This window comes from Arthrobacter sp. zg-Y916 (assembly GCF_020907385.1).
Lineage (GTDB): Bacteria > Actinomycetota > Actinomycetes > Actinomycetales > Micrococcaceae > Arthrobacter_B > Arthrobacter_B caoxuetaonis.
The window spans coordinates 960,809-1,018,195 of the sequence record NZ_JAJJOD010000001.1 but is presented as its reverse complement, the minus strand read 5'-3'; the positions used below and the strand labels follow the sequence as shown (position 1 = coordinate 1,018,195).

Below are 57,387 nucleotides of genomic sequence, written 5' to 3'. Positions count from 1 at the left end.
TCGTCGCGGGGACCGGACGGCTGCTCGAAGCCCTGCAGGACTTCCGCTTCGAGGAACCCCAGCTGAATTTCCTGGCCTCCACGGGCGTGGTCGATGAGCGCACCATCGCCTGGCTGGCTGATTTCCGCTTCTCCGGCACCATCACCGGCTATGCCGAGGGCGACGTCTACTTTCCCGGTTCCCCGATCCTCCAGGTCGAGGCGAGCTTCGGTGAAGCCTGCATCCTGGAAACCCTCATCCTCTCCACCCTGAACCATGACAGCGCCATCGCCTCCGCTGCATCCCGGATGACCAGCGCCGCCGGCGGACGGCCCTGCATTGAGATGGGCTCACGGCGCACGCACGAGGAAGCCGCCGTCGCGGCGGCCCGGGCCGCCGTCATTTCCGGATTCGACAGCACCTCCAACCTCGAGGCCGGGCTGCGCTACGGCATCAAGACCGTTGGCACGGCCGCCCATTCCTTCACCCTGCTGCATGATTCCGAGGTCCAGGCCTTCGAGGCGCAGACCGCTTCGCTGGGGCTGAACACTTCCCTGCTCGTGGATACGTACGACGTCGAGCAGGGCGTGCGCAACGCCGTCGCCGTCGCCGGACACAAACTTGGCGGGGTCCGGCTGGACTCCGGTGACCTGGTGGCCCAGGCCCAGTGGGTGCGCGAGCTGCTGGACGAACTGGGCAACACGTCCACCCGCATCATGGTGACCTCGGACCTGGACGAGTACGCGATTGCGGCACTGGGTTCGGCTCCCGTTGATGCCTACGGCGTGGGCACCTCGCTGGTTACCGGTTCCGGCGCTCCGACCGCCGGCCTGGTCTACAAGCTCGTCAGCCGCGAAGGAACGGACGGGAACTTCGTTTCCGTGGCCAAGGCAGCCAAGAACAAGGCTTCGCTCGGAGGGCATAAATACGCCCTCCGCCGGCTGAATGAACGCGGGCGTGCCATTGCCGAGGTGGTGGGCGTGGGCAGCCGCCCGGAAAACGACGGCAACGACCGCGAGCTGCTGGAAACCTTTGTGTCCGACGGCGCCCTAAAGGACGGCTGGACCGGAGCGGACGCTGTGGCGCGGGCCCGTGCCCGCCATGACGCTTCACTGCTTGAACTGCCCGCGGCGGCTTACCGCCTGCAGCGCGGCGAACCCGTGATCCCGACCGAATTCGAGGAGGAAATCCGATGACCCGTGCACTGATTGTGGTTGATGTCCAGAACGACTTCTGCGAAGGCGGTACCCTGGCCGTTCCCGGAGGGAACGACGCCGCGGTGGAGATCAGCGACTACATCGAGAGCTCACGGGACCGGTACTCAGCCGTCGTGGCGACCCAGGACTGGCACATCGAGCCGGGCAGCCACTTCTCGGACAACCCGAACTTCCGTGATTCCTGGCCGGTGCACTGCGTGGCCGGAACGCACGGCGCAGCACTGAACCCGGACCTTGATACGGAGTTCATCGACGCCTATTTCCGGAAGGGGCAGTACGAAGCTGCCTACTCCGGCTTTGAGGGTGTACTGGCCCCCGACGTCGAAGTTCCCCTCGGGGAGCCTGACGCCGAGCCCGCACCCGACGCCGACACCGTGTCCCTGGACGACTGGCTGCGGGACAGGGGCGTGGACGAAGTGGTGATTGTGGGACTGGCCACCGACTACTGCGTTAAGTCCACCGCGCTGGACGCTGTTGCCGCAGGCTACGACACGTATGTGATCCCCGAGCTATGCCGCGGCCTGGACCGGGTTGATGTGATTGCCGCCCTCGATGACCTCGAGGATGCCGGCGTCGAACTCCTGGATCTCTAGCCCCTCTCCCGCTTTCTCCCCTCGAGAGGCCAGTTACGGCTCTTTTCAGCGTTCTGAAGAGCCGTAACTGGCCTCTCGTTTGGAAGAGAGGGAGGAATCAGGGGGGCTACTTGCGGCCGATAAACCAGTCCTGCAACTTTTCCAGCCGCTTTTGCAGCTGTTCCTCGTTCGCCTGGGCCACGGCGGGGCCGCCGCAGATCCGGCGGAGTTCGCTGTGCACCATGCCGTGAGGCATGCCGGAGCGGGCGGACCAAGCCGAGACGTTCTTGGCCAGCTGGGCCCGCAGTTCCGTGAGCTGGCGGTGGTCAGCGACCGATGGCAGCGCCTCCGGTACCTTTTCCTCCGGCTTGCGCCTGCCCCGGCGGGAAAGCTGCTCCTGCTGCCGCTGGCGCAGCAGCATGGTGACCTGCTCCGCGTCCAGCAGTCCCGGGATGCCCAGGAAGTCCTGCTCATCCTCGCTGCCCAGTTCGCCGCCGGTACCGAACTCGCCGCCGTCGAACAGCACACGGTCAAAGGATGCCTGTGATTCCAGCGCCTCGAACTTCTGCTTCTGCAGCTCGCCGGAGGCCTTCTCTTCCCGGTTCGCCGCTTCCATCAGCGAGTCGTCCAGGCCGAAGCCTTCCTCCTCGGAATGGTTCTCCGGACGGTCCAGCGCGTGGTCGCGCTCCACTTCCATCTCGTTCGCCAGGATCATCAGCGTGGGTACCGACGGCAGGAACACCGACGCCGTTTCTCCCCGCTTGCGGGCACGCACAAAGCGGCCCACGGCCTGGGCAAAGAACAGCGGCGTCGACGTCGAGGTCGCATACACACCGACGGCGAGGCGCGGAACGTCCACGCCTTCGGACACCATGCGCACCGCCACCATCCAGCGCTGCGTACCCGCAGAGAACTCCTCGATCTTCTCGGAGGCCTTCGCATCGTCGGAGAGGATCACCGTGGGTGATTCACCGGTGATCTTCTTCAGCTGCCCGGCGTACGCGCGGGCGTCTTCATGGTCCGTGGCAATGACCAGGCCGCCGGCGTCGGGCACGGCACGCCGCACCTCGCTGAGCCGGCGGTCAGCAGCAGCGAGGACGGCTGGAATCCATTCACCGGCCGGGTTCAGTGCCGTGCGCCAGGCGTGCGCGGTGATGTCCTTGGTCACCGCCGCTTCGCCAAGCGACGCAGCCATTTCCTCACCGGCGCTGGTGCGCCACCGCATCTGGCCGGAGTACGCCATGAACATCACCGGACGGACCACATGGTCCTTCAGCGCCTGGCCGTAGCCGTACGTGTAGTCGGCCTTGGAGCGGCGGATTCCGGCGCCGTCCTCGATGTAGTCGACGAACGGAATGGGAGCGGTGTCGGAGCGGAACGGCGTACCGGTCAGCGACAGCCGCCGGGCAGCTGGTTCAAACGCTTCACGGATGCCGTCGCCCCAGGACAGCGCGTCGCCGCCGTGGTGGATCTCATCCAGGATGACCAGCGTCCGTGCGGCTTCGGTCTTGGCGCGGTGCAGCATGGGCTTGCTGGCCACCTGCGCGTAGGTCACGGCCACGCCTATGAAGCCGTGGCCGTGCCGCCCGTCCGCGTTCTTGAAGTTGGGGTCCAGTGCCAGTCCAACGCGCGCGGCAGCATCTGCCCACTGGCGCTTGAGGTGGTCGGTGGGCGCGACGACGGTAATCCGGTTCACGATGCCGCGTTCCACCAGTTCGGTGGCTACACGCAGGGCGAAGGTGGTCTTGCCTGCGCCGGGGGTCGCCACGGCCAGGAAGTCGTTGTCATTCTTGGCGAAGTATTTTTCCAGGGCTTCGGCCTGCCACTGGCGCAGCTTCGGGGCTGTCCCCCATGCTGCCCGTTCGGGATAGGCAGGGGGCAGCGCCGGTCCACTGCCGCCGAAAAGGGTATCGGGACTCACGCTTGGGAAGGCACCTTTCCGGTACTTGGTCTAACAATTGCACTGCGTATGCCCGCAGCTGTTCCAATCACCGCAAAGACTGCGAGGACCAGCCACATCAGGGCATAACCTGTTTCCGGGCCCACAGGTCCGCGCTGCACCAGGACGGCGAGCAGCACCCCTCCAACCGTGGTGCCTGCGACGGCACCCACCTGGTCGGCGAGCTGAAGCGACGCCGAGTTCTGCCCCCGGTCAGCTGCCGAGGAGGCATCAAGGACCAGCACCGAAGTGCTGGACAGCGCCGCACCCATGGCCACGCCCGCCAGCGACCAGACGGCCACCAGGAGCCAGAAGGGCGACTGTGCCCCGGCCATCAGCCCGGTGCCGCCAATGGACAGCGTCAGCAGGCCTGATCCGCCCGCCAGGAGCAGGTGGCGCCGGTCTCCGGGTACCCGGGCCTGCAGGAAGGATCCAATGGCCCAGCCTACCGCGCCTGCGGTCAGTGCGATTCCGGCAGTGGCCGGGCTCACGCCGTAAACGGCCAGGAGCATCACCGGCATAAAGGCTTCCGCCGCGACGAATGCGGCGTTGATCAATCCGCGTGTCGCCACCACCGATGGCAGGCCCCTGCGCAGCCACAGAGTCCCCTGCGGAAGCAGCACGGAAAGCGCTGCAACTGCCGCCAGCACACCCGCGGCCGTCAGGATTCCGAGCAGCACGGACCCCGCAGCAGCGGCCTCGTTCCCGGCCCACTGCGCCGCGAAGACACCTCCGGCCAGGAACACTCCCCAGACCGCGCGCCTGCGGCCCAGGGCACGGTCAAGTTCCGGGCTGTCCGGCGGGCCAAGAGGGCGCACCCGCGGCCAGACGAGCGCGGCCGCGATCAGGACAATGGGAATCACGACCGCGAAAACCCAGCGCCAGCTGGCGTACTGTGCCAGCAGTCCCGCTGCCAGCGGCCCCACCATGGACGGCAGGATCCAGGCGGTCGCCACCCATCCGAAGATGACCGGCTGCAGCCTGGACGGGTAAACCTGCCCGATGATGACATACAGCGCCACCACCATTGCGCCGCTGCCCAGACCGGAAACTGCCCGTCCGGCCGTTACCAGCCAGAACTCTCCTGCCGCCGCGGAGAGCACCAGACCCGCGACCAGCAGCGCCATGCCCGTGATCAGCGACCGGCGCGGGCCTTCGACGTCGCAGCGGGAACCGGCCAGCACCGAGCCGAGCAGGGACGCGGTCAGGAACATGGAGAAGGCAAGGCCGTAGCCCGCCCCGGCGCCGAGATCGTCCCCGATCACGGGCATCGCCGTCGTTACCGCCATGGCTTCGAACGCCACGCAGGTGACAATGGCGATGACGCCGAGGGTCAGCGGCCGGAAAGCAGCGGACATGGCGCCCTCGCGGCGCTCCGCGGGCAGTGGGTCACTCATAAGGGCATCAGGACTTACTGCCGTGCCAGGACGCGACGGCTGGGAAGGGCAACAGGGAGGGCGCGGGCGCTACTTCTTACCGCCGCCGTCCTTGCCCGGGCGCAGGCCTTCGTAGATTTCCTTGCACGTGGGGCAGACCGGGAACTTCTTCGGATCCCTGCCCGGGGTCCAGACCTTGCCGCAGAGGGCAATGACCGGTTCGCCGGACAGGGCCGATTCCATGATCTTTTCCTTGCGCACATAGTGCGAGAAGCGTTCGGCGTCACCCGGCTCAACGAGTTCGCGCTGTTCTTCGCGCTCGATGACTGCGGTGGAGGAACCGCTGTCGGCCCGGCGCATGGGGTCGGATTCGAAGGGATCAGGAGGCAGAGTCATGGTTCCCATCTTAGTACCGCGGCCCCGCCGCTACTTGTTGACGGACACGGCCAGCAGGACTTCCGGAGCACGGCGGTCCAGCCATCGGCCGCCGATCCGGATGCCCATGATCATCGCAGCTGCACCGTACAGCACTCCCACCACCAGGGCCACCCAGCCCCAGAGCGGACCCGCTCCAAAGAGGTAGGCGACGGCGGGCGCGAGCAACGGCAGAGCGATGACGAACTGCACTGCCATCCAGATGAACTGCACCAGCATGGTGCGCCCGGTAGACCCCGGAGGAGTCTTGAACGCGTTCTCCCCCGGCAGCGGCACGTTGTAGGTGTAGCGGGCCGAAAAGACGCTGGAGAGCCCCAGTCCGCTGAGCAGGAGCCCGACAGACAGTCCCAAAAGCGCCGGAATATCCTCCGGCCGGCCCAAGAGCACGGGCGGAAGCACGGCTGCGGCCAGGGTTGCAGGCAGGGCGAATACCGCACAGGCGACGGCGCGGCCGGCGCGGTCAGCCGTGCCGGAAACGCCGGTGGAGATATGCAGGGCGAAGGCAGTGTTGTCGTAGGAGATGTCGGCGGAGATCCCGAAAGCGAGAAGGAACGCCACCAGCGGGCCGAGCCCCAGGACGACCGGCGGTATGCCCTCGCCGCCCTGGAAGCCGACGAAGACCATAATCGCGACGAGCGCCGGAATAAGGATCAGCGATGCCGAGTACCGCGGGTCGCGCACCCAGTAGGTGAGGGCCCGTGCGGCGACGGCTCCGGCAGGAGTGGCCGGCATACGGGCAAAGAACCCGAGCTTGCCGGCGCCCCGGCGCGCGGCCGCATTGTGCGCCGGGGTGACCAGTGCGCGGGCCAGCAGGGCTTTCCAGGCCCAGGTAATAAAAACCAGGAAGGCGACGGCGATGACAAACCGGACTGCCGCCGTGCCCGTATTCCCCAGGACGATATCGCCCGGGATGGCCCACGCGGCCCCAAGCGGGGTCCAGGCCAGTCCCTCTGCGAGATCAAACAGGAAGTCCCCGGAGGCAGCAAACCCCGTGGCCGAAATCCCGAAGATCGGGCCAAGAAGCACCAGGGGAACGATGGCAACCAGGCCTGCCACGTCCTTGAACCGGCGTGAGCTGGCAAGTGATGTCGTTGCGGCAACCGTGGTCCGGGCCAGCACGACACAGGACAGGACGGCGACCAGCGCGGCGGGAACAGCGGCCAGCACGGCCGCCGGATGCTGCCACCAGGAGAACGCCTGCGCCAGCGAAGCCAGCAGCGTGACGAGCCCGGGAACTCCGATCAGCGATCCCAGTGCCAGGCCGGCGAGCATCTGGCGCATCGGAATCGCGAAAGTCACGAAGCGGGCAGGGTCCAGGGTCATGTCCACGCCGGTGGCCAGCACGGGAATGATGCCCCACCCCAGCAGCAGTGCGGATCCGCCGAGGATGACGGCGGTGCGGGCAAGGGCAGGATCCGTCAGGCCGAGGAAGAACAGTGCCCCGATCAGCATGGTCAGGATTCCGATGCCGTAGAGCGCTCCGAAGACGATCCCGACGATCTGCCAGGGGCTGCGGCGCAGTGAGTTGCGCAGCAGGATGAGTTTGAGCCTTAGGAGGTGCGCAACCATGACAGGCCCTCCGAGGTGCTGCGTCCGCCGACCAGGTCCACGAAGGTTTCTTCCAGGCTCCGGCTGCCGCGGACCTCATCCACCGTTCCGGCTGCCAGGACGTTGCCGGCCGCAACGACGGCAACGTGGTCGCACATGCGCTGCACCAGGTCCATCACGTGGCTGGAAACAATCACCGTTCCGCCGGAGGACACGTAGTCCGCGAGGATGTCACGGATGTTCGCGGCAGAGACCGGATCAACGGCTTCGAAAGGTTCATCCAGGACCAGCAGGCGCGGCGCGTGGATCAGCGCCGAGGCCAGGGCGATCTTCTTGGTCATGCCGGCGGAGTAGTCCACCACCAGGGTGCCCGCATCTGCCGAAAGGTCCAGTGCGCGCAGGAGGTCAGCCGTGCGCTCCGCCACGGTGTCCCGGTCCATGCCGCGCAGCAGGCCCGCATAGGTCACAAGCTGTTCACCCGTCAGCCGGTCAAAAAGCCGGACGCCGTCGGGAAGCACGCCCATGAGCCTCTTGGCCTCCAGCGGCTTGTCCCAGACATCCACGCCGTGAACCCATACCTGTCCGTAGTCCGGACGCATCAGCCCGGTTGCCATGGACAGGGCAGTGGTCTTTCCGGCGCCGTTCGGCCCAACCAGTCCATAAAACGACCCGGCAGGGACATCAAGGTTGATGCCGTTGACGGCAATCTTCTGCCCAAACCGCTTGGCCAGTCCGCGGATGGCAAGCGCGGGCACGGGCTGCGCTTCGGCGGGTGCTGGCACGGCAGCTGCGGACTGCTGGTTCCCGCCGGGAAGTACGGAGGGATCTGGTGTTTGGCTCATACAGAAAACCTAGCAACCAGAACCCCGGCTGCACTCCATCCTGCGGACCAAATCCAGTAACAAAGACGCCGCACGGCCCCGCCGCACGGACTAGGAGGCGGTGCGCGGCCGCACCGCCTCCGCTGAAGCTAGAGCACCAGGAGTTCCGTTCCGTCTGCCGCATGGTCTGCCATGGATACGGATTGGATGGCCGGGTCTTCGTAGGTATTCCAGTAGTAGCTCTTTGTCCTGGCGGAGAAGAGCCCCGTGTAGACCGTCTTCTCGAACTGCCCCGAATCCATCGCTGCGCTGCCCTCCACCATCGCGACCTGCTGCAGGGTATGGAACGCACGGCTGACGTTCTCTTCCTCGGTCGACTTCTGTGGATAGTGGGCGTTCACGTAGGCGGCCCTCACGAACCGGGACGGCGAGTAGTAGTCGCCGGGGATGCCGCGCATCAGGGATCCTGAACCGAATGGGACCAGGTCAGCCCCTGCAAGCACAACCTTCCCGGGATAGTCGGGGGATGCATTGAGGTAGTTGCGCAGGTTCTCGTGGTGCCAGGAAAAGCCGGGCTGGTTCGCCAGGACGTCGACGTCGTCATCGAAGACGTGCATGCCGTCGCTCGTGTACTCCACCACTATGGCGCGTTTGGCGTCACCGATGATCCAGTGCAGCAGGGAGCTCGGGTACTTTTCGTTGATCGGCCGGTCCACAATGACGACAGAGCCGAGCGCGGCCTCGACCTCGTCAACGCTGGCGAACTGGGATGCCACCCAGAGGGGGAATTCGAACGCGGCAACGTTCACCGCCCCCTCAACCGCTTCCGTGGCGTAGTCCGCGTATCCCGGAAAGTTGAGCCCGGCTACGGCCAGGCCTGCGTCGTTTCCGCAGTCGAAATACAGCGGCGTGTCTTCCTCCACGATGCCCATTCCAATGACCGCGTGCCGGATCTCCGGCACCGCTCCAAAGGGGGAACGTGTGGAGTACCCCGTCGGCGTCAGCACAACCCGCTCGCCGTAACCGAACGTCCAGTCCAGATTGCGCGCGAGGTAGAGGTTGCCGCTGTTGTCAGAGAATCTGATGCCTGTGCACATATTCCTGCTCCCTGTCACGGCGAACTGCCATGGCGCTTCGCCTGTCCGGTGCCTTATGCCGGCAAGTATCCGGGAGCCGCGGAGCGCTCCGCCTGTCCCTGTCCCTCCGGCTCTTTTCAGCTTAGGCCCGGACCCCGGGCCTGCGGCAGGGCCCCATGGCAATGACAGGCGCCCTGCCCGCGGATATTCCTAGAACAAGGCGCGGGCCAGTGCGGAGCGTGCCTTGTTAACACGCGGATCGGTTGGACCCGTAATCTCGAAAAGATCCAGCAGGCGCAGCCGGACGCGTTCCCGGTCCTCCCCGAAGGTGCGGCTGATCAGCCGAATCAGGCGGTTGAATGCGTCCTCCACATGTCCGCCGGAAAGGTCGAGGTCCGCCACGGCAAGCTGGGCATCCACGTTGTCCGGTTCCTGGGCGGCAGCGGAGCGGAGCGCTTCGGCATCGGCGTCCTTGAGCCGCTGCATCAGCTCCACCTGCGCCAGGCCCGCTTTTGCGTCAGCGTCGGCGGGCTGCTCTGCCAGGGCCTTGCGGTAGGCGGCAGCGGCGCCGTCGTAATCCCCTGCCACAATGGCGTCGTAGGCCTCCTGGTGCAGCGGGGGCAGCGGAGCCTCGTCCTCTTCACCGGGTGCACCGCCGGGCTCACCCAGTGAACCGGTGACGCCGTTGGCTTCCGCCACCTGCATCAGCTCGGTGATCAGGGCCTGGATCTGCTCGGCTGGAACGGCGCGGTCAAAGAGCGGAACGGGCTGGCCCTTTACTACCGCGGCGACCGTTGGCACGGAGACAGCCTGGAAAGCCTGGGCGATCTGCGGGTGCGCATCCGCATCGACATTCGCCAGCAGAATGCGTCCGCCGCGGACTGCCGCTTCCTGTTCCAGCGCAGCGGTAACCTCAGCCGACTCCGGGCTGCGGGAAGAGTACAGGTTGATGATTACCGGAACCGTAGCCGAAAGCTGCACCACCTGGGGGAAGGTCTGTTCGGTGACTTCCACGACGTAGGAGGTGTTCTGGCCGGCCGGAGCACCCTGCTGCGCAGCGGGCGGCGGCGCACTCGCCTTGGCCTTGAGTGCGGAGAGGTCCACCGCTCCCCTGAGGTTCATGGACGGTGCCGGTGCCGGTGCCGGACGATGGTTCGGTGTGCTCATGGTCTCAACCCTAGTACGGGGACCGGGCCCCGGAGCAAGTACGTCCGCAGACAGCGCAGGACCGCAGCTGCTGCAGCCGCGGTCCTGTCCTGCCACCCGGTCCGGGCGGCGCATGCCGCCGCACCGGATCGACGGCGGGGGTTACTTCAGGGTTGCCGAGAGCAGCTCCTGGGCGGCGCCGATGACCTCGACCTTGTCCGAGGTCCCGGCCGGGGGCACGTAGAGCATGACAGCCTCGCCGTACTTGACATCGATTCCCGCCTCGGTGTTCTTCTCTCCGGTCAGGGTCTCGTAGATGGTGCCCTCCAGATTGATCGAATCACCCTCCTCGCGGGGAACGCTCGAATAGCTGTGGGACATGTAGCCAAAGACGATGGCGCCGCCGTCCCCGGTGCGCAGGGAACGCGTGTCTTCAGGGACGGGAGTGTGGCTAAAGGTGATGGAGGCGAACTCATTGTCCGGGTTGGCTGTCACCTCAGCCTGGAACGTCGTCACGGCCTCAGCGAAGCTGTTCGGCGCAAACGTGGCGCTGTTCCCGCCCTCAGGGTTGGTGAGGGCGTCGGCCAGGGCATCGACCGCTGCCTGCGGCGACATCGCCAGTCCGTCCGCGGAGCCCGGCTCAGCCGCGCTGACGCCGGTTCCGTCCGACGGCGCCTGGGGGAACGTAGTACCCGGCAGCATCTGGATCGCGGAAACGAGCTTGTAGTTCTCACGCGCGGAGGGCTGGACCAGCACCAGTGCCTGGGGAACGGTGTTGTCTCCGCCCTGGGTGACGGCCACGACGGTGCGCGGGAAGCCTGTCCCGGTGGAAACCAGGTCGGTGAGAAGGGGCGAGGCTGCGACCGACGTCGGCGCGGCTGTCTCGGGTACCTTCGCCGCCACTGCGTAGTTCGCCTCGCGGAGGGAGAGTGCGGTGGAGGAGACGCGTTCTTTCAGCAGGGCCGGGTCCCGGGCAGCGTCCGCTTTCTGGACTGTCCCCGCGACAGAACCCAGGATGCGTGCCAGCTGTTCGTCCAGCACGACAGGGTATGCGGCGTCCTCCGGGGCATCCGTTGCCGCCGTGGCAGCGCCCGGCACCAAGGCCAGGGCGATGCCCGAAGCCAGGGCGGCGGAAAGCACCCCTGCGGTGCCTTTCCGAATCGCTGAAGCGGCAGGCTGGGCTGAGACGGAACGCGCGGTCCCGGCGTCCTGCCCGCGCCGGGCGACGATCTTGTGGGCCGCGGTATCGGATTCCCGGGTGGCGCGGCGGCTGCCGGGAGCAGGCGGGGTTCGCTTGCTGCCGGAACGGGCCATGAACGCCAGGGCCAGCCCGAGGATGGCTACCAGGGCACCGCCGACGATCAGCGGAACGGCGAACGGCGTTCCTTCCTCGTTGGCCCAGCTGACGGAGATATCCGTCGGGGCAGGCGCTTCACCGTCGGAGGCGATCAGCACCGACCAGTCCCCTTCTGCCGGTGCCGTCCAGAGGTAGGAGAGTTCGCCTTCTGCGGCTTCCTCGCTGACCCACAGATCAGAGCCGGCGGGGTTGGGGACCGTGGCCTCGCCGTCACCGGTTTCGGCTGCCAGGGCCTCCGTTGAGGCACCCGTAATCCGCGTTGCAGCCGCGCCGTCGGCCCAGGCATCGACGTCGGCACTGCGTCCAACCGCAAGGAAGATGCCGTCCTCGCCCCGTACCGTGATCTCCGCACCGGAACGGTCGGCGAAAAGACCGGCGTCCAGCACAGCCAGAGGCGCCTCCGCCTCGATTGCGGGGGCCTGGACGGTGACGGTGTCCGGCGGTGCCCACAGCGTGCGCTGACCGATGCCCACCAGCATCATCAGCACACCAAGCACAATCAGCGGAACTGCAATTTTGTTTCGCACAACTTACCTATCGTCGGTCACGGTCACTCGCCCGCCTGTAGGCAGCGGCGATGGGCGTGAGGGCCCATGGATATCCGTCATGGCGGCTGGTTTATAACCCTATGGTAACGAAATCCCCTCCAAGAGCACATTTAGGGGGCACGGCCCGGAAGTGCCCGGCCCCGTGCGGCTGGCCCGGCATCCGGGACTGATAATCTGACGCCGCAGCACAGGACCGGAAAACCAAGGACTTCCAAGGAGAACAGCGCGGATGACCGATGACAGGGACGTTCCCGTCGACGAGCCCCTCCCCGCGCCCGGGCAGGACGCACCGTTGCGCCCCAGCCGTTTCGCAGCAGCAGGCTCGCGCGCCCGGCAACTGCTCACCCGCATCCCCGGAGCCCGCCCCCGGCACCGGTTCGACGTTCCTCCGGAAGATGATCTGCCTGAGCAACGGCTCCCCGAGCCGGAAGTCGATGAGGACGCGAAACTCTCGGACGAGCGGCGGCGCTTCGGAGGAGCTCCTCCCCCGGCGACGGGCGAAGGGGGGCCTGAACGGCATCCCATCCGCTTCGGCTTTATGTTCACGACCGGCGTGGGGTTTGCCCTGCTGCTGTTTTTCATTGTCACCAACGTGGGTGAGCTGCTGGTCTGGATCGGCGCCGCACTCTTCATCGCGCTGGGCCTGGATCCGGTGGTGCGCTGGATGAGTGCCCGGGGGGTCCCCCGTCCCGCCGGCATCGCCATCACCGTCGTCGTCCTGGCCGGTGCCGTTGCAGGCTTTTTTGCAACGCTGATTCCCACGATCGTCAGTCAGACCACGGAAGTCATCAATAACGCCCCGAGCTACGTCGACCGCTTTATGTCCTCGCAGTTCTTCGTGACGGTGGAGCGGCAGTTCCAGATCCGGGACCGCATCGACGATGAAGTGGAGAAGTTCTTCTCCAACGCCGATGCCGTCGGCGGTATTTTCGGCGGGGTGCTGAGCGTGGGCTCGGTCATCGCCAACGGCCTGTTCGGCGCGCTGATTATCCTGGTGCTGACCCTGTACTTCCTGGCGTCGCTGCCGTCAATGAAGAAGTGGGCCTACCGGCTGGCTCCCCGCAGCCGGCGGCGGAGGGTGGAAGCCCTCTCCGAGGAAATCACCGGCAGCGTGGGCAACTACGTCATAGGCCAGGGCTTCGTGGCACTGCTGGATGCGCTCTACGCCTTCGTGATCATGACCATTACCGGGGTCCCTTTTTCGGTTCTCCTGGCTTTCCTGGTGGCGATCCTGGCCTTCATTCCCCTCGTGGGGCCGCCCATCGCCCTTATCCTGGTGTCCCTCATTGCACTGACCGCCAGCTGGCAGACCGCCGTCGTGTTCGCCATTCTCTACATGGCCTACCTGCAGTTCGAGGCGTACTTCGTTTCCCCGCGTGTGATGCAGCGGGCAGTTGCCGTCCCTGGCGCGGTCGCCGTCATTGCGGTGATCGCCGGCGGCACCCTGCTGGGCGTCCTCGGCGCACTGATCGCTATTCCCACCGCAGCGGCGATACTGCTCCTGATGAAGGAAGTCGTGATCGCGCGTCAGGACCGGCGCTAGCCGCGGCTCCCTAGCGGCGCCGGCCGGATCCGGGGCGGATGCGCCAGCAGCGTGCATGCCAGTGCCTGCGGTCTGCGACGGCGGTCTCCCGGCCAAACAGCGAGTCCTCCTGCCAGACCACCAGGTGCTCGATCCCCGGCGGAATGACCTGTCCGCAGCCCGGGCAGCGGTACTCCTTGGCCGCGTTCCGGGCGGTAATCCGCCGCACCGACCATTCGCCGTCGGCCGCGCTCTCGCGCTCAGGCAGGCCCGCCCGGGCACGGTCCAGATCCACCTCCGGTGCCGGTGCCGCCCATTTACGCCGCGCGTTGCGTCCGGCAGCAGTGCTGGAAGCTGGCAGCTGCCGTCGGGGGCGGTTGGAGCGGGGCATGAGTCCATCTTGCCGCAGCCGAGCCGGTAAAGTGCAACTGTGCGTTTAGTGATAGCCCGCTGCTCCGTTGACTACGTCGGCCGCCTCCGTGCCCATCTGCCCCTGGCCACCCGCCTGCTCATGGTGAAGGCGGACGGCTCTGTCCTGATCCATTCCGACGGCGGGTCCTATAAACCCCTGAACTGGATGAGCCCGCCCGCAACCCTGCGGATCACCAAGCCGGACCAGGACGATTCCGAAAACGGTGTCGTTGAGGTCTGGAACGTCCAGAGCGCCAAGACCGACGACAAGCTGGTGATCAGCGTCTATGAGCATCTCTCCGACGTGGCCCATGACCTTGGAACGGATCCCGGGTTGATCAAGGACGGCGTGGAGGCGGACCTGCAGCGCCTGCTGGCCGAGCAGATCACCAAGCTGGGCGACGGCTATTCCCTGATCCGGCGCGAATACATGACCGCCATCGGTCCGGTGGATATCCTGGCCCGCGATGCTGACGGCGCAACCGTGGCCGTCGAGCTGAAGCGCCGCGGGGATATCGACGGTGTGGAACAGCTGACCCGGTATTTGGAACTGCTCAACCGGGATCCGTTGCTGGCGCCCGTCCGCGGCGTTTTTGCGGCACAGCAGATCAAGCCCCAGGCGAGGGTTCTGGCAGCAGACCGCGGGATCGAATGCCTAACGCTTGACTATGACGAAATGCGCGGTGTCGATGACAGCGAATCCCGCTTGTTCTAGTGCACCTGGCCGCACGGTGCCGCGGCATTGATAATCCCGGTGCCGGCCGTTCAAAAAGGCTGCGGTAAAGCCCGCAAAAGCGGCCTGAAATTTCCGGAAACTTTTTCTTCGAATCCGTTGACGGCTCTATAGCGGTATGTAACGCTATAACCAGTCTTTGTGTAGGTGTTATTCATGCTCGCAAGACGGTCGCGAGCGTGAAGCTCCTGTAGGAACTGCCGATCGGCAGGGAACCTGGACTTCCCGCTTCGGTTCAACCAGGCACGAGGTGTGCCGGTTAAGTTCCAGTAATAAAGGAGACAGGCAAATGGCACAGGGAACCGTCAAATGGTTTAACGCGGAAAAGGGCTTCGGCTTCATTACCCCGGATGATTCCGACGGCGATGTATTCGTCCACTACTCGGAAATCCAGTCCAACGGCTTCAAGACCCTCGACGAGAACCAGCGGGTTCAGTTCGAGATCGGCCAGGGCGCCAAGGGCCCCCAGGCAACCGGCGTAACCGCCCTCTAGTCGTACCGGTTGAAGGCGGGGACTTCGGTCCCCGCCTTTGCTGTGTCCGCACGCTTTCGGGGCGGCACAGGCTTCCCGGCTAGCTCCGACGGCGCAGGACGTTCGCGCCGAGGGCCCGCAGGCTGTCCATAAAACGCTCATACCCGCGGTCGATGTGGTCCACCCCCCGCACCTCCGTGGTGCCCTCCGCCGCAAGCCCGGCAATCACCAGCGCCGCTCCGGCACGGATGTCATTTGCTTCCACGGGAGCTCCTGAAAGCCTGGCCACTCCCTGGATCAGGGCGTGGTGTCCATCCAGCCGCACCACGGCACCCAGCCTTGCCAGCTCGGAGGTGAAGCCCCAGCGTGCTTCGAAGACGTTCTCCGTCACCATCCCTGATCCGGAAGAAACCGCATTCAACGCGACGACGAACGGCTGCAGGTCGGTGGGGAAACCGGGGTAGGGCAACGTCGAGACATTGATGGGCTCCGGACGCGACGGTCCTTTGACGAAGAAGCCGTCCTGCGTCGTTTCCACCACGCAGCCGGCCTGTACCAGCTTGTCCAGCACTACCGTCAGCGCACGTGGATCCGCCTGCCTGATCTCGATGCTTCCGCCCGTAATCGCAGCGGCGAAAGCCCAGGTACCGGCGACAATGCGGTCCGGGACAACCCGGTGCTCTACCGGGGAGAGCTTCTCGACGCCTTCAATCACCAGGGTATTGGTACCAACCCCGCTGATTCTCGCGCCCATCGCGCCCAGCATCTCGGCGATGTCCGTGATTTCCGGCTCCCGGGCGGCGTTGTCGATGACAGTGGTGCCGGCGGCCAGCGTTGCAGCCATCATGATGTTTTCAGTGGCACCCACGGACGGGAAGTCCAGGATGTGGCGGGCGCCGGTGAGCCCTGAGGGCACCGAAGCGATCAGGTAGCCGTGGTCGATCGAAATTGACGTTCCCATGGCCTCCAGTCCGGCCCGGTGCATATCCAGCCCGCGGGAACCGATGGCATCGCCTCCGGGCAGTGCAACTTCGGCACGGCGGCACCTGGCTACGAGCGGCCCCAGGACGGAGATCGAGGCACGCATGGCGCGAACCAGGTCATAGTCCGCCTGGTGTCCCGGTACAGCCGGAACATCAATGTGCACGCGGGCGGCATCGGCGTCGTAGTCCACCGTGCAGCCGAGCCTGCGGAGCAGTTCGGACATGATCCAGACATCCTGGATATTGGGCACGTTGGTGATGGTGGAGCGTCCCTGCGCCAGCAGCGTGGCTGCCATCAGTTTCAGGACACTGTTCTTGGCTCCGGGAACCGTCACCGAACCGTTCAGGGTGGATGGACCTGTGACAACAATGACGTCTTCCATCCCTCCATAGTAGGGGCCGGGATGCGCCCCCAACCGCAGCAGTGCGGATACGGGAAAGGCGCAGGGGAAGAAATCCCCTGCGCCTTCCGCGCTTAGCTCCCGGCGCCTCAGCGCCAGGTGCCGATACCTATCACCGGTCCGGCCTCCAGCCAGGAGGACAGGCCCGTGTAGACGTCATACTTCATGGCGATAAGGAGCTCCTGGCCTTCGTATTCGAAGGTGACAACCAGCGCCCCGGGCTGGATCCGGGCACGCTCTGCTTCGGTGGGCTGGCGCCATCCCTTCAGCTCCAGCGAACTGCGCAGGAACCGATAGGGCGGACGCGGGCTCAGTGAGAGCAGCCGCAGCCACTCCACATGGGTGTCCGTATAACGACAAACCCCCATCCGCCACCCGCCGGGCGGGAGACAGATGGAGGCGTCGAAGGTACCCAGGGTGCGCCGCAGCTGTGTGCGGCGCACCCAAAAGAGTCCCGTTGCCAAAACCAGCAGAGCGAAGAACGCTGCCAGCGCAATGAACACGTAGGTACTGTCCATTGGGAAGGGTCAGCGGGTCCCAGCGTTGGCTGCGTCGTTCAGCTGCGCGTTATCCGCGACGATGACCACGCGGTTGCTGTCCACGGAGAAGAACCCGCCGTCGACCCCAACCGTGATGCGGCTGCCGGACACCGGTTCGATGGCCAGCTCACCCTCGGCCAGGATCGCAAGGACCGGCGCGTGGCCGGGAAGGATCCCGATTTCGCCGTCGGCAGTGCGTGCCTTGACCATCTTGGCTGCGCCGGACCACACGAAGTGGTCCGCCGCAACAATCTCGACTTCGAGTTCAGCAGTGTCAGCCATGGGGATTACTTCCCGGTCTGCTCTTGGATCTTCGCCCACTGACGTTCGACATCATCCATGCCGCCGACGTTGAAGAAGGCCTGCTCGGCGATGTGGTCCACGTCGCCGTCGCAGATGGCCTTGAAGCCTTCGATGGTGTCCTTGATGGAAACCGTCGAACCCTCGACGCCGGTGAACTGCTTGGCGGTGTAGGTGTTCTGCGACAGGAACTGCTGGATGCGGCGTGCACGTGCAACGACGATCTTGTCTTCTTCGCCGAGCTCGTCGATGCCGAGGATGGCGATGATGTCCTGCAGTTCCTTGTTCTTCTGGAGGATCTGCTTGACGCGGACAGCCGTGTCGTAGTGCTCCTGGCCAACGTACTGCGGGTCGAGGATGCGCGACGTCGAGGTCAGCGGATCCACGGCCGGGTACAGGCCGCGGGATGCGATTTCACGGGAAAGTTCCGTGGTGGCATCCAGGTGCGCGAACGTGGTGGCCGGGGCCGGGTCGGTGTAGTCATCAGCCGGGACGTAAATGGCCTGCATCGAGGTGATCGAGTGGCCCTTCGTCGAGGTGATGCGCTCCTGCAGCAGACCCATCTCGTCAGCCAGGTTGGGCTGGTAGCCCACGGCGGAAGGCATGCGGCCCAGCAGGGTCGACACCTCCGAACCGGCCTGGGTGAAGCGGAAGATGTTGTCGATGAAGAGGAGCACGTCCTGGTTCTGCACATCGCGGAAGTACTCCGCCATGGTCAGTGCGGACAGGGCCACGCGCAGACGCGTTCCCGGCGGCTCATCCATCTGGCCGAATACAAGGGCCGTGTCCTTGAGGACGTTGGCTTCTTCCATTTCGACCCAGAGGTCGTTGCCCTCACGGGTACGCTCGCCGACGCCGGCGAACACCGAGGTGCCGCCGAAGTTACGGGCAACACGGGTGATCATTTCCTGGATCAGAACGGTCTTGCCGACACCGGCACCGCCGAACAGGCCGATCTTTCCACCCTTGATGTACGGGGTGAGAAGGTCGATAACCTTGATGCCGGTCTCCAGCATTTCGGTCGAGCCCTCAAGGTCCGCGAAGTTCGGGGCCTTGCGGTGGATCGGCCAGCGCTCGGTGATTTCGATCTGGTCTTCCGGAACATCCAGCGGCTCACCGAGCACGTTGAAGATGTGGCCCTTGACGCCGTCGCCGACAGGCACGGAGATGGGAGCACCGGTATCGAACACGGCTGCGCCGCGAACCAGGCCGTCGGTGGCCTGCAGGGAGATGGCGCGGACGAGGTTGTCACCCAGGTGCTGGGAGGTCTCGAACGTGATGGTTTTGGTCTCACCGTTGAGCGTCAGCTCGGTGGTGAGGGCGTTGTAGATGGTGGGGATTGCGTCAGCCGGGAATTCGACGTCGACAACCGGGCCAATGACACGGGCGATACGGCCTGTGGCGCCCGGTGCTACGGAGGTTGCTCCGTGCTCGGCAGTTTGGGCAGTCATCTCTCTCACTTCACTCAGTTAGATGGCGTGTGGACTAAGTTTTTTCTGGTGGAACTTTTCGAACCGGGAGGCTAGGAAGCGCTGAGCGCGTCCGCACCTGCCACGATCTCGGAAAGTTCCTGGGTGATTTCAGCCTGACGGGCGTTATTGCGAAGTCGCGTGTACTTCTTAATAAGGTCGGAGGCGTTGTCCCCTGCGGACTTCATGGCGCGCTGGCGTGCTGCGAGCTCGGAAGCGGCGGCCTGGAGCATTGCTGCGAAGATGCGCGACTCGATGTAGCGCGGCAGCAGTGCGTCAAGAACCTGTTCCGGTTCGGGCTCGTATTCGTAGAGGGGCAGGATGTCCGTCTCGGACGCTGCTTCCTCTTCGACTACTTCCAGCGGCAGCAGACGGATAACCGCAGGTTCCTGGACAACCATGGACTTGAAGCGCGTGAACACGATGTGGATTTCGTCCACGCCGCCGTCTTCATAGGCCGTATTGAAGTCATCGAGGAGTGCTTTGCCGATTTCACGGGCGGTCTCGAACTCGGGCGCATCCGTGCCGCCGGTCCAAACACGCTCGTAAGCGCGGTCGCGGAAGTCGTAGTACGCCTGGGCCTTGCGGCCCACCAGGTAGGTCTTGATCTCCTTGCCCTCTTCGCGGAGCAATTCGTTCAGCGATTCGCTCTGCTTCAGGACTCCGGCGGAGTACGACCCGGCAAGACCGCGGTCGGAGGTCATGATAACTACTGCTGCCCGGCGGATCTGCTCCGGCTCGGTCGTCAGCGGGTGATCAATTTCCGACTGGGACGCCACAGCAGAAACGGCACGGGTGATCGCATTGGAATACGGCAGGGCCGCGGCGACGCGGGTGCGTGCCTTTCCAATCCGAGAGGCAGCAATCAGCTCCATCGCCTTGAAGATCTTCTGCATCGACGTAGTCGAGGCGATCTTCTGGCGGTAGACCCGAATTTGGGCTCCCATACTTTTCCTTTCGGTTCCTAGCGTTGAACTAGGGCTAAGGCAATGGCCAAGAGTTCCGCGGCGGCCGGAGCCGGCCGCGGAACCCGTTAGCCGTTAGCGCTTCTGCTTGACGATCTTTTCCTGGTCGACTGCGTCTTCGTCCAGAGCCGATGCCTCTTCGTGGCCGGCAGCAACCATGCGGTTGTCACCTTCGCCGAAGAAGCCCTGCTTGAAGTCGGAGATGAGGCTCTTGAGTTCATCAACCGTGGAGTCTTCGAGCTTGTTGGTCTCAGACAGAACGGTCATGACCTTCGAGGTCCGGCGCACGTGATCAAGGAACTCGGTTTCGAAGCGGCGGACATCTTCCACCGGAACGTCATCGAGAAAGCCGTTGGTGCCGGCCCAGATCGAAACGACCTGGTCTTCGACCGGGTACGGGGAGTACTGACCCTGCTTCAGCAGTTCCATCAGGCGTGCACCGCGGGTCAGCTGCTGGCGGGAAGCCGCATCCAGGTCCGAGGCGAACATGGCGAATGCCTGCATGTCCCGGTACTGGGCGAGTTCCAGCTTCAACGTGCCGGAGACCTTCTTCATGGCCTTCTGCTGTGCAGCACCGCCAACGCGGGACACGGAGATGCCGACGTCCACTGCGGGGCGCTGGTTGGCGTTGAAGAGGTCCGACTGCAGGAAGATCTGGCCGTCGGTGATGGAGATGACGTTGGTCGGGATGTAGGCCGAGACGTCGTTTGCCTTGGTTTCGATGATCGGCAGGCCGGTCATCGAGCCTGCACCGAGCTCATCGGAGAGCTTGGCGCAACGCTCCAGCAGACGGGAGTGCAAGTAGAAGACGTCGCCCGGGTAGGCTTCGCGTCCCGGCGGGCGGCGCAGCAGCAGCGACACGGCGCGGTAGGCTTCAGCCTGCTTCGAGAGATCATCAAAGATGATCAGGACGTGCTTGCCGCCGTACATCCAGTGCTGGCCGATAGCCGAGCCGGCGTACGGTGCCAGGTACTTGAAGCCTGCGGGGTCGGATGCCGGGGAGGCCACGATGGTGGTGTACTCCATGGCGCCTGCATCTTCGAGGGTCCGCTTGATCTCAGCGATCGTGGACGCCTTCTGGCCGATGGCCACGTAGATGCAGCGCACCTGCTTGTCGACGTCGCCGGAAGCCCAGTTGGCCCTCTGGTTCAGGATGGTGTCGACGGCGATTGCCGTCTTGCCGGTCTTGCGGTCACCGATGATCAGCTGGCGCTGGCCGCGGCCGATCGGGATCATGGCGTCGATAGCCTTGAGGCCGGTCTGAAGCGGCTCGTGAACCGACTTACGCTGGGTAACGCCCGGTGCCTGGAGTTCCAGTGCACGGCGTGATTCAGCCTGGATCGGACCCATGTCATCCATGGGCTCGCCCAGCGGATCGACGACGCGGCCCAGGAAGGCATCCCCAACGGGGACGGACAGGACTTCACCGGTGCGGTGAACTTCCTGGCCTTCTTCGATGCCGCCAAAATCGCCAAGGACAACGACACCGATTTCACGGGTGTCGAGGTTCTGGGCCAGGCCCAGCGTTCCGTCCTCGAACCGAAGCAGCTCATTCGCCATCACGGAGGGCAGGCCCTCCACACGGGCAATGCCGTCGCTGGCGGTGGTTACGCGGCCAACTTCAACGCGCTCTGCGTTTCCGGGTTCGTAGGACGCCGCAAATTCATTCAACGCATTACGGACGTCGTCGGCGTTGATGGTCAATTCGGCCATCTGCAGTCCCTGCTCTCCTATGTTGTGATCATCGCTTCGTGCCGATGACCTTCGATTGGTTCTAATGTTTCTCTTGGCCCGCTTCAGCCAGGAAGGTGGCTAAACGGCGAGCTTCCGGCGCAGTTCCGACATACGGGTCACCACGGTGGAATCGACGACTTCATCGCCCACCGTAACCCGGATACCACCGACGATCGAGGGATCAACAGCTGCGTTGATCTTCAGCTCGCGGCCGTACAGGCTGTTCAAGGACGCCTGCAGCCGTGCAAACTGCTCTTCCGTCAGCGGGCGGCTGGTCACTACTTCGGCGATCCACCGCTGCTGCCGTCCGGCGACCAGTTCCAGGAACCGGGTCACAAGGGCAGTGGGGCGGAGTCCGCGCGGAGCCGTTACAGCCTGCCGGATCAGTACCATGGCCGCGTCGGACGCGCCGGGTACCAGCTTCTGTGCAAGTTCTGCCCGTGCATCCGCGGTTGCCCGCGGGTTGGACAGCGCACGCTGCACATCATGGTTGGATGCCACGGTCTGGTTGAACCGGAAGAGGTCGCCCTCAAGTTCCTCAAGGCCGGCAGTACCGGGACCCTTGTTTTCCGCGACCGCGGAGACAACCGTTGCAGCCAGGGTTTCCAGAGCATCCCCGAGGTCACGCGGTGCGCGCCAGCGGGATTCAACCAAAGAAGCAACAATCTGTTCGGCGTCGGCCGAAACCTTGCCGCCAACCAGTTTGGAGACCAGGGCTGCCTTCTCATGGCCATCACGAGCCGGATCCGTCAGGGCCCGCAGCAGGCCGGTCTGGCCGTCCAGCAGGCCCAGAATTCCAAAGAGTTCCTCTGCCAGGCCAAGGGCAGCTGTGGGAAGACGTGCTTCCAGCTGACCCTGGGCTGCTGCCAGAGACTCGCTCGATATACCTGCCATTACTGAACCGCACCTGCGTTCTGCGATGATTCCAGCTCATCCAGGAAACGGTCCACTACGCGTGCCGAGCGTGCATCGTCGGAGAGTGACTCGCCGACGATCTTTGATGCCAGCTCGGTGGCCAGCGTGCCGACTTCGCTGCGGAGCGAGACAACTGCTGCCTGGCGCTCTGCCTCGATGGCGACCTGGGACTGTTCCATGATGCGTGCTGACTCGGCAGCAGCCTTGGCCTTCAGGTCGGCGAGAATCTGAGCGCCTTCAGAGCGCGCTTCCTCACGGATCCGGTTGGCTTCGGTGCGTGCGTCAATCAGCTGCTGCTTGTACTCGTCCAGGGCAGCACTGGCTTCCGCCTGTGCAGCCTCGGCCTTGGCAAGTCCGCCTTCGATGGCCTCGGTACGCTCTGCATACGTCTTCTCGAACATCGGGACGACGAACTTGACGACGATGAACATCAGCACGGCGAAGCCAAGCAGTGTTACCAGGATCTCCCAGATGTTTGGGATCAGAGGATTAGCGCCTTCTGCGGCGGCGAGGATAAGTGCCTCGTTCATTTCTCATCCGTCCTATCTACTTGGTGTGGGAAATACGCGCTGAAGTTAGAGAACGAACGCGAAAACCAGACCAAGGATGGCGAGGGCTTCGGTCAGGGCCAGGCCCAGGAAGGCGATCGGCTGGAGCACGCGCTGTGCTTCCGGCTGGCGTGCAACGCCGTTGATGTAAGCAGCGAAGACCAGGCCCACGCCGATGGCGCCGCCGATGGCGGAGAGGCCGTAACCGACGAGGTTGATGTTGCCGTTGATTTCACCAATCATGATGGCTTATTTCCTTTCAAGATGCCCGCAGGCAGGTTGTTTGGTTCAGGGGGTTCCCCGTAAGGGGAGGTTTAGTGATCCGCGGCTGCGACTGAGCCTTGGATGTAGATCGCAGTCAGCAGCGTGAAGACGTAGGCCTGCAGGCACTGGATCAAAACTTCGAACAAGAACATTGCGACGCCGCCAACCAGTGTCAGTGCGCCCAGCGGCTTCAGCAGGCCTTCGGCCTCCAGCAGCAGGAATTCGGTTCCCGAGGCGGCCAGCATGATGATCAGGTGGCCGGAGAGCATCGTCGCGAAAAGACGGAGGCTGTGCGTGATCGGGCGGACCAGGAAGGTCGAGATGATTTCGATCAGGACGACCAGCGGCAGGATGGCGATCGGGACGCCGGAAGGAACGGTGGCGTACTTGAAGTACTTAATGCCGTGCCTCTTGATGCCCAGGATGATCCAGGTGAAGTACACGATCGCTGCCAGCGCATAGGCGGTGCCAACGTGTGAGGTGGTCGGCAGCTGCGCCAGTGGAATGCTGCCCCACAGGTTGTTGATCAGGATGAAGAAGAACAGCGAGAACAGCAGCGGGATAAAGGGACGGAAGTCCTTTTCACCGATGATGTCGCGGCCGATCGAATTGCGGACCAGGTTGTAGCTGAACTCGCCCAGGAACTGCAGGCGTCCCGGAACAAGCTGACGCTTCCGCGCGGCAGCAATAAAGAACCAGCTGATCAGGGCAACGGACAGGAGGATAAGCAGCATCTGCTTTCCAAAGCCCTCGCCGTACTCGGCACCCCAGGGAAGGATCTCAGGGAGGTGCATTTCATCGAGGGTTGGTGCAACAAACCCCTCTTCATTGGCGGCGGGAAGCGCAAGCGCGATCAACGCGTTTCCTCTCTGCTTTGTCCATCGTTGGGCATTTCATTGGCGGGGGCATGTGGCATGCATCCGTTTACTAAGTTGTGTGACATGGCTTCGTCTAACCCTCATCCGGCCGTTCTCCACCCGTGGGCGGTTTCGGCTTAGTGGAAGTGAGCCCGTGGGCGGCAGCTACGTAATAACCACTCAACCCGCCCAGGGCAATACCTGCAAATAGAATCCAGCGGGTCTCCAGAAGACTGTCCAGCCCCCACCCTATCAAACCAAGGGCAATGATTCCGGACAGGACATATTGGAGGATCGCCCGGCGCTTGCTGAGCGGTGCTTCAAATGCTGCTGGAACCTGGCCGGGCGCTTTCTTCTTCGATTTAGCTGCCACCTCAGGCTCCTTTCAAGGAATTGTCTGCGCCGGCAGGCGCGTCGGAATAAATAAGCTGGCGGGTCCGGGAGAATGTGCGGATCTCCGCAATCTGCCAGATCACCACCGTGCCCAGGGCAGCGAAGGCAAACCAGGGCCGCTCGAGCCACTCAGGCACACCGAACGCCCACAGGGCCGCCGCGAAGCCGACGACTTTGACGGCATAGGTGACGGCGAACATTCCAATGGCGCCGGAGGGGTTCTTCCGGCCAACGGCATGGCCGACCAGCAGGCTGATTCCAAAGAAGAGGACAATCAGCGCCCAGCCGGCACCAACACTGGCGGCACCGCTGACTCCGGGGCCCAGCAGGGCTGCACCGGCTGCGGCAGCGGCGGGCACGGCGGTCCACAGAACCGATGTGGCGAGGATGCTCAGCCAGGGAGCATTCGACGGACCGGAAGCACTGATCCGCATACCGCGTGCGCCTTTGGCTTGGCTCATGGCTGCAGGATCATCCTTGTGCTGGGGGAAATGTGGAACAGGTGCGCTTGACGCGTCACCGTTCTTAGCGACGTTTGAATTCTACAGTACATAGAACTGCGTCGTGACACGGGGGCTGCGGACTGCCCGGCAGTTCTCACGCCCGGGTCCGGCCGCGCATGGCGGCCAGCAGCTTCGGGGACGCGAGGTACAGGACAGCGACAGCCACGACGAAGACAGTTCCGGCCGCAGTGGTCCCCCAGCCGGACCCGCCCGTAACCAGGCCTGTTGCGCCAATCAGGACAGTGCAGGCGGTGACGACCGACGCAGACTGGACGTGGCTCAGGCCGGCATCGGTCAGCCGCTGGTACACATGCTGGCGGTGGGCGGCATACCATCGTTCGCCCCGCCGGATCCGGCGCATCAGGGTGGTGAAGGTGTCCACGAGGTAGATCAGGATGGGGAAGAGCAGGTACTCGACGTAGACTCCGGCCAGCAGCGCGGCAACAGCGGTACCGGCGATGGAAGCACCGAGCAGGTAGCTTCCGACGTCGCCCATGAACACCGACCCGCGCCCGAGGTTCCAAGGCAGGAACGCCGCAAAGGCCGCAGCGATCACGGCACCGGCCGCGATCAGCCAGACCTGCCCGGACAGGGCTCCGCTTGCCGCGTACAGGATCCCGACCACCATTCCATGCAGGCCGGAGATACCGTTCACCCCGTCCATGAAGTTGGCGACGTTGATGTACCCGGCTATGACCAGCATTCCCGCCGGCACCCACCAGTAGCTTTGCCCCAGGGCCGCAGCCAGCGCAGCGGTCGCCGCAGCACCGATCAGCAGCTGTCCCGTGAAACGCGTCTTGATGGACAGGCCCCGGAAGTCCTCGACCCAGCCCAGCAGTGCGGCGGAGGCGACGACGGCGATGAGGATCAGCACCAGGGACCGGTCAACGGCAACATAGCCCGTCAGCAGCGCGGTCCCGAGGCCAAGCAGGACGCCGGCCGCAATCGTGGCGCCGACTCCCCGGATCACCACCTTGGTGTGTGAGGAGCGTTCATTGGGAACGTCCACCACCCCGAGGCGGCGGAGCAGCGGGATGAAGGCAAACGGCAGCAGCAGGCTGGCCAGGAAGGAAACAGCGACGGGTACGGCCAAAGCCATCAGCCGGTCCGCCGATCCTCGCGGCCGGCGGCCCCGGGGCCTTCCGACAGGTCCTGCAGCCGCAGCGCGGCAGTATCCGGAAGGGGGAACAGGACGGCCGCGGGAGCCCCGGCACCGTCCGCCGCGGCCACCGGAGCCTCCCCCGGACCGAAACCGCAGCGGCGCAGCCAGTCTTCGGCGTCGAGATCTTCCGGAGCGAGGACGGCCACCGAGGTGTGCGAGATCTTCGGATGCAGCGGACGGGAATCGTCCTCACCGGTGCCGACCAGGATCTCGTGCAGCTTCTCGCCCTTGCGCAGACCAGTGAAGACAATCTCGATGTCCTTGCCGGACATCGCAATCATGCGCCGCGCTACGTCGATGATCTTCACCGGATCGCCCATGTCCAGGATCAGGACCTCTCCCCCGCGGCCGATCGCCCCGGCCTGGATGACCAGCTGGCAGGCCTCCGGAATAGTCATAAAGAACCGGGTGACCTCAGGGTCAGTCACCGTGACCGGCCCGCCCTGGCGGATCTGCTCAGTGAAGAGCGGCAGCATGGAACCGCGGCTGCCGATCACGTTGCCGAAGCGGACGGAAACGAACCGGCGCCCGCTGTGGCCGGCCATCCAGGCGGTCAGCTTCTCCGCCACCCGCTTGGAGTGGCCCAGGACCGTGGTGGGGTTGGCAGCTTTATCGGTAGAGATATTCACAAAGTGGCTCACGCCCGCCTTGTGCGCTGAACGCAGGACGTTGGCCGTGCCCAGCACGTTCGTCTTCCAGGCCTCGAGTGGATACTGCTCCAGCAGGGACACATGCTTGAGCGCCGCTGCGTGGAAAACGACGTCGGGACGGCGCTGGTCGAAAATTTCATCCAGCGCCCTGGCATCGCGGATGTCCGCAAGCACGGTGTCCCGGCCGTCAAGCAGGCCCTGCCCGGTGATCGAGAGCTGGGTAAGCTGCAGGCCGGTCTCGTCCCGGTCCACCATGATCAGCTCTGCGGGTTCGAAAGCAGTGATCTGCCGGCAGAGTTCCGAACCGATCGAGCCGCCGGCCCCGGTGACCAGTACTTTCTTGCCGGTGAGGTATCCGGCCACTTCATCAACGTGGATGTCCACCGGACGGCGGCCGATCAGGTCTTCGACAGCGACCTCGCGGAAGTCCGTCAGGCCTGCTCCCGAACCCTTGGCCAATATGTCGCGCAGCGGCGGCAGGACCATGACCCTCAGGTCCAGGCCCTCGGCGCTGTCGGTAACCTGGCGCACCTGGGCAGCATCGACGTCGGCAATTGCAATGATCAGCACCTTGGCCCTGGTCCGCTGCACCAGGTCCTTCAGGTCGGCGAGCTTGCCCATGACCGGCACAGTGCCCAGGCGCAGGTGCTTCTTGGCGGGATCGTCATCGACCAGGCCCACCGGAAAGTACGGGGAATCCGGATCGTTCATCATCCGGGTGACCAGTGAGTTTCCGAGGAAGCCGGCACCGTAGATCAGGGTGCGCTGCGCTTCGTCCCCCGGGCGCGCCTTGCTTTCGACGTACATGCGCTTGAGGTAACGGATGGCCGCCATGAAGAGGCAGGCGAACGGGAATGCCAGGACGCCCGTGCTTCGCGGAATGTCGATCGCCAGGCCAAAGAGGACGCTGACAAGCACCAGGATGGCGGAGACCACGATGGTGACGACGGCAAGCAGCCGCATCTCATGGAAACTGCCAAAGCTGTACCGGCCCCGGTACAGGGCAAAGGAATACCCGACGATCAGCTGCGTCACCACGGCAACGCCGCAGAACACGGCCAGTCCGCCAAAACTGATCTGGTCCACAGTGAGCTCGTAGCGCAGGACCAGCGCCAGGACGATGGCCACCACCCAGGCAAGCGAATCCAGCACGTATTGCGACCAGAGCCAGAGAGCGGGCTTCTCGTCACGGGCCGCGGTGGTTGTGTCCCTGCTTGAATCGTTCATAGTCCTCAACGGGTTTGCGCCCGGTTCGTGTCTCGGTTGCTGGGTCCCCACGTGCTGCAGACACGAAAGGACGTTGATTCGGCGTGTAATAGACTTGGAATCTATTCAGCATACTAACTGCATGCCCCATCTCCGTCCGGCAACGCCCGTGGCTGCGGACGGAGCCTTGGAAAGGAACACCTTGCCGGAATCAGTGGCCGTTGCTGCGGTGACGTTCGACCGCCCCGATGACGTCAAGACCCTTTTGGGGGCACTGGCGGCGCAGACGGCACCGGTGGCTTCGGTAGCGCTGGTGGACTCAGGGAAAAGCCCGGTGCAGGATATCGCCGAGTCTTCTGCCGCCAATGTCACCTATGTGCGCTCCGAAACCAACCTCGGCGGGGCAGGCGGATTCTCCCTTGCCATCCTCACCGCCATGGCCTCCGGTGCGGACTGGATCTGGATCATGGACGACGACGCCCATCCGGAGGATCCCGAATGCCTTCAGGCCCTCCTCGACGCCGCCAATGAGCGTGGACTCGATGTCATCCTGCCGCTGGTGGTAGCACCCGGACAGCCTGACACGCTTTCCTTCCACTTCCGGATCGACGGCCGCCTGACCCATGACCGCGCGGAGGTTGCCAAAGCGGGTTTCCTGCCGGGCGTCGGGCATTTCTTCAACGGCGCCCTGATCCGCCGCGACGTGTTCTTCCGCGTCGGCCTGCCGGACCTGCGGCTGTTCATCCGCGGAGATGAGACGGACTTCATGATCCGCCTGCGCAAGGCCGGCATCCCCTTCGGCACGCTGACCTCGGTGGCGCTCAGCCACCCGGCGGCCTGGTCCGAGGTGCAGGAGATCCTGGGCGGACGCCTGCACGTGCTGGTGCCGGACACCGAATTCAAGCGTTTCTATTTCTTCCGCAACCGCGGGCACCTGACCTTCAAGCACAAGCGGCTTCGGTCGCTGGCGGCAGACGCGGTTGGCTACCCGGTCCACTTTGCGCGCACCCGCGACCTGCGCGGATTCCGGGCCTGGCTGCGTGCCTATGCCGGCGGGGTACGCGGCAACATGTTTGGCCCTCCCTCAGACCAGGGCTTCTAGCATGCCTGGTTCCACTGCCGGCATCGAGGACCTGACGCTGGTCATTGCGACCTTTAACCGCTCCGATTACCTGCGGGGCCTGCTCACGTCCGTGGCGTCCCTGGACCCGGCACCGAATTCCGTGGTGGTCGTTGACAACGCCAGCACGGATGGAACTGCTGAGGTCCTGGCTGAGCTGCAGCCCGGGTTCCCGGTCCCGCTGAGCGTAGTGACCCTCACGGAGAACACCGGAGGTTCCGGTGGTTTTGCCGCGGGGATCAGCCGGGCCATGGAGCTGGGCGCGCAGTGGCTCTGGCTCATGGACGACGACGTCGTGGTACTTCCGGGAGCAGTTTCAGCGTTGTCCAAGTGGACAGGGGAATACGACTGCATCCACGGCAGGCGGCTGGACGAGGCCGGCAGGCCGTTCTTTTGGCAGCACCGCTTCCTGCCCTTCCTGGGCGTGCACGTTCCGGTGCGTGGAAACGTCTTCCGGAACAGCCCTGTCTTTGCGACGAACGTGGGCTGCTTCGAGGGAATGCTGGTCCGGGCCGGCGTTGTCCGGACCATCGGCCTGCCGGATCCGCGCTTTTTCATCAACGGCGACGACGAAATCTACGGCTGGCTCGCCTCGCTCAGCCACAAGGTCGTCTATGTCAACGATTTCGTCCTGCAGAAGGTCCGTCCGCAAAAGCAGATCGACCTGGGCATCCGGCACCTCAACGATTCCAGCGACCTCAGCCGCTTCTGCGCCATGCGCAACCGCGGCCATACGGCCGGCTACCTCCGTGCCCACGGCCGGTTCAACAGGGCAGGGTTTGCTGCCGGGACCGCGCTGACGGCAGCCAAGGAAATCCTTCGCCTGCTCGCCGTCGAGCACAGGCTGCGCGGAGCGGGCACGCTATGGCGCGGCTGGCGCGAATCCCGGACCATTCTGCGCGATCGGTCCTGGCAGCCCATGGCACCGTTCCCGGCCGAGTCCACGTCCGGCGGCACTGCGGCTCCCACCAAACCCGCGATTTAGGAAACCAACACGTTGAACCCGAACTCCCCCATCGATCCTGCCTCCGAACCTGTCTGGGCTGTCCTCGGGGCCAGCGGATTCATTGGCTCCGCCCTGCAGTCAACCCTGGCCTCCCGGGGAATCACCGTGCGTTACCTCAAGGCGCCGCGGCTCACGGCAGTGTCCACGGACGCCGCAGGCATCCTGGCCGAAGCAGCCGTTCTTGAGAACGAGCGCCTGGACCTGGCAGGTGCCCTGGCCGGCGCGGAGGTCGTCATCAATGCTGCCGGGCTGGCGACCCCCTCCGGTACTGATTCGCCGGCGCTGCGCGGTGCGAACGCACTCCTACCGGTGCTGGTTGCCGATGCAGCCGATGCCGCAGGAGTCCGCCGCTTTGTCCACCTCAGCAGTGCGGCCGTCCAGGGACACCGGCCCTTCCTCGACGAAAGCAGCTACGTCCAGCCGTTCTCGGCCTACTCCCGGTCAAAGGCCCTCGGTGAAGCGGCCCTCGCCGCCCGGACGCAGAAAAACTGCGGCGTGGTGACCATCCGGGCGACGTCGGTCCAGGGACCGGAGCGACAGACAACGTTGAAGCTGGTGCGTGTGGCTGCCTCTCCCCTGGCATCGGTGGCCGGCCGCGGGGAAGCGCCCACGCCGGTCAGTTCCGTCCACGCTCTCACCGAGTTCACAGCCACCGTCGCCTCCTATGACGGCGAAGTGCCTTCGGTCGTCCTGCAGCCCTGGGAGGGCGCGACCGTCGCCGATGTGCTTCGCGCCGCCGGAGGCCGGGAGCCGAAGCGGCTGCCTCGGTGGTTCTGCAGGGCATCGCTCAAGGCCGGTTACGCTGTCTCTTCTCTCCTGGGAGAGCGGTTCCACGGCCCGCTGAGGCGGCTGGAGATGATGTGGTTTGGCCAGCGGCAGGAGCCGGGCTGGGCTGAGGCCGCCGGGAAAGTTCCCGCGCCGCGGGTGGCGCAGGTTCTGGACGACGCCCGGACGGCACGGCAGCGGGAGGACCCGGCCGGTTAGGCCGGGCTGGTTACTTCAGCTTCGGGGCCGGCGTCCGAAGCTGAGGGGGCGGGTTCCTCGCCCAGGTCCAGCACCGAGGGAACGACGGCGCGGAGTTCCTCCACGCTGATGGCACCGGCACGCACTATCCGCAGCGGCGAGGCCGTGGCATCAACAATGGTGGACGGAATGGCTTCACTGCCTTCGTGCGGACGCGGACCGGCTTCCAGGTACACCTCGACGGATTCGGCGAGCTGCGCCTGCGCCTCGGCCGCGGTTTGGGCAGCGGGCGATCCGGTGCGGTTCGCGGAAGACACCGCCATGGGGCCGGTCAGTGCCAGCAGATCCAGGGCCACTTCGTCGTTGGGCATCCGCAGGGCCACTGTTCCCTTGGTGTCGCCAAGGTCCCAGGTCAGCGAGGGCTGCGCGTGGAAGATCAGGGTCAGGCCGCCGGGCCAGAAGGCTTCAGCCAGGGCCCGGGCCTCGGTGCTGACGTCAACGGCCAGGCCGTCCATGGTCTGCAGGCGGGGAACCAGCACGGGCGGCGGCATGGAACGCCCGCGGCCCTTGGCTGCCAAAAGAGTTGCTACAGCCTGCGGCGAGAACGCATCTGCGCCGATGCCGTACACGGTGTCCGTGGGCAAGACGATGCACCGCTTGGCAGCTATGGCCTGCTGGGCGCGTGCCAGTCCGGCGCTCCGGCCTTCGGGGTCTGAACAATCAAAGCTGGTGGTCACGGAAGTATTCTTTCATGATGCGGCCGTAAGGTCAGCGGGCTGACCTTACGGCGGAGGTGGCACGCGGGCGGTCATTAAGGTCCTGATGGGAGGTAACATCCTCCCATGCCGGGTCCGAGGCAAGGCGGGCTGCGATGACTTCGGCCTGGATTTCGGCGTGTTCCATGACGAAGTATCCGCCTCGGCGCAAAAGCCGTGCGGCTGTCTTGGCGGCAGCAGCCGGCAGTTCCAGCCCGTCCTCTCCCCCGCCGTAGAGGGCCATTGCCGGGTCATGCTCGGCGGCCTCCGGCTCGTTCGGGACGGCACCGGCGGGAATGTAGGGCGGGTTGGAGGCGACGACGTCGAACGTCCCTTCGTGTCCGGCCAGCGCCGTCCGAAGGTCTCCTTCAAGCACTGTGACGCCCAGCGGATCGAGGTTCTTGCGCGCCCACGCCAGCGCCAGCGGGCTCAGCTCAACAGCGAACACCGTGGACCCGGGAACCTCGGCCGCCACGGAACCGGCTATGGCACCGGAACCGGTTCCCAGATCCGCCACTTTGGCCCCGCCGGATACCAGCCGCGCATGGTCGATGGCCAGCTGGGCAACCGTCTCCGTCTCCGGCCGCGGGACGAAAACGCCCGGGCCAACCGCCAGTTCCAGCCGCCGGAAGTATGCCTTGCCGGTGAGGTGCTGGAGCGGAATGCGCTGCGCACGCTCGGCTACCAGTTCCGCGTAGCCGGCAGGTGCCGGAGCATCCGTGTAGGCCAGGGCCCGGACACGTCCCAGGCTCTCTCCCAGCAGATGAGCAGCCAGGAGTTCAGCGTCCACGCGCGGGGTGGGCACGCCGGCGGCGGATAGCTCCGCCGCCGCCGCGCGCAGCGCCTGGTCCAGTGAAGGAACGGGCACGGGTGGTCCTAGGCTTCGTCGCCGATGGCGTCCAGGCGTGCCTGCTCATCCATTTCGATGGCAGCCTGGACAACGGCTTCCAGGTCACCGTTCATGACGGTGTCGAGGTTGTACGCCTTGTAGCCGGTGCGGTGGTCAACGATCCGGTTTTCCGGGTAGTTGTACGTGCGGATGCGCTCGGAGCGGTCCATGGTGCGGATCTGGGACTTGCGGATGTCCGAGTTCGCGGCGTCGATTTTTTCCTGCTCGTGTGCCAGGATGCGGGAGCGCAGCACCCGCATTGCCGCTTCACGGTTCTGCAGCTGGGACTTCTCGTTCTGCATGGCCACCACGATGCCGGTGGGCAGGTGGGTGATGCGCACGGCGGAGTCGGTGGTGTTGACCGACTGGCCACCCGGACCGGAGGACCGGTAGACGTCGATCTTCAGGTCGTTCTGGCTGATCTCGACCTCTTCAGGCTCGTCCACTTCGGGGAGCACCAGCACGCCGGCAGCCGAGGTGTGGATACGCCCCTGGGATTCGGTGACGGGAACACGCTGGACGCGGTGCACGCCGCCTTCGTACTTCAGGCGGGCGTACACGCCCTCGGCCGGGTCATTGGATGATCCCTTGATGGCCATGGAAACATCCTTGTAGCCGCCCAAGTCGGACTCGGTGGCGGAGATGATCTCGGTGCGCCAGCCGCGGGTTTCCGCGTAGCGCGTGTACATACGCAGCAGGTCGCCGGCGAAGAGCGCGGCTTCGTCGCCGCCTTCGCCGCCCTTGACCTCAATGATGACATCGCGGCCGTCGTTGGGGTCACGCGGAATCAGCAGGCGGCGCAGCTTCTCCTGCGCCTCAGCCAGCTGGTTCTTCAGGACGGGAACCTCGGCCGCGAATTCAGGGTCCTCGCCGGCCATTTCCTGTGCGGCAGCGAGGTCGTCTTCCAGCCCGTGCCAGGTGTTGTACGCGTCCACGATCCGGCTCAGTTCCGCATAGCGCCTGCCCAGGCGGCGTGCCAGGCCCTGATCGGCGTGCACGGCGGGATCCGAGAGCCGCATCTGGAGTTCAGCGTGCTCATCCAGCAGTCCCTGTATGGACTCAAACATTGTTTTCCATTCCTTCTTCGCACCTTGGGTTCTGCCTGAAAACGCGGATCCCGTTGCTGTCTTAGAACCATTCTCGCCCGGGCGGGCAGCTGCCGGTTAACCGGCGAGCCGTTAACTGCCAAGCCGCCCAGGCCCCCGGTCCTCCTGAAAGGACCGGGGGCATGAGCGGCCGGGTAAGGCAGCTAATCGTTCTTGCTGCCCAGGGTGGTCTTCTGCACCTGCATCAGGAACTCGACGTTGGACTGCGTTTCCTTGATCTTGCCGGTGAGCAGTTCCAGCGCCTGCTGGGTGTCGAGGCCGGAGAGAACGCGGCGCAGGCGCCACATGATCTTGACCTCTTCAGCGGAAAGCAGGTTCTCTTCGCGCCGGGTACCGGAGGCGTTGACGTCAACGGCCGGGAAGATGCGCTTGTCCGCAAGGTTGCGGGAAAGGCGCAGTTCCATGTTGCCGGTGCCCTTGAACTCCTCGAAGATGACCTCGTCCATCTTGGACCCGGTCTCGACGAGCGCGGTGGCCAGGATGGTCAGCGAACCGCCGTTTTCGATGTTGCGGGCTGCACCGAAGAAGCGCTTCGGCGGGTACAGCGCCGAGGAGTCGACACCGCCGGAGAGGATGCGGCCGGACGCCGGAGCGGCCAGGTTGTAGGCACGGCCCAGGCGGGTCATGGAGTCCAGGAGGACGACGACGTCGTTGCCCATTTCCACGAGGCGCTTGGCCCGCTCGATGGCGAGTTCGGCAACCGTGGTGTGGTCATCGGCGGGACGGTCGAAGGTCGAGGCAATGACTTCACCCTTGACCGTGCGCTGCATGTCGGTGACTTCTTCGGGACGTTCGTCCACGAGGACCATCATCAGGTGCACTTCGGGGTTGTTGATGGAGATTGCGTTGGCAATCGCCTGCAGGATCAGCGTCTTGCCGGCCTTGGGCGGGGACACGATCAGGCCGCGCTGGCCCTTGCCGATCGGAGCCACCAGGTCAATGACGCGGGGGCCAATCACCTTGGGCGAAGTCTCCAGGCGCAGGCGCTCGGAGGGGTAGAGCGGAACCAGCTTGTTGAATTCGACGCGGTCCTTGTTGTCCTCGGCCGGCTTGCCGTTGACGGAAGTCAGGCGGACCAGCGCGTTGAACTTCTGGCGGGCGGTGTTGCCCTGGTTCTCGCCGTCACGCGGTGCGCGGATGGCGCCAACAACGGCGTCGCCCTTGCGCAGGTTGTACTTCTTGACCTGGGCGAGGGAAACATAGACGTCGTTCGGGCCCGGGAGGTAGCCGGACGTACGGACGAACGCGTAGTTCTCCAGCACATCCAGGATGCCTGCCACGGGCAGCAGGACGTCGTCTTCGGTAACTTCGACGTCGTCCACATCAGGGTTCCGGTCGCGGCTGCGGCGGCGCTCGTTGCGGTCACGGAACCGGTCGTTCCGGTCGTTGCGCTCGTTGCGGTCGTTCCGGTTGCGGTTGCGGCGGTTACGTCCGCTGCGGCTGTTGTCGTCGCCGTCGGAGTCGCGGTTGTCGTTGCGGTCGCCGCGGTTGTTCTCGCGCTCTGCGCGGTTTTCGTTCCGGTCGCCGCGGGTATTCTCGCGCTCGCCACGGCTTTCGTTCCGGTCGCCGCGCGTATTCTCGCGCTCGCCACGGCTTTCGTTCCGGTCACCGCGGGTATTCTCGCGCTCGCCACGGTTTTCGTTCCGGTCGCCGCGCTCGCCACGGTTTTCGTTCCGGTCGCCGCGGTTGCGGTTGCGGCCCTGGCGCTCGGAGCGGTCCTCGCCGGAGTCTGCCTTGTCCTGGCCGTTGTCCTGGCCGGCATTTTCCTGACCGGCATTTTCCTGGCCGGAGCTCTGGGCTGCGGCCTCTTCGGTGCTGCCCTCGCCGTCGTTGCGGCGGTTGCGGCGGTTGCGGCCACGCTCGCGCTGGCCTTCTTCACGGGTTTCCTGAACCGGTGCGGAGGCTTCCGGCTGGGCTGCTTCTGCTGCCTCGCCGGCTGCGGGCGTCACGACGCCGTCGCTCGCTGCCCGGCGGTTGCGGTTGCGGGTGCGTGCCGGACGCTCGGCCGGCTGCTCGCTGTCCGTGGCCTCGGCCTTTGCAGCCGGAGCGGACTCGCCGTTTCCGGCTTCCTTGGCGGGGCGGTCTGCGCCCGCCTTATCCGTCTGCGGTGCTTCGGACTTGGATCCGCGGACCGGACGGTCCGCTACGGCGCCGCCGCGCTGGTGGTTCGAAATGGCGGTCACCAGATCGCCCTTGCGCATGCGGGACCCTCCGGTGATGCCCAGTTGTCCGGCCAGTGCCTGCAGCTGTGCAAGCTTCAGGCCGGCGAGCCCGGAGCTCTTGGAAGTAGTTTCACCGTTGGAACCGGCGGATGCTGATGAGTCCACACCTGCAGTCAGGTCGGTGGTATCTGTCACGAAGGATCCTTCCCCCTCGTCGGGCGGTCCGGCGCAATGCCGGCCGCGTTGAATGGCCCTGGGACCGAAAATGAGATTTGCGGTTCAGGGTTCACCTGTTGCGGGACCAGTCCCGGCAACGGTGAATCTGCTGGTGCCTTGCTGGAGAGTCCACGGGAGTTACGGCAGTGTCACTGACGAAAAACGCGAGGATCAGATGATCGAGCGACTGACCGTTTCTTGGCAGTCTCCGGAAGGCTACACCGATGATTGCGTTTCCGCGGGCCGACGTTACCCTGCCGCCCGAATCGTTATGAATGAAGCGCTTTTGCAGCATCTGGGCTGATACCTGTGCACTACAGTCAACAATCCGGTTGCGGAGCTAGCCTCGGTGGTCCACAGAAACGGACGACCTTGCCGGTGGAAGCACAAATACGGTTATACACGAAAAACACGAATCGGTAATCACCGCTGGTGCAGTTCCACTGTAGCACCATCTCCGTCAACGCGAAGCCGGAGGACGCGCCAATTCTGTCCGGTTTGTGCGGCTGCGTGCCCCGCAATGAAGGCTTCGGCCTCGGCGGCCTGTCCCGCTCCCGCCGCCAGCGTCAGCACCGTCGGGCCCGCACCGGAGACGACGGCCGCAAACCCCGCTTTCCGCAGCGCGCCAACCAGGGCGGCACTGGGCTGCATGGCAGCTGCACGGTAGGACTGGTGCAGGAAATCTTCGGTAGCCTCCCGCAGCAGCGACGGATCTGCCGTCATGGCCAGCATCAGCAGCGCCGCGCGGCCGGAATTCGCGGCAGCATCCCGATGCGGCACGCTGGCGGGCAGCAGGCCCCGTGCGCTCTCCGTGGACAGTTCGGTCGCCGGGATTGCCACAACGGGAATGATGTCGGGGTGCACTTCGGTCCGCACCGAACGGAACCGGCCCTCTTCTTCCCAGGAGACGGCCAGGCCGCCGCTGAGGGCGGGCGCCACATTGTCAGGATGGCCTTCGAGGGCCGAGCAGGCGTGCAGGAGTCCGGCAGCATCCAGCTGGGCCTCCGCCGGCAGCAGTGCGTTGCCCGCCAGCACGCCGGAGACTATTGCCGATGCCGAGGAACCCAGGCCCCGGCCATGCGGGATGACGTTCTCGCACTCAAGGTCGAATCCGCCGGCTGCATAGCCCGCATTGTGCACTGTCTCAATGACTGTGCGGGCAATGAGGTGCGTTTCGTCCGTCGGGAGCACTGCGGCTCCTTCGCCCTGCACCGTGACCCGGACGCGGCCGGAGCCGTTCGTCCGGATCCGCACCGTGTCGAACAGCCCGACCGCCATGCCCAGGGAGTCAAAGCCCGGGCCGAGGTTGGCACTGGTTGCGGGCACGCGGACGGTAAGGTGCTGGTCCGGCGCGACCTGCACCGCCGGAGCGCTGCCCGGTGTCGTGAGCTCCACCTGCATGCCCTTTGCTAGCGGCCCGCGGCCGGGGCGGCCTCTTCGAGGCCAAGGGCAGCGGCAACGCTGACGACGTCGAAGTCCACCTTGGTCGGTTCGACGTCGGATCCGTCGGCAGTGCGCAGGGCCCACTGCGGGTCCTTCAGGCCGTGGCCCGTGACAGTGATGACGATCTTCTTGCCGCTCGGCGCTTCGCCCGCGGCGTGCTTCTTGAGCAGGCCCGCCACACCGGCGGCAGAGGCCGGTTCCACGAAGACGCCTTCGCGGGAGGAAAGCCAGCGGTGGGCCTCAAGGATTTCGGTATCCGTAACGGCTTCGATCAGGCCGCCGGATTCGTCGCGGGCCGCGATGGCCTGGTCCCAGGACGCTGGGTTGCCGATCCGGATGGCGGTGGCGATCGTGTCCGGGTCCGTCACCGGGTGGCCCTTGACCAGCGGAGACGCGCCTTCAGCCTGGAAGCCCCACATCACCGGAGTCTTGGTGGCAACGGGCGCAAGCTCCACGCCTGCATTGTTCGTCCACGGCTGCGCGTATTCCTGGTAGCCCCGCCAGTACGCGGTGATGTTGCCGGCGTTGCCGACGGGCAGGAGGTGGTAGTCCGGTGCGTCGCCCAGATAGTCCACTACCTCGAAGGAGGCGGTCTTCTGGCCTTCGATGCGGGCCGGGTTCACGGAGTTGACCAGGAAAACCGGGTAGGCCTCCGCCAGCTTCCGGGCCACCTCGAGGCAGTTGTCGAAGTTGCCGTTGACCTGCAGCAGCTGCGCACCGTGGGCGATGGCCTGGCTGAGCTTACCCATCGAGATCTTGCCGTCCGGAACCAGCACGGCGCAGGTGAGTCCCGCCTGCGTTGCGTAGGCAGCGGCAGAGGCACTGGTGTTGCCGGTGGACGCGCAAACTACGGCCTTGGCCCCGGCTTCGACGGCGGCGGTCATGGCCATGGTCATGCCGCGGTCCTTGAAGGATCCGGTGGGGTTCATGCCTTCGACCTTGAGGTAGACCTCGTTGCCGGTCAGTTCCGAGAGGGCCTTGGCGCGGACAAGCGGTGTGCCGCCTTCACCGAGGGTAATGACTTCGGTGTTCTCGGTTACCGGCAGACGGTCGGCGTATTCGCGGATAACGCCGCGCCATTGATGAGCCACGGTTCTAGACCCCTTCTACCCGCAGGACGGATGTGACGGAATTGATGACGTCCAGGCCCTTGATGGCCTCGACGGTGGCCGCGAGGGCGGCCTCAGGTGCGCGGTGGGTGACAAAGCGCAGTTCAGCCGATGCATTTGCTGCGTCGCTGTGGCTCTTCTGCCGCATGGTTTCGATGGACACGCCGTGGTCCGCGAAGACCTGCGCGACGGCGGACAGCACGCCGGGAGCGTCGGCGACGTCCAGGCCGATGCTGTAGCTCGTGGTGACCAGTTCCTTCGGCAGGGCCGGGAAATGGCCGGAGGCAGCTTCGACGCCCATGTGGCCGCCCAGGGCCAGGCGGCGGGCAACAGTGACGACGTCGCCCATGACAGCCGAAGCGGTGGGAGTGCCCCCGGCGCCCTGGCCGTAGAACATCAGTTCGCCGGCGTTCTCGGCCTCAACGAAAACAGCGTTGAAGGCGCCGTGAACGGCGGCCAGCGGATGTGTGCGCGGCAGCAGCGTGGGATGGACCCGCACGCTGACGCCCTCGGTTCCGTCGGCCTCGAGCTTCTCGGCGATGGCCAGCAGCTTGATGACAAAACCGGCGTCCTTGGCCGCCGCGATGTCTTCGGCGGTGACACCGGTGATTCCTTCGCAGGAGACGTTGGCCATTTCGAACGTGGTGTGGAAGGCGAGGGAGGCCAGGATTGCACCCTTGGCTGCGGCATCATGGCCCTCGACGTCTGCCGTGGGGTCGGCTTCGGCATAGCCCAGGCGCTGTGCCTCTGCCAGGGCGTCGGCAAACTGCGCACCGGTGGTGTCCATGGCGTCGAGGATGTAGTTGGTGGTGCCGTTGACGATGCCGAGTACGCGGGTGATCCGGTCACCGGAGAGGCTGTCGCGGATCGGGCCCAGGATCGGGATGGCGCCGGCAACCGCGGCTTCGTAGGCCAGCCGGACGCCTGCGGCATCTGCCTTCTCGTACAGTGCGGCACCGTCGGCCGCGAGCAGTGCCTTGTTGCCGGTGACAACAGAGGCACCGTGGCCGATAGCGTGCAGGATCAGGGTGCGCGCAGGTTCCAGCCCGCCCATCAGCTCAATGACGATGTCCGCTGATTCCACCAGTGCCTCGGCGTCGGTGGTGAACAGCTCGCGGGGAAGCTCGACGTCACGCGTGGCCTCCGGGTTGCGGACAGCGATTCCGGCCAGTTCCAGCCGGGCGCCCGTGCGTGCGGTGAGGTCGGCGGCGTCGTCAATGAGGATCCGGGCCACCTGGGATCCAACGTTGCCGCATCCCAACAGGGCCACTTTCAGGGTCTTCATTGCTGTGCCTTCTCCTATACCGGTCATGACATATCCCGCGCCAGCAGGTCTTCTTCGGTTTCACCGCGGATGATCAGCCGTGCGGCTCCGTCCCGAACAGCGACGACGGGCGGGCGGGCAATGTAGTTGTAGTTGCTCGACAGCGCCCAGCAGTAGGCGCCCGTGCCCGGAACGGCCAGCAGGTCGCCGTGGTCCACGTCCGAGGGCAGATAAACATCCCTCACTACTATGTCCCCGCTCTCGCAGTGTTTACCAACTACGCGCGACATAACCGCGTCATGTTCCGAGGAGCGGGACGCGAGCACCGCGGAGTAGTCGGCGTCGTAGAGCACCGGGCGGGCGTTGTCGCTCATCCCGCCGTCCACTGAGACGTAACGCCGGGCAGCAGTGCCGCCGTCTTCAGTATCCACCCGGACCGTCTTGATGGTGCCGGCGCGGTACAGCGTGAATGTTGTCGGTCCGACGATCGCGCGCCCGGGCTCAATCGAAATCCGGGGAACAGACAAACCCAGCTCCGCGCAGGTGGCCCCCACGACACCGGCCATCGCCTGGGCGATTTCGGCAGCGGGCCGCGGGGTGTCAGCTTCGGTGTAGGCGATCCCGTAGCCGCCGCCCAGGTCAAGTTCGGGAAGCTCGACGCCGTGGGCCGCCTTGACCTCCGCCATGAAGTCAAGCAGGCGGCGGGCCGCCAGTTCGAAGCCGGCGGGGTCGAAGATCTGCGAGCCGATATGGCTGTGCAGGCCCAGCAGGCGGATGCCGGGGTTTTCCAGTGCCTGCGCGACGGCGTCGGCAGCGGGCGAGGTCCCGGTTTCCGGATCGGCAGCCATGGACAGGCCGAACTTCTGGTCTTCGTGGGCCGTCGCGATGAACTCGTGCGTGTGGGCGTGGACCCCGGGGGTCAGACGCAGCATGATGTTGGCGCGGACGCCGCGGCCCTGCGCCAGGGCACCCAGCCGCCGCAGTTCCGGCAGGGAATCCACCACGATCCGGCCCAGCTCCATGTCCAGGGCGCGGTTCAGTTCGGCGTCGGATTTGTTGTTGCCGTGGAGTCCCAGGTCTGCGCCCGGGATGCCGGCGCGTGCGGCCACCGCCAGTTCGCCGCCGGAGCAGGTGTCCAGCCGCAGGCCTTCATCCGCGACCCAGCGGGCGATCTCGGTGCAGAGGAAGGACTTGCCCGCGTAATAGACGTCCACTCCCCCGCACAGTTCAGCGAATGCTGCGTCGAACGAATCCTTGAAGTCCCGCGCCCGTGCCCGGAAATCCGCCTCAGACACGACGAACAGCGGGGTACCGAAGTCGGCGGCCAGCGCGGAAACCGGGATGCCGGAGATTTCCAGTTCGCCGTCTTCGCCGCGGCGGACATCCCGGGCCCACATGGGCTCGTGCAGCTTGTTGGAATCTTCCGGGCAGCTCAGCCAGGCAGGGGCCAGCGGTGAAATGGTCATGGCGCGTCCTACATCCGTTCCGGCGCGGAAACGCCCAGCAGGTCCAGCCCGTTGGCCAGCACCTGGCGGGCAGCGAGGTTCAGCCACAGGCGGGTGCGGTTGACGTCGGTGACCTCCTCGCCGTTCTGCGGAGCGATCCGGCACGCGTCGTACCAGCGGTGGTAGGTTCCGGCGATGACCTCCAGGTGGCGGGCCACGCGGTGCGGTTCGCGGAAGACACTGGCCTGCGCGACGACGCCGGGGTACTGGCCCAGCGCTGCGAGCAGTGCGCCTTCGGTCGGGTGCGTGAGCAGGGATGCGTCGAAAGCGGAATCATCCACGCCTGCGGCCTCGGCGTTGCGGGCCAGCGCGTACGTCCGGGCGTGGGCGTACTGCACGTAGAACACGGGGTTCTCGTTGCTGCGCTTGGTGAGCAGGTCCAGGTCGACGTCGATGTTGGAGTCGGCGGAGAAACGGGCCAGGGTGTAGCGGGCAGCGTCCACTCCGACGGCGTCCACGAGGTCCTCGAGGGTGACCACGGTTCCGGCGCGCTTGGACATCCGGACCGGCTTGCCGTCCTTGACCAGGTTCACCATCTGGCCGATCAGCACCTCGACGCACTCCGGGTCGTGGCCCAGGGCGGCAGCAGCGGCCTTCAGGCGTGCCACGTAGCCGTGGTGGTCCGCCCCGAGCATGTAGATGTTCAGGTCGAAGCCGCGCTCGCGCTTGTTCTGGATGTAGGCGATATCGCCGGCGATGTAGGCAGCGTTGCCGTCAGATTTGATGACCACCCGGTCCTTGTCGTCGCCAAACTCGGTGGAGTTCAGCCACCAGGCGCCGTCCTTCTCGTACAGGTTCTTCGAGCCCTTGAGCTGCTCCAGCAGCTTTTCCACGTGCCCGTCCTCGTGGAGGGAGTCTTCGTGGAAGTAGACATCAAAGTCGACGCCGAAGTTATGCAGCGACTCCTTGATGTCACCGAACATCAGGTCCACGCCGATGGCGCGGAAACGCTCCTGCGCCTCTGCATCGGGCAGGTCGAGGATGTTCGGTTCGACGGTAAGCACGCGTGCGGTGATGTCCTCGATGTACGCGCCGGCGTAGCCGTCCTCCGGAGCAGGCTCACCCTTGGCGGAGGCCATCAGGGAGCGGGCGAAGCGGTCGATCTGCGCTCCGTGGTCATTGAAGTAGTACTCGCGGGTGACCTCTGCGCCCTGGGACTGGAAGACCCGCGCCAGCGCATCGCCGACTGCGGCCCAGCGGGTACCGCCGAGGTGGATCGGTCCGGTGGGGTTTGCCGAGACGAACTCGAGGTTGATCCTGGTGCCGGAGAGCGCATCGGAACGGCCGTAGGCGTGGCCCGCTTCAACGATGGCCTTGGCCAGCTCGCCGGCGGCACCGGCGTCGAGCGTAATGTTCAGGAACCCGGGACCGGCAATGTCCACCTTGGCGACGCCGTCGATCTTCTCCAGCCTGGAGGAGAGGATCTGCGCGAACTGGCGGGGGTTCATGCCGGCCTGCTTGGAGAGCTGGAGGGCGATGTTCGTGGCCCAGTCGCCGTGGTCGCGGTTCTTGGGGCGCTCCACGCGTACCTCGGAGGGAAGCTCGATGCTGAAGTCACCCGCATCGATGGCGTCTTTGAGGCAGGCGGTTACGGCAGAGGAAAGTTCTTCAGGAGTCACCGGTTAAGCATAGCGGGGACGCGCTCTGCGCCCTTATCCTGCGGACTTGGGCCGGTCCCGGCACCGGTTCGGGATCAGCGGAGCGGGCTCCCACAGGAAACCCCCAGCATTCATGCGCTGTAATAAAGGTTGAACATTCTTCCGCTTCCCGAAGGAGACCAACCGTGAAATCGCAGGCCAAAAAACCCCTCCTCACCGCCGTTGCCGGCGTGGCGCTGCTGGGTACTGCCGGCTGCGGCTCCGCCGGAACCGCACAGGACGGGCCTGCCACGCCGGCTCCAGCTTCTGCTTCTGCTTCTGAAGCTGTCCCTTCCGCTGCCGGCAGCACAGCCTCGGGCACCGGCACCTACGCAGACGGCGAGTACACCGGGACGGGTTCCTACATCCCGCCGTCGAACAAGCAGGAAGAAGTGACGGTCACGATGACGCTCTCCGGCGGCACCGTGACCGCCGTGGAGGTCTCTCCATCGGGCAATAATCCGACGTCCAAGCGCTACCAGGCCGAATTCACCGACGGCATCCAGAAGGAGGTTGTCGGAAAACCCATCGACAGCCTCGACGTCGGCAAGGTCGCCGGATCCTCGCTGACCAGCCAGGGCTTCAACAAGGCACTGGAGCAGATCAAGGCTGAGGCAGGCAGCTAGAAATCCCGTGAACGAGGAGTACGGTTTCGAGGCGATCGGCACCCAGTGGCTCATCACCACCCAGAAGCCGGTGGACTCCGCAGCCCGGGCTGCCGTGGCCGGGCTCATCGCGGAGTATGACGCGGCGCTGTCCCGTTTCCGCCCGGATTCAGTGCTGGGCGCGCTGGGCGGCGGCGCGGGAACCGTAATCCTCCCCGGCTACACCGCCGGGCTGTTCCAGCTCTTCGACCGGCTCGAGACGCTGACCGGGGGCAGGCTCAATCCACTCGTCGGCGGGTCGCTGGAGCAGCTCGGCTACGGCCCCGGCTACCGGTTGCAGCCGCAGGGCCCCGCCGTCGCTGCCCCTCCCTGGCGTTCCGCGGCAACCTGGCGCCCGGTTCACGGGCCGGCCGGCGGCGTCGAACTGGTCCTGGAGCGTCCCGCCACCGTCGATGTGGGGGCGGCGGGCAAGGGACAGCTGGTGGACCTAGTCTGGGAGCTGCTGGTCTTCCGCGGATATGCTTCGGTAGTGGTTGATGCCGGATCGGACATGCGCCATTCCGGTGCTGCGGGCGTTCGTGTGGCACTGGAACACCCTTACGATTCCACGCAGGCCATTGGCGTCGTCGAAGTTTCGGGGCGTGCCCTCTGTGCGTCGGCAGCCAGCCGCCGGACCTGGGGAGAAGGCCTGCACCATGTACTCGACGCGTCCACCGGCCGGCCCGTGGACGCAGTGGCCGCAACCTGGGTCCTGGCCCCGGACGCCATGACTGCGGACGGGCTTGCGACCGCCCTGTTCCTGACCGACCCTTCACTGCTCGCCGCGGAGTTCGACTTCGATTACGTCCGGATGTTCTCCGACGGCCGGGCACAGTATTCACCCGCTATGGCTGGAGTCCTTTTTTCATGACCGTATCCCTGAGCCCGCCCACTGCACGGCTGCAGCGCCTGCTGGGCAAGATGAGCATGTACCGCATGCTGGTGGTACTGCTGCTGGCCTTGGCAGCCTGGTCGTTTGTGCTCTCGCTGACCGGGGCACTTCATTACACGCCGGCTGAGCTGGCGGCCACGCTGGCCACATCGGTCGTCTCCACGCTGGTGGCCAGCCGGGTCATGGGGCTATTGTTCCGCACCTTCCCGATGACGGACTCGGCCCTCATCACCGGCCTGCTGCTGTTTTTCCTCTTCTGGCCGACCACTGACGGTCCCGAGCTGGGCACCATCGCACTGGCTGCCTTTGCCGCGACGGCGTCGAAATACGTCCTCGTCTGGCGCCGCCGGCACATCTTCAACCCCGCCGCCCTCGGCGCCGTTGTTATTGGCTTCACCGGGCTGAACGTGCCGGTGTGGTGGGTGGCTGCTCCGCTGATGCTCGTCGTGGTCCTGCCCGCCGCCCTCCTGGTGCTCTACCGCAGCCGGCTGCTGCCCATGGCCGGGGTCTTCGTCCTCGTCGCCGCGGGGATTGTGGGTATGCGCTTCGCGGTTTCCGGTGAGCCGGTCCTGGACGGGCTGGCCACTGCATTCATGTCTTATCCCATCCTGTTCTTCGCCGGGTTCATGCTCTCCGAGCCGCTGACCCTGCCGCCGCTGCGCTGGCAGCGGCTCGCTGAAGCCGCCGTCGTCGGTGTCCTGTTTGCGACTCCGCTCTCCGTGGGTCCGGTGTTCATGTCACCGGAGCTGGCACTGCTGATCGGCAACCTGCTGGCTTTCGCCGTGGGCCAGCGCGGAGGCATCAGCCTGCGGCTGCGCGAGGCGCGGGAGCTGACCCCCACCTCCCGCGAGCTCATCTTCGAGCCGGCGCGTCCGCTGCGTTTCCGGGCGGGCCAGTACCTTGAGCTGAGCCTGCCGCACCCCAACCCGGACGGACGCGGCCTGCGGCGTGTTTTCAGCATCACCTCCGATCCGGCAGACGGTTCCACCGTGTCCCTTGGGCTGCGCGTCTCCGAACCGGGCAGTTCCTTCAAGACCAAGCTGCTGGCGCTGAAGCCCGGAGCCAGGCTCTCCGCGACGTCCGTGGGCGGAGACTTCCAGCTCCCCCGCGATCCCTCCCGCAAGCTGCTGCTGGTTGCCTCCGGGATCGGGATTACCCCGTTCATCAGCCAGCTGCGCTCGGCGGAGGCCGAGGGACGCGACGCCGTGCTGGTTTACGCAGCATCGTCTGCGGCGGAGCTGGCCTACGCCGGCGAACTGGCGGAGATGGACGTTCGGGTGCTGGCCTGCACGCCGGAGGATCCCGGGGTTCCGGGCTGGAAGTGGCTCGGACCGGGGCTGCCGGACGGCGCCCGCCTGCGCGAGGCCGTGCCGGACGCAGCCGAGCGGACCGCGTTCCTGGCCGGGTCGCCGTCGGCCGTTGCCTACGCCCGCCGGGAGATCCGGTCAGCCGGCGTCCGCCGGATGCACACCGATCCCTTCCTCGGCTACTAACCGCCCTCCCCCCTCCTCGAGAGGCCACTTACGGCTCTTTTGACGGCTGAAACGAGCCGTAAGTGGCCTCTCGGCGGGTGGGAACCAAAAGTGGTTTCCGGGCACCGCCGAGAACCTGCTAAGCTTCTTTAGTCCCTGCAGGACGTACCGGTTCGCCGGTGTCCCGCCCTCGTAGCTCAGGGGATAGAGCGGTTGCCTCCGGAGCAACAGGCCGTAGGTTCGAATCCTATCGAGGGCACGTGAATTGCAGGGAAAACCCCCGCTGCCTTACCGGCAGCGGGGGTTTTTGCTTTCCGTGAGTACCTCCCCGGCAGTGGATCTCCTAGTACCTGATGGCGTCGATGACCTTCACACGCACCGCCACCAGCGCGGGAATCAGGCCGGCCAGGGTTCCGACGGCGGTAGCCGCTGCCAACCCCAGAATCGCGGCGGTGACCGGGAACGGCGGCAGCTCCGTTATTCCGAACGCAATCTGCTCCTGCACGATCGGAAGCTGGACGACGGCGACGGCTGCCATTACGCCGACGACGCCTGCCGCGAACGTTGCGACCACGGACTCAAGCAGGACTCCAAAGAAGATCCTGCCCGAGGTGGCGCCGAAGCTGCGGCGGATGCCGATCTCCCGGACCCTGTGCCTGACGGTCACCATGGAGATATTCAAGAGGCCCACGGCCCCCAGAAGCATCACCATGCCGGCTATGCCGCCTACCACCAGCGTCATGACAGCGTACGGGTCGCCCCAGGCTGCATAGTCGCTGCGGTACACATTGGGCTGCATCCCGGGAAACTGCGCCGCCAGGTCTGCCGTGATGGCGTGCTGCAGCGGCTCGGCGATCTCCTCGGGAACCCAGAGTTCCAGCATCGGCACAGCGCCCGTGAGGCTCTCTGCCGTCCCGAGCCGGTCATACGCGTCGGTGAGCATGTACGCAGCCGCAGGCTCGTCAGCCCACGAATTCACCCGGACGCCGGTGATCACCGCATTGACCGGCTTTCCGTTCCAGATCTCAACTACGGGATCGGCGGCAAGGTCCGGGTAGCCCAGCCGGGCGTGGAACGCTTCGTTGATGATCACCGCAGGTGCCAGCCGGGAGGAATCTGCCTCGGTGAACCAGGAACCGGAGGAAAGGTTGACCCGGCGCATGGTGCCGAAGTCCGCATCCACCACCACGGTCTCGGTCTGGGCAACGCCGTCGGGGAACTGGAAGGGCAGGGCAGTTGGCAGGTACATCGAAGCGTGGCTGACGGCGTACCGCTCCACGGTGGCATCGTAGGCGTCCCGGAGGGCCATGACATCGGCCGGGGACCCGTCATTGGGATACGCGGAGACACTCAACGTCGCCGGCCTGCCGCTTTGCGCTTCGGAGCCCTGCGCCATTGCCGCCCGGGCCATGTCCGCCAGGGCGACGACGGCAGTCAGCGCTGCCACTGACAGGGCTACGCCAACCAGGGCGAGCAAGACCCGGGCCTTGTGGATCCGCAGCTCTGTCCAGGCCTCCACCAGTGCCGCGGTCATTCCGGACAGGCTCATGCTTCGCCCCCTTCCCCGGCGCGCAGGCGGCCGGCATCAAGGAGGTAGTGCCGGTCCGCCAGCGCAGCCACGTTCGGATCGTGGGTGATCGTCACGAGTGAAGCACCTGATTCGGCCACCACATCAGAAAGCAGTGCCATCACGGACGCTCCGGTGGCAACGTCCAGCGCACCGGTCGGTTCGTCTGCCAGGATCAGCTGCGGACTGCGGACCAGCGCCCTGGCGATCGCCACGCGCTGCTGTTCTCCGCCGGAGAGCTTCTGCGGTTTGTCCCGCAGCCGGGACCCCAGGCCCACCCGCTCCAGAATGCCGGCCGCTATCCGTTCCCGCTGCCAGAACGTCCGGCCGCGGGCGTACAGCAGCGGCGTCATGACGTTCTCCAGTGCCGTGCGTTCGGGCAGGAGATTGAACTGCTGAAAGATGAAACCGACGGCGTTTCCACGCCGCACGGCCCTGGCATTCCCGCTCATGGATTCGACCGGCACACCGTCAAACTCCATCCGTCCGGAGGTGGGAAGGTCCAGCATCCCCAGGATGTTCAGGAGGGTTGATTTCCCCGATCCCGAGCGCCCCACCACCGAAATATGCTCGCCGGGGTGGATCTGCAGGTCGACGCCGTCCAGGATGGTGAGCTTCTCTCCGTCCGGGAGGGCAACGCTGCGCGTGACCGCCTCCAAGCTGGCCAGGGGCCCGGCTTCCGTGCCCGCGGGTGCTTCCAGGAACGTGGCTGCAGCCCCGGTCATCCGCCCATCACTCCGGGGCCGTATATGATTCCGGCCTCGTTCATGGGTGCTTCGGCACCGGGGACGAAGAGCAGCACTTCTTCGCCTTCGCTCAGGCCCTCGGTGATTTCCACAAGCTGGCCGTCAGTCAGGCCGAGGACAACGGGCCGTTCTTCGCTGCTTCCTTCTTCGCCCACAACCCAGACGATGCCGTTTTGCACCAGTCCCTGGACCGCCGTCGTGGGCACGGTGACGGCGTCGAGCGCCTGGCCGGCGGTGATGGCAACAGAGGCGCCAAGTCCCGCGAACGCTGCCACCCCTTCCGGCACGGCACAGCTCACGGATCCCGCATCCGGTGATGCCGGCGGGCCGAAGCTGGCCCCGGGGGCCTGTGCCTGGGTGGAGATGCCCTCGGCGGCGGGAGGCGTCCGTCCCATGGTGACGTCGCTGCAGGCGAAGGGCGCCGGGCCGCCGTTGATGGTTACCTCGGCGGTGTTCGGACGGTCCATGATCCGGAACTGCTGGTCAGTGCTCAGGGTGCCCTGTACGGAGAAGGTTCCCGGATCAATCGCACCGATGTCGCTCCCGACGGCGACCTGCTGGTTCAGGAGCACGGTAAAGCTGCTGAGGGTCCCGTCCGCCGGTGCCGTGACGTCCACGAAGGTGTAGAGCGGTGCCGGCGGAGCCGTGGGTTCCTCGCTGTCGGACACGGGCGGCGCCGCGGGCTGGTCCTCCACGGGCTTTCGGACCTGGAACAGCCGTTCGCCCTTCACCACCTGCTGGCCGGCTTCGGCATCGAGGAACACGACCACGCCCTCCGCCGTGCTGCGGACCGGGATTGCCGGATCGGCGGCAACGGCGCCCTGGAGCTCGACGGTATTCGTGATCGCGGCACGTTCGGCCAGGACGGTTGCTGTCTGCAGCTGGGCCGAGGGCACCTGCGGCTGGGCTTCGGCACGCATCCCGTCGACGAAGGCAAGCTTGAACAGGGCTGCGGCAATAACGGCGAAGACCACCAGCCACAGGACAGGGAAAACTATGCGTCGGACGACACCCATGCAGACACTCCATTGCGGTTGCGTTCGCTGCCGGGTGGGGCCAGCTGCGTGTTCGGTCCGGGCACAGAGGTGCAGTGTGCCTGCGCCCCCCTGCGCACCGGCAGATGCCTTGGAAGCTACCAGCAAATGCTGTCTCAGACGGCCGGGAAACTCCGCAGCCCCAGGGATTTCGTCTTTTGGGAGTGGACGTTTCAACCCGCAGGCTGAAAGCTGCGGACTCACCGGCCGGACCCGGGACGCCTGCTAGCGCGGTGCGGGCTGCTAGAGCGGTACGGTCTGGGACGCCTGCTAGCGCGGTGCGGGCTGCTAGAGCGGTACGGTCTGGGTGGGCTGCGAGCGCGGTGCAGGCTGCGCCGGGTGGAGGGCGTAGCGGCTCCCGCCGCCCTTTCCCAGCCGGTCAGCCCGTCCTCGAAAGACGCGCCGGTAGGCTGCCGGGCTGATGCCTACTTCGCGGTTGAAGTGGTGCCTCAGCAGGACTGCCTGCCCAAACCCTGCCGCCCGGGCGACCTCCTCGACGGTCAGTTCGGAGTCTTCCAGGAGTTCCTGTGCGCGCAGGACGCGCTGGGCATTGATCCAGGCGCCGGGGGTCGTGCCGGTTTCGGATTTGAAGCGCCGCGCGAAGGTGCGCGGGGACATGTTCTCCCTGGCAGCGAGCGCCGTTACCGAGTGCGCCTGCTCCAGGTGCGAGGCGATCCAGACCAGGAGGTCTTCCAGGGTGCCGACGCCCGCAGCGGAGACCGGCCGGTCAATGTACTGGGCCTGCCCGCCGTCGCGGTGAGGAGGCACCACCATGTCCCTGGCGATAGCCGCTGCTGCCTTCGCTCCGAGCTCCAGCCGGACCAGGTGCAGGGCCGCGTCGATGCCAGCTGCTGTCCCCGCGCTGGTGACGACGTTGCCCGCCTGGACGTACAGCACGTCCTCGTCCACTTCTACCAGCGGATAAAGGGAGGCCAGCTGGTGGGAGTTCAGCCAGTGCGTGGTTGCTTTCTTCCCGTCCAGGAGGCCTGCTTCTGCGAGCGCGAAGGCACCGGTACAGACCGAGAGGACCCATGCACCGCGGTCGTGGGCATCCTGCAGCGCCTGGAGCACCGGTTCCGGCGCCGGCGTCGGTTCCGGTTTCCAGCGGCCAAAAGGCGCCATCACCACCAGGTCCGCATCCCGGACGGCATCGAGCCCGGCGTCCACCCTGATGAAGTATCCGGACGACGTCCGGACCTCTCCGGGAACATCCGTGGCCAGCCGGAAATCGAAATGCGGAACCCCGGTGCCGCGGCCCGAGCGGTCAAGGCCGAACACTTCGGAAAGGATTCCCAGTTCAAAGGAGCCGACGTTGTCCAGGGCAATCGCTGCCACAGATCTCAGCATGGGACGAGTATGGCAGTAACTTGTTGCTGATGGTCGTTTCTGCCACTTATTTTTGTTCCCCCGCGGGATGAGCCTTGAAGTATGGAAATCTTTCTGGCCGGCATTGTCATCGCGCTCCTCATTGCCAGCATCACTGCCGTGGTGATGGGCATCCACAATGACGGGCGCGGCCACCTGCCCCCGGTCCGGTCCAACGCCCCGTGGCACGGCAACGCCCTTTGGGATGTCAGCGACCCCCGGGATCTGTCCCTGGACCACCAGCGCTACCAGCCACACCGCTAGGCCCCGGCGTCCTCCCTGGCCGCAGCGCTGTTAACGCTCCCTGCCGCCGGAGCCCCGTCACGGTGCGCATACAGGTCCCGCAGCAGGGCCACTTCTGCCAGGTGATGGATCAGTTCCCGGTGGATATGGAGCACCAGCGTGGCCATGGGCGCCTCCGCCCACCCCCCTTCCGCAGGTCCCACGGGCCTGGCCAGGTCTTCCTCTGAGAGGGCAGAGACGTGGCTGATCCACCGCCCGTAATACTCATCCAGCAGCGCGAGCGCTTCGGCCGCGCTCCCCGGGTACTCGAAGCTCTCATAGTCCGCCGCCGGACCGCCAAAATGGGCGGCATTCCGTTGTCCAAGGACTCCGCACAGGATATGGGACAGCCGCCAGGCAATGGTGGTCACCGGTGCGGGATGTGGCTCAGGGTAGGCCCAGTCGCAGGTGTAATCCCCGGACCCGGCCTGGATTGGAGCATCCCCGGTTCCCCGGGGCCGGACATTCCAGCAGCCCTGCACCGGTTCCCAGAAGTACTCTTCGTCGCTGAGGCCCTCCAGCCGCGGCCTGGCCTGGTTCTCCCAGTGCCACCGAAGCTGGGCCGCCAGCTCCGTCCCCCAGTTCAGCCCGGGCTGCGCGGGTCCGTGGTGGACACGGGGTTCGGTGTGCTCCGTCATGGCTGCTCCTCCTGGGTGAGTGCGTGCGGGTTCGTTAGGTCAGAGCACCCAGACTAGTTTTCATCCAGGACAGCTTCTGTCCGCATACCGGAGTACGTTGGGCACATGCTCGAGACATCCGCCAGGCTGCTGCATCTGCTCTCCCTGCTGCAGCTGCGCCGCGAATGGACCGGAGCCGCGCTGGCGGACCGCATGGCGGTCACTGAACGAACAGTTCGCAGGGACATCGGCAAGCTGCGCAGCCTCGGCTATCCGATATCAGCGTCTCCCGGAATCGCCGGAGGCTACCAGCTCGGCGCCGGAGCACAGCTGCCTCCCCTGCTGCTCGACGACGAGGAAGCGCTGGCCGTCGCCCTGGGCCTCACTGCGGTGGCGTCCGGTCCGGTCTCCGGAATCGGCGAAGCGTCCATCCGCGCCCTGGTGAAGCTTGAACAGGTGCTTCCCGGCCGCCTGCGCCCCAAGTTCTCTGCCCTCCGCCAGTCCGTCAGCGTCCTCTCCGGCCCACCGGCCAGCGCGTCCACCGTCAATCCGGAGATCCTCACCGCTTTCTCGACCGCCATTTCCGAACGGCGCATGGCTTCCTTCCGCTACCAGGCGTTCGAATCCCCCGAAGGCCGCAGGATCGTGGAGCCGTACAAGCTGGTCAGTACGGGGCGGCGCTGGTACCTGGTGGCGTGGTGCACGGAACGCCAGGACTGGCGCACCTTCCGGGTGGACCGCTGCCAATCCGTCCCGGTCTTCCGGGAAAAGTTTGCTCCCCGGCCGCTTCCCGCCAGGGATCTTGCGGCCTACGTCCAGGCCGCCATCACCCGCAGCCCGTACAAGTACGACGTCGTGATCCGGATTGCGGCACCGCTGGAGCTGGTGGCCGCGCAGGTGCCGGCGGAGGTCGCCGTCCTGCAGGCGGACGGCCCCGGCCATACGGTGCTCCGCAGCGGGTGGGACTCGCTGGACCTTCCGCTGATCCGGATGGCGGGGCTCGGCGTCGAATTCGAGATCCTGGAACCGGAGGAGATGCGCCAGCGCGCCCGCGACGCCGCCGGGCGCCTGGGCAGGGCCGCCGGAGCCGCCCCGCCCGCCGGGGAGCTTCCGCCCACGCACTAGACTGGTGCCAACTATGGCACTGACAATTTCCTATCCCCCGCAGCTTCCAGTCTCCGAGCGCCGGGATGACATCATGGCCGCCATCGCGGCCAACCAGGTTACCGTGATCGCCGGTGCCACCGGTTCGGGAAAAACCACCCAGATTCCGAAGATGTGCCTGGAACTGGGCCTGGCGGAGAAGGGCCTGATCGGCCATACGCAGCCCCGGCGGCTCGCTGCCCGTACCGTCGCGGAACGGATCGCGGAGGAGCTCGACGTCGAAATCGGCGCCGAAGTGGGCTTCCAGGTGAGGTTCACCGGAGAGACCAGCCGGGATACCAAGGTCAAGCTGATGACCGACGGCATTCTGCTCGCGGAGATCCAGCACGACCGCAAGCTCAAGAAGTACAGCACCATCATCATCGACGAGGCGCACGAGCGCAGCCTCAACATCGACTTCATCCTCGGCTACCTCAAGCGCCTGCTGCCCGAACGCCCGGATCTGAAGATCATCATCACCTCCGCCACGATCGATCCCGAACGGTTCGCGCAGCACTTCGCGTCCCCGGACGGCACGCCGGCACCCATCATCGAAGTCTCCGGCCGGACCTTCCCGGTGGAGATCCGCTACCGCCCGCTGAACCAGCCTGCCCTCGGAGCAGCGGACGACGAGGACGAGGACGAGCTCGAAGAAGACCGCGACCCGCTGGACGCCGTCTGCGACGCGGTTGACGAACTCTCCCGCGAGGCTCCCGGGGACATCCTGGTCTTCTTTTCCGGCGAACGTGAGATTCGGGACGCCGCCGACGCGCTGCGCGGCACCGTCACCCGCAATCCCCGCCTGGCCAACACGGAAATCCTGCCGCTGTATGCCCGGCTCTCCCTGGCGGAACAGCACCGTGTGTTCTCCCCCGGCAAGCAGCGCCGCATCGTCCTGGCCACGAACGTTGCAGAGACCTCGCTGACGGTTCCCGGCATCAAGTACGTGATCGACACCGGCACCGCCCGCATTTCCCGCTACTCGCACCGCACCAAGGTCCAGCGCCTGCCGATCGAGCGCATCTCCCAGGCCTCGGCCAACCAGCGCTCGGGCCGCTGCGGGCGTGTCTCGGACGGCATCGCCATCCGTCTCTATTCCGAGGACGACTTCGAAGCCCGGCCGGAATTCACCGACCCGGAGATCCTTCGCACCAACCTCGCTGCGGTCATCCTCCAGATGGCTGCCATGGGTGTGGCCCAGGGACCCAAGGACGTTGCAGACTTCCCGTTCGTCCAGCCGCCGGATGCCAAAGCAGTGAACGACGGCGCGCTGCTGCTGCGCGAGCTCGGTGCCCTGGCGCCCAAGGGCGGGATCACCGCCGTCGGACGCAAGCTGGCCCAGCTCCCCGTCGACCCGCGCCTGGGCCGCATGATCGTGGAGGCCGGGCAGCGCGGCTGTGTCCGCGAGGTCATGGTGCTCGCTGCGGCGCTGACCATCCAGGACCCGCGTGAACGGCCGTCTAAGGACGATCCCGCCCGGGCCCAGAAGGCCGCGGAACTGCACAAACGGTTTGTCGACGAGAATTCGGACTTCACCGGTTTCCTGAATCTCTGGCGCTACGTCCAGGAAAAGCAGAAGGAACTCTCCTCCTCCCAGTTCCGCAAGCTGTGCAGGAACGAGTTCCTGAACTTCCTGCGCATCCGGGAATGGCAGGACCTCTTCGCCCAGCTGCGGCAGCTGGCCAAGCCGCTGGGGATCACCCTTGCTCCCGGCGAGGTGGATCCCGTAGGCCGCGAGAAGGACGTTCACATCTCCCTGCTCGCCGGGCTGCTGAGCCACATTGGCCTCTATGACCAGCGCAAGCGCGAGTATGCCGGCGCCCGCGGCACCCGTTTTGCAGTGTTCCCCGGGTCTGCCCTGTTCAAGAAGTCCCCCGACTGGGTGATGGCGGCCGAGCTGGTGGAAACTTCACGCCTTTGGGCCCGGATCGCCGCAAAGTTTGATCCGCTGTGGGTGGAGGAAGTCGCTCCGCACCTGATCAAGCGCACCTACAGCGAGCCGCACTGGTCCAAGCGCAGCGGTTCGGTGATGGCCTATGAAAAGGTCACGCTCTACGGTGTGCCGGTGATTCCGCGCCGCAGCGTGAACTACGGCCGGATTGATCCGGTGCTGTCCCGCGAAATGTTCATCCGGCACGCCCTGGTGGAGGGCGACTGGCGAACCCACCACAAGTTCTTCCACCGCAACCAGGCCCTCCTGGCCGAAGTCGAAGAGCTCGAGACCCGGGTACGCCGCCGCGGCCTGCGGGTGGACGACGAGACCCTGTTCGAGTTCTACGACGAACGCATCGGCAGCGAGGTGGTCTCCGAAAGGCACTTCGACAAATGGTGGAAGCACGCCCGGCATGAGGACCCCAAGCTGCTGGACTTCGATCCGGACGCGCTGCGCACCGACGACGCCGCCGGCCTGGACGAGGCGGAGTTCCCCAAGACCTTCCGCTACGCGGACTTCGACCTGCCGCTTTCCTACGAGTTCACTCCCGGTGTTCCGGGTGCCAACGACGGCGTGAGCGTCGAGGTGCCGGTGCTGTTCCTGAACCAGCTGGACCCCGAGCCCTTCCGCTGGCAGATCCCGGGCCTGCGGGCCGAACTGATCACCGCGCTGATCAAGTCCCTGCCGAAGGCCGTGCGGAAGAACTTCATCCCCGCGCCGGATGTGGCCCGGGCCGCCGCGGCGGCGTTGGCAGCAGACTTCGATCCGGCGTCGGACGCCTTGGAACCGTCCCTGGAACTGGCCCTGCGCCGGCTCAAGGGACACATCATCCCGCCGGGTTCCTGGAACTGGGACGCCATCCCGGAACACCTGCGGATGAGTTTCTCCGTGGTGGATTCCTCCGGCCGCATCCTGGACGAAGGAAAGGATCTTGCCGCCCTGCAGGAATCCCTGGCGCCGGCGACCCGGCGGGCGATTGCCGAATCCCTCGGTGCCACGCCCGGAACGGTGAAACCGGCTCCGAAGGCCAAGGGCAAGCCAGATCGCACCGCGGGAGAGGACGCTGCATCGAACGGACAAGGCACGCCGTCGTTCCGGGAAGAAACCGGCCTCACCGAGTGGAGCGTCGGCACGATCCAGCGGCAGATCGCCACCCTGGTCGCGGGCCACACAGTTACCGGCTACCCCGCCCTGGTCGACGAGGGCACCACCGCCGGCCTGCGTGTTTACCAAAGCGCCGGGGAACAGGCCGCAGCGATGCGCGGCGGAGTCATCCGCCTGCTGGCCCTGCGTGTCCCCAGTCCCGCCAAGTACGTGCTTGAACACCTCAGCAACGCGGAGAAGCTCACCTTCAGCCAAAACCCGCACGGCTCGGTGGCGGCACTGATCCAGGACTGCACCTTGGCCGCGATTGACAAGCTCACGCCGGAGGACCTGCCCTGGTCCCGGGAAGAGTTCGACGCCCTGTATGAGAAGGTCCGGGCGGAGCTGATCGACACCGTCTTCACGGTGACCGCAATCGTGGAGAAGGTCCTCTCAGCGACCCGCCGGATCCAGAAACAGCTCAAGGGCACCACGTCTTTGGCGCTGATTTCAGCGCTGAACGATGTCCGCGCCCAGCTGGAGCAGCTGGTCTATCCCGGCTTTGTGGCCCGGACCGGTTATGCCCAGCTCTCCCAGCTGCCGCGGTACCTGGCGGGCATTGAGCGGCGCCTGGAAAAACTGCCCACGAACGTCCAGCGGGATTCGCTGAGCATGGCAGTGGTGCAGGGGCTCGAAGATGATTACGACGACGCCGTCGCGGCCCTGGTGCCCGGGCGCGGCACTCCCCCGGCGCTGGCGGAAGTCCGCTGGATGATCGAGGAACTGCGGATTTCGTTCTTTGCCCAGGAACTGGGAACGGCCCGGTCCGTTTCAGAGAAACGGATCCGGACCGCCCTGAACCAGGCTTTGGCTCCGGCCTAGGCCTTAGGTACGCAGATCAGGCCTCGGGGACGAACTCGCCGTGGCCGGCGGCCCGCAGGCCCTCGCGGATCTTCTCCGCGTTGGCAGCCATGCGGTCCTGGTCCGGATTGGTTTCTGCCCGGCTGAAGTCGAAGTCTGCCAGCGAGTTGGCCGGCCAGACGTGGATGTGCAGGTGGTCGATTTCGAAGCCGGCGATGGTCAGGCCTGCACGTTCCGCGCCGAAGGCTTCCACCTGGACCTTTCCGATCTCCTGGGCCACGGCCGTCAGCTTGGCGAGCAGGTCCGCGGGAGCATCCGTCCACTTGTCCACTTCCCGGCGCGGGACCACCAGGGTGTGGCCGTCTGCGAGGGGGCCGATGCTGAGGAACGCGACGACGTCGTCGTCCTTCCAGACGAAGCGGCCGGGGATCTCACCCTCGATGATCCGGGTGAATAATGTGCTCATTCGTTCTCCTTGAGGTGACTGCCGGACCAGCCCGCCGGAACGCTGCACGCGCAGCGGCGGGGGAAC

The 57,387-nt window shown here is 65.7% G+C and carries 52 protein-coding genes and 1 tRNA gene (1 of these 53 running past the window's edge); 15 read left to right on the top strand and 38 right to left on the bottom strand.

Annotated features, from left to right (window positions below; all coding sequences use genetic code 11):
* Together LOC59_RS04840 and LOC59_RS04835 are read left to right on the top strand one after the other, a co-directional pair.
* A protein-coding gene (locus tag LOC59_RS04840) for a nicotinate phosphoribosyltransferase (RefSeq protein ID WP_331460397.1) crosses the window boundary here: on the top strand, positions 1–1,175 show its 3' portion. It extends 160 nt beyond the left edge of the window; 1,175 of the gene's 1,335 nt are visible here — the last part of the coding sequence; its start codon lies beyond the left edge, outside the window; it ends in the stop codon at positions 1,173–1,175.
* A complete protein-coding gene (locus LOC59_RS04835) occupies positions 1,172–1,789 on the top strand; it encodes a nicotinamidase (protein ID WP_227894662.1) in 618 nt (205 codons plus the stop codon). The genes LOC59_RS04840 and LOC59_RS04835 overlap by 4 nt, the downstream gene beginning before the upstream one ends.
* A 106-nt stretch (positions 1,790–1,895) precedes the next feature.
* Here LOC59_RS04835 and LOC59_RS04830 read toward each other — a convergent pair whose 3' ends face one another.
* From LOC59_RS04830 to LOC59_RS04795, 8 genes are all read right to left on the bottom strand, one after another.
* Positions 1,896–3,689 (bottom strand): DEAD/DEAH box helicase, encoded by a 1,794-nt coding sequence (locus LOC59_RS04830; RefSeq protein WP_227915349.1) that lies wholly within the window; start codon positions 3,687–3,689, stop codon positions 1,896–1,898.
* On the bottom strand, positions 3,686–5,104 hold the full coding sequence (locus LOC59_RS04825) for an MFS transporter (RefSeq protein ID WP_227915350.1): 1,419 nt from the start codon (positions 5,102–5,104) through the stop codon (positions 3,686–3,688). The genes LOC59_RS04830 and LOC59_RS04825 overlap by 4 nt, the downstream gene beginning before the upstream one ends.
* A 69-nt stretch (positions 5,105–5,173) precedes the next feature.
* On the bottom strand, positions 5,174–5,488 hold the full coding sequence (locus LOC59_RS04820; RefSeq protein WP_229970777.1) for a DUF3039 domain-containing protein: 315 nt from the start codon (positions 5,486–5,488) through the stop codon (positions 5,174–5,176).
* Between the two features lie 21 nt (positions 5,489–5,509).
* Positions 5,510–7,087, bottom strand: a complete 1,578-nt coding sequence (locus LOC59_RS04815) for a transporter (protein ID WP_229970775.1) — start codon at positions 7,085–7,087, stop codon at positions 5,510–5,512.
* The gene (locus tag LOC59_RS04810) at positions 7,069–7,908 is read right to left on the bottom strand and encodes an ABC transporter ATP-binding protein (protein WP_227894657.1); all 840 of its coding nucleotides are present in this window, start codon (positions 7,906–7,908) and stop codon (positions 7,069–7,071) included. Before LOC59_RS04810 ends, LOC59_RS04815 begins: the two co-directional genes overlap by 19 nt.
* Positions 7,909–8,036: 128 nt before the next feature.
* The gene (gene bsh / locus LOC59_RS04805) at positions 8,037–8,984 is read right to left on the bottom strand and encodes a choloylglycine hydrolase (protein ID WP_227915352.1); all 948 of its coding nucleotides are present in this window, start codon (positions 8,982–8,984) and stop codon (positions 8,037–8,039) included.
* A 189-nt stretch (positions 8,985–9,173) separates the two neighbouring features.
* Positions 9,174–10,130, bottom strand: a complete 957-nt coding sequence (locus LOC59_RS04800) for a tetratricopeptide repeat protein (protein WP_229970773.1) — start codon at positions 10,128–10,130, stop codon at positions 9,174–9,176.
* A gap of 141 nt (positions 10,131–10,271) precedes the next feature.
* The gene (locus LOC59_RS04795; protein WP_229970771.1) at positions 10,272–11,993 is read right to left on the bottom strand and encodes a hypothetical protein; all 1,722 of its coding nucleotides are present in this window, start codon (positions 11,991–11,993) and stop codon (positions 10,272–10,274) included.
* Between the two features lie 250 nt (positions 11,994–12,243).
* Between LOC59_RS04795 and LOC59_RS04790 the strand changes: the two genes are divergently transcribed.
* On the top strand, positions 12,244–13,557 hold the full coding sequence (locus LOC59_RS04790; RefSeq protein WP_227915355.1) for an AI-2E family transporter: 1,314 nt from the start codon (positions 12,244–12,246) through the stop codon (positions 13,555–13,557).
* 10 nt (positions 13,558–13,567) lie between these two features.
* Here the strand turns inward: LOC59_RS04790 and LOC59_RS04785 are convergent, their stop codons facing one another.
* Positions 13,568–13,927 carry a hypothetical protein gene (locus tag LOC59_RS04785; protein WP_227915356.1) on the bottom strand — a complete coding sequence of 120 codons (360 nt, stop codon included), beginning with the start codon at positions 13,925–13,927 and terminating at the stop codon, positions 13,568–13,570.
* Between the two features lie 39 nt (positions 13,928–13,966).
* On the opposite strand from LOC59_RS04785, the gene nucS reads away from it, so the two are divergent.
* Both nucS and LOC59_RS04775 read left to right on the top strand, forming a co-directional pair.
* Positions 13,967–14,662, top strand: coding sequence for an endonuclease NucS (gene nucS / locus LOC59_RS04780; protein ID WP_227915357.1), 696 nt, complete (start codon positions 13,967–13,969; stop codon positions 14,660–14,662).
* 307 nt (positions 14,663–14,969) lie between these two features.
* On the top strand, positions 14,970–15,173 hold the full coding sequence (locus LOC59_RS04775; RefSeq protein ID WP_055239636.1) for a cold-shock protein: 204 nt from the start codon (positions 14,970–14,972) through the stop codon (positions 15,171–15,173).
* 79 nt (positions 15,174–15,252) lie between these two features.
* On the opposite strand, the gene murA is transcribed toward LOC59_RS04775, so the two are convergent.
* The 14 genes from murA to LOC59_RS04705 all read right to left on the bottom strand — a co-directional run bounded on the left by murA (position 15,253) and on the right by LOC59_RS04705 (position 28,062).
* Positions 15,253–16,518, bottom strand: a complete 1,266-nt coding sequence (gene murA / locus LOC59_RS04770; RefSeq protein WP_229970769.1) for a UDP-N-acetylglucosamine 1-carboxyvinyltransferase — start codon at positions 16,516–16,518, stop codon at positions 15,253–15,255.
* A 107-nt stretch (positions 16,519–16,625) separates the two neighbouring features.
* Entirely contained in the window at positions 16,626–17,054 is a 429-nt protein-coding gene (locus LOC59_RS04765; RefSeq protein WP_227894649.1) for a DUF2550 domain-containing protein, read from the bottom strand.
* Between the two features lie 9 nt (positions 17,055–17,063).
* Complete coding sequence (locus LOC59_RS04760) at positions 17,064–17,357, bottom strand: F0F1 ATP synthase subunit epsilon (protein WP_227894648.1); 294 nt, start codon at positions 17,355–17,357, stop codon at positions 17,064–17,066.
* Positions 17,358–17,362: 5 nt separating this feature from the next.
* Positions 17,363–18,826, bottom strand: coding sequence for a F0F1 ATP synthase subunit beta (atpD, locus tag LOC59_RS04755; RefSeq protein ID WP_229970766.1), 1,464 nt, complete (start codon positions 18,824–18,826; stop codon positions 17,363–17,365).
* Positions 18,827–18,897: 71 nt separating this feature from the next.
* A complete protein-coding gene (locus LOC59_RS04750; protein ID WP_227894646.1) occupies positions 18,898–19,791 on the bottom strand; it encodes a F0F1 ATP synthase subunit gamma in 894 nt (297 codons plus the stop codon).
* Positions 19,792–19,884: 93 nt separating this feature from the next.
* Positions 19,885–21,522: a F0F1 ATP synthase subunit alpha gene (atpA, locus tag LOC59_RS04745; RefSeq protein WP_227894645.1), complete on the bottom strand. Its 1,638-nt coding sequence runs from the start codon at positions 21,520–21,522 to the stop codon at positions 19,885–19,887.
* Between the two features lie 99 nt (positions 21,523–21,621).
* Complete coding sequence (locus tag LOC59_RS04740; RefSeq protein ID WP_227894644.1) at positions 21,622–22,437, bottom strand: F0F1 ATP synthase subunit delta; 816 nt, start codon at positions 22,435–22,437, stop codon at positions 21,622–21,624.
* Positions 22,437–22,988: a F0F1 ATP synthase subunit B gene (locus LOC59_RS04735; RefSeq protein ID WP_227894643.1), complete on the bottom strand. Its 552-nt coding sequence runs from the start codon at positions 22,986–22,988 to the stop codon at positions 22,437–22,439. The genes LOC59_RS04740 and LOC59_RS04735 overlap by 1 nt, the downstream gene beginning before the upstream one ends.
* A gap of 45 nt (positions 22,989–23,033) precedes the next feature.
* A complete protein-coding gene (atpE, locus tag LOC59_RS04730) occupies positions 23,034–23,249 on the bottom strand; it encodes an ATP synthase F0 subunit C (protein WP_191807777.1) in 216 nt (71 codons plus the stop codon).
* A 71-nt stretch (positions 23,250–23,320) separates the two neighbouring features.
* On the bottom strand, positions 23,321–24,127 hold the full coding sequence (gene atpB / locus LOC59_RS04725; RefSeq protein ID WP_227894642.1) for a F0F1 ATP synthase subunit A: 807 nt from the start codon (positions 24,125–24,127) through the stop codon (positions 23,321–23,323).
* Positions 24,128–24,221: 94 nt separating this feature from the next.
* A complete protein-coding gene (locus LOC59_RS04720; RefSeq protein ID WP_227894641.1) occupies positions 24,222–24,500 on the bottom strand; it encodes a hypothetical protein in 279 nt (92 codons plus the stop codon).
* Between the two features lies 1 nt (position 24,501).
* Entirely contained in the window at positions 24,502–24,981 is a 480-nt protein-coding gene (locus tag LOC59_RS04715) for a hypothetical protein (protein ID WP_227915360.1), read from the bottom strand.
* Positions 24,982–25,117: 136 nt separating this feature from the next.
* On the bottom strand, positions 25,118–26,122 hold the full coding sequence (locus LOC59_RS04710; RefSeq protein ID WP_227894639.1) for a UDP-phosphate glycosyltransferase: 1,005 nt from the start codon (positions 26,120–26,122) through the stop codon (positions 25,118–25,120).
* Positions 26,122–28,062, bottom strand: a complete 1,941-nt coding sequence (locus LOC59_RS04705; RefSeq protein ID WP_227894638.1) for a polysaccharide biosynthesis protein — start codon at positions 28,060–28,062, stop codon at positions 26,122–26,124. Before LOC59_RS04705 ends, LOC59_RS04710 begins: the two co-directional genes overlap by 1 nt.
* 181 nt (positions 28,063–28,243) lie before the next feature.
* Here LOC59_RS04705 and LOC59_RS04700 point away from each other — a divergent pair, with 181 nt between their 5' ends.
* Genes LOC59_RS04700 through LOC59_RS04690 form a run of 3 tightly spaced genes read left to right on the top strand, consistent with a single transcriptional unit; the run spans position 28,244 to position 31,151 of the window.
* On the top strand, positions 28,244–29,143 hold the full coding sequence (locus LOC59_RS04700) for a glycosyltransferase (RefSeq protein WP_227894673.1): 900 nt from the start codon (positions 28,244–28,246) through the stop codon (positions 29,141–29,143).
* A 1-nt stretch (position 29,144) separates the two neighbouring features.
* Positions 29,145–30,146: a glycosyltransferase gene (locus LOC59_RS04695; protein ID WP_227894637.1), complete on the top strand. Its 1,002-nt coding sequence runs from the start codon at positions 29,145–29,147 to the stop codon at positions 30,144–30,146.
* 12 nt (positions 30,147–30,158) lie between these two features.
* A complete protein-coding gene (locus tag LOC59_RS04690) occupies positions 30,159–31,151 on the top strand; it encodes an NAD-dependent epimerase/dehydratase family protein (RefSeq protein WP_229970764.1) in 993 nt (330 codons plus the stop codon).
* Here the strand turns inward: LOC59_RS04690 and LOC59_RS04685 are convergent.
* The 9 genes from LOC59_RS04685 to argS form a co-directional block, all read right to left on the bottom strand.
* A complete protein-coding gene (locus LOC59_RS04685; RefSeq protein WP_227915362.1) occupies positions 31,148–31,867 on the bottom strand; it encodes an L-threonylcarbamoyladenylate synthase in 720 nt (239 codons plus the stop codon). The genes LOC59_RS04690 and LOC59_RS04685 overlap by 4 nt on opposite strands.
* A gap of 31 nt (positions 31,868–31,898) precedes the next feature.
* A complete protein-coding gene (gene prmC / locus LOC59_RS04680; protein WP_229970763.1) occupies positions 31,899–32,753 on the bottom strand; it encodes a peptide chain release factor N(5)-glutamine methyltransferase in 855 nt (284 codons plus the stop codon).
* Positions 32,754–32,761: 8 nt separating this feature from the next.
* On the bottom strand, positions 32,762–33,841 hold the full coding sequence (prfA, locus tag LOC59_RS04675; protein WP_227894633.1) for a peptide chain release factor 1: 1,080 nt from the start codon (positions 33,839–33,841) through the stop codon (positions 32,762–32,764).
* Positions 33,842–34,023: 182 nt separating this feature from the next.
* Positions 34,024–36,237 carry a transcription termination factor Rho gene (gene rho / locus LOC59_RS04670; protein WP_229970761.1) on the bottom strand — a complete coding sequence of 738 codons (2,214 nt, stop codon included), beginning with the start codon at positions 36,235–36,237 and terminating at the stop codon, positions 34,024–34,026.
* A 444-nt stretch (positions 36,238–36,681) separates the two neighbouring features.
* Positions 36,682–37,653, bottom strand: coding sequence for a homoserine kinase (thrB, locus tag LOC59_RS04665; protein WP_442860564.1), 972 nt, complete (start codon positions 37,651–37,653; stop codon positions 36,682–36,684).
* Positions 37,654–37,667: 14 nt separating this feature from the next.
* The gene (thrC, locus tag LOC59_RS04660; protein ID WP_227894630.1) at positions 37,668–38,792 is read right to left on the bottom strand and encodes a threonine synthase; all 1,125 of its coding nucleotides are present in this window, start codon (positions 38,790–38,792) and stop codon (positions 37,668–37,670) included.
* A 4-nt stretch (positions 38,793–38,796) separates the two neighbouring features.
* On the bottom strand, positions 38,797–40,095 hold the full coding sequence (locus LOC59_RS04655; protein ID WP_229970757.1) for a homoserine dehydrogenase: 1,299 nt from the start codon (positions 40,093–40,095) through the stop codon (positions 38,797–38,799).
* Positions 40,096–40,118: 23 nt separating this feature from the next.
* Positions 40,119–41,540 (bottom strand): diaminopimelate decarboxylase, encoded by a 1,422-nt coding sequence (gene lysA / locus LOC59_RS04650; RefSeq protein WP_229970755.1) that lies wholly within the window; start codon positions 41,538–41,540, stop codon positions 40,119–40,121.
* 8 nt (positions 41,541–41,548) lie between these two features.
* Entirely contained in the window at positions 41,549–43,198 is a 1,650-nt protein-coding gene (gene argS / locus LOC59_RS04645) for an arginine--tRNA ligase (RefSeq protein WP_229970753.1), read from the bottom strand.
* Positions 43,199–43,362: 164 nt separating this feature from the next.
* On the opposite strand from argS, the gene LOC59_RS04640 reads away from it, so the two are divergent.
* The 4 genes from LOC59_RS04640 (at position 43,363) to LOC59_RS04625 (ending at position 46,483) form a co-directional block, all read left to right on the top strand.
* On the top strand, positions 43,363–43,842 hold the full coding sequence (locus LOC59_RS04640) for an FMN-binding protein (protein ID WP_229970751.1): 480 nt from the start codon (positions 43,363–43,365) through the stop codon (positions 43,840–43,842).
* 7 nt (positions 43,843–43,849) lie between these two features.
* On the top strand, positions 43,850–44,731 hold the full coding sequence (locus tag LOC59_RS04635; RefSeq protein ID WP_229970749.1) for an FAD:protein FMN transferase: 882 nt from the start codon (positions 43,850–43,852) through the stop codon (positions 44,729–44,731).
* Positions 44,728–46,245, top strand: a complete 1,518-nt coding sequence (locus LOC59_RS04630; RefSeq protein WP_229970747.1) for an FAD-dependent oxidoreductase — start codon at positions 44,728–44,730, stop codon at positions 46,243–46,245. Before LOC59_RS04635 ends, LOC59_RS04630 begins: the two co-directional genes overlap by 4 nt.
* A gap of 165 nt (positions 46,246–46,410) precedes the next feature.
* Positions 46,411–46,483: transfer RNA gene (locus LOC59_RS04625), tRNA-Arg, on the top strand.
* 84 nt (positions 46,484–46,567) lie between these two features.
* Here the strand turns inward: LOC59_RS04625 and LOC59_RS04620 are convergent.
* The 4 genes from LOC59_RS04620 to LOC59_RS04605 form a co-directional block, all read right to left on the bottom strand.
* Positions 46,568–47,773, bottom strand: coding sequence for an ABC transporter permease (locus LOC59_RS04620; protein WP_227894623.1), 1,206 nt, complete (start codon positions 47,771–47,773; stop codon positions 46,568–46,570).
* On the bottom strand, positions 47,770–48,516 hold the full coding sequence (locus LOC59_RS04615; RefSeq protein WP_229970746.1) for an ABC transporter ATP-binding protein: 747 nt from the start codon (positions 48,514–48,516) through the stop codon (positions 47,770–47,772). Before LOC59_RS04615 ends, LOC59_RS04620 begins: the two co-directional genes overlap by 4 nt.
* A complete protein-coding gene (locus LOC59_RS04610) occupies positions 48,513–49,553 on the bottom strand; it encodes a secretion protein HlyD (protein WP_229970744.1) in 1,041 nt (346 codons plus the stop codon). Before LOC59_RS04610 ends, LOC59_RS04615 begins: the two co-directional genes overlap by 4 nt.
* Before the next feature lie 306 nt (positions 49,554–49,859).
* Positions 49,860–50,918, bottom strand: coding sequence for a helix-turn-helix domain-containing protein (locus LOC59_RS04605; protein ID WP_229970742.1), 1,059 nt, complete (start codon positions 50,916–50,918; stop codon positions 49,860–49,862).
* An 81-nt stretch (positions 50,919–50,999) separates the two neighbouring features.
* Here LOC59_RS04605 and LOC59_RS04600 point away from each other — a divergent pair, with 81 nt between their 5' ends.
* Complete coding sequence (locus LOC59_RS04600) at positions 51,000–51,200, top strand: hypothetical protein (protein WP_227915374.1); 201 nt, start codon at positions 51,000–51,002, stop codon at positions 51,198–51,200.
* Here the strand turns inward: LOC59_RS04600 and LOC59_RS04595 are convergent.
* Positions 51,197–51,856, bottom strand: a complete 660-nt coding sequence (locus tag LOC59_RS04595; RefSeq protein ID WP_229970740.1) for a DinB family protein — start codon at positions 51,854–51,856, stop codon at positions 51,197–51,199. The genes LOC59_RS04600 and LOC59_RS04595 overlap by 4 nt on opposite strands.
* Positions 51,857–51,961: 105 nt before the next feature.
* Between LOC59_RS04595 and LOC59_RS04590 the strand changes: the two genes are divergently transcribed.
* Together LOC59_RS04590 and hrpA are read left to right on the top strand one after the other, a co-directional pair.
* Positions 51,962–52,960 carry a helix-turn-helix transcriptional regulator gene (locus LOC59_RS04590; RefSeq protein WP_229970738.1) on the top strand — a complete coding sequence of 333 codons (999 nt, stop codon included), beginning with the start codon at positions 51,962–51,964 and terminating at the stop codon, positions 52,958–52,960.
* 13 nt (positions 52,961–52,973) lie between these two features.
* Positions 52,974–56,876 carry an ATP-dependent RNA helicase HrpA gene (gene hrpA, locus LOC59_RS04585; protein WP_229970736.1) on the top strand — a complete coding sequence of 1,301 codons (3,903 nt, stop codon included), beginning with the start codon at positions 52,974–52,976 and terminating at the stop codon, positions 56,874–56,876.
* Positions 56,877–56,892: 16 nt separating this feature from the next.
* On the opposite strand, the gene LOC59_RS04580 is transcribed toward hrpA, so the two are convergent.
* Positions 56,893–57,321: an HIT family protein gene (locus tag LOC59_RS04580; RefSeq protein ID WP_229970734.1), complete on the bottom strand. Its 429-nt coding sequence runs from the start codon at positions 57,319–57,321 to the stop codon at positions 56,893–56,895.
* Positions 57,322–57,387 lie beyond the last annotated feature (66 nt).

Bases quoted from the DNA above. Each gene is read 5' to 3' on its own strand.
- lysA (WP_229970755.1), bottom strand. From the start codon at position 41,540: ATGACCATTTCACCGCTGGCCCCTGCCTGGCTGAGCTGCCCGGAAGAT.
- LOC59_RS04820 (WP_229970777.1), bottom strand. From the start codon at position 5,488: ATGGGAACCATGACTCTGCCTCCTGATCCCTTCGAATCCGACCCCATG.
- LOC59_RS04815 (WP_229970775.1), bottom strand. From the start codon at position 7,087: ATGGTTGCGCACCTCCTAAGGCTCAAACTCATCCTGCTGCGCAACTCA.
- LOC59_RS04765 (WP_227894649.1), bottom strand. From the start codon at position 17,054: ATGGACAGTACCTACGTGTTCATTGCGCTGGCAGCGTTCTTCGCTCTG.
- LOC59_RS04835 (WP_227894662.1), top strand. From the start codon at position 1,172: ATGACCCGTGCACTGATTGTGGTTGATGTCCAGAACGACTTCTGCGAA.
- LOC59_RS04615 (WP_229970746.1), bottom strand. From the start codon at position 48,516: ATGACCGGGGCTGCAGCCACGTTCCTGGAAGCACCCGCGGGCACGGAA.
- LOC59_RS04590 (WP_229970738.1), top strand. From the start codon at position 51,962: ATGCTCGAGACATCCGCCAGGCTGCTGCATCTGCTCTCCCTGCTGCAG.
- LOC59_RS04610 (WP_229970744.1), bottom strand. From the start codon at position 49,553: ATGGGTGTCGTCCGACGCATAGTTTTCCCTGTCCTGTGGCTGGTGGTC.
- LOC59_RS04630 (WP_229970747.1), top strand. From the start codon at position 44,728: ATGACCGTATCCCTGAGCCCGCCCACTGCACGGCTGCAGCGCCTGCTG.
- LOC59_RS04605 (WP_229970742.1), bottom strand. From the start codon at position 50,918: ATGCTGAGATCTGTGGCAGCGATTGCCCTGGACAACGTCGGCTCCTTT.
- LOC59_RS04580 (WP_229970734.1), bottom strand. From the start codon at position 57,321: ATGAGCACATTATTCACCCGGATCATCGAGGGTGAGATCCCCGGCCGC.
- LOC59_RS04710 (WP_227894639.1), bottom strand. From the start codon at position 26,122: ATGGCTTTGGCCGTACCCGTCGCTGTTTCCTTCCTGGCCAGCCTGCTG.
- LOC59_RS04750 (WP_227894646.1), bottom strand. From the start codon at position 19,791: ATGGGAGCCCAAATTCGGGTCTACCGCCAGAAGATCGCCTCGACTACG.
- LOC59_RS04800 (WP_229970773.1), bottom strand. From the start codon at position 10,130: ATGAGCACACCGAACCATCGTCCGGCACCGGCACCGGCACCGTCCATG.
- atpD (WP_229970766.1), bottom strand. From the start codon at position 18,826: ATGACTGCCCAAACTGCCGAGCACGGAGCAACCTCCGTAGCACCGGGC.
- LOC59_RS04620 (WP_227894623.1), bottom strand. From the start codon at position 47,773: ATGAGCCTGTCCGGAATGACCGCGGCACTGGTGGAGGCCTGGACAGAG.
- LOC59_RS04825 (WP_227915350.1), bottom strand. From the start codon at position 5,104: ATGAGTGACCCACTGCCCGCGGAGCGCCGCGAGGGCGCCATGTCCGCT.
- LOC59_RS04775 (WP_055239636.1), top strand. From the start codon at position 14,970: ATGGCACAGGGAACCGTCAAATGGTTTAACGCGGAAAAGGGCTTCGGC.
- bsh (WP_227915352.1), bottom strand. From the start codon at position 8,984: ATGTGCACAGGCATCAGATTCTCTGACAACAGCGGCAACCTCTACCTC.
- LOC59_RS04810 (WP_227894657.1), bottom strand. From the start codon at position 7,908: ATGAGCCAAACACCAGATCCCTCCGTACTTCCCGGCGGGAACCAGCAG.
- LOC59_RS04695 (WP_227894637.1), top strand. From the start codon at position 29,145: ATGCCTGGTTCCACTGCCGGCATCGAGGACCTGACGCTGGTCATTGCG.
- murA (WP_229970769.1), bottom strand. From the start codon at position 16,518: ATGGAAGACGTCATTGTTGTCACAGGTCCATCCACCCTGAACGGTTCG.
- LOC59_RS04760 (WP_227894648.1), bottom strand. From the start codon at position 17,357: ATGGCTGACACTGCTGAACTCGAAGTCGAGATTGTTGCGGCGGACCAC.
- prfA (WP_227894633.1), bottom strand. From the start codon at position 33,841: ATGTTTGAGTCCATACAGGGACTGCTGGATGAGCACGCTGAACTCCAG.
- LOC59_RS04735 (WP_227894643.1), bottom strand. From the start codon at position 22,988: ATGAACGAGGCACTTATCCTCGCCGCCGCAGAAGGCGCTAATCCTCTG.
- LOC59_RS04595 (WP_229970740.1), bottom strand. From the start codon at position 51,856: ATGACGGAGCACACCGAACCCCGTGTCCACCACGGACCCGCGCAGCCC.
- LOC59_RS04790 (WP_227915355.1), top strand. From the start codon at position 12,244: ATGACCGATGACAGGGACGTTCCCGTCGACGAGCCCCTCCCCGCGCCC.
- LOC59_RS04705 (WP_227894638.1), bottom strand. From the start codon at position 28,062: ATGAACGATTCAAGCAGGGACACAACCACCGCGGCCCGTGACGAGAAG.
- LOC59_RS04655 (WP_229970757.1), bottom strand. From the start codon at position 40,095: ATGAAGACCCTGAAAGTGGCCCTGTTGGGATGCGGCAACGTTGGATCC.
- LOC59_RS04785 (WP_227915356.1), bottom strand. From the start codon at position 13,927: ATGCCCCGCTCCAACCGCCCCCGACGGCAGCTGCCAGCTTCCAGCACT.
- LOC59_RS04600 (WP_227915374.1), top strand. From the start codon at position 51,000: ATGGAAATCTTTCTGGCCGGCATTGTCATCGCGCTCCTCATTGCCAGC.
- LOC59_RS04740 (WP_227894644.1), bottom strand. From the start codon at position 22,437: ATGGCAGGTATATCGAGCGAGTCTCTGGCAGCAGCCCAGGGTCAGCTG.
- atpA (WP_227894645.1), bottom strand. From the start codon at position 21,522: ATGGCCGAATTGACCATCAACGCCGACGACGTCCGTAATGCGTTGAAT.
- hrpA (WP_229970736.1), top strand. From the start codon at position 52,974: ATGGCACTGACAATTTCCTATCCCCCGCAGCTTCCAGTCTCCGAGCGC.
- atpE (WP_191807777.1), bottom strand. From the start codon at position 23,249: ATGATTGGTGAAATCAACGGCAACATCAACCTCGTCGGTTACGGCCTC.
- LOC59_RS04715 (WP_227915360.1), bottom strand. From the start codon at position 24,981: ATGAGCCAAGCCAAAGGCGCACGCGGTATGCGGATCAGTGCTTCCGGT.